Genomic DNA, 57,671 nt, shown 5'->3' on the forward strand with positions numbered 1-57,671 from the left:
AACCGCTGATTTCACGTGCGGTGATATCGGCGATGGTCTGGTCGTTCGCCATCACCGTGTAGTTACCGGCATCCGCACCACTGACCGTATAGCCCACGTTCACCGTCTTGGTTCCACCGACATTCTTGTCTAGGAAGGAGCCGCTGGTGATCAAGGACAGGTCATCACCGCCCAGCACGCCGCTCAGGCTGCCAGTGGTTACCGCTGCGGTGGTCGCGTCGTAGACCTTGCTGTCCGCAAAGATCGATGCAGAAATCGATAGCGGCGTAATATCCGCAAAGACCGTTTCAGTTCCCGTCAACGCATAGTTGGCCGCATCAAAACCCAACAACTCGTACCCGACAGCAACCTGCTTGCCAACTCCGGCATTCTTGTTGTCAAAAGCCCCAAACCCACTAACCAGCACCTCATCCGAACCAATGACACCTTCCAGCACCCCGGCATTCACAATCGCCGAAACACCGCCATCGTAAACCTTGTTCTGCGCCGTCGAGCCCGAAATACTCAGCCCCTTGGGCAAGATAGCCGCCGTCAGGGTATCCGCATCTACCGACAACACATAATTCAACTGATCCACGCCAGACAAAGCATAGGTGGCATAAACCTGTTTGCCTGTTCCGGCATTCCTGTCCTCAAAAATGCCAGATGCGGTCAGATCTAGCGAATCACCGCTCACCACCCCGCCCAAAACACCGGTGACATCCGCCGCCACACCGCCGTCATAAACCTTGTCTGCCGCAACCCCGGTCACACTCAGGATTTTCGGGTCAATCGCCAAGGTGCCGGACTGATAACTGATGTCGTATCCTTGTTGGGAGGAATACAACCCGGAGACCGAAATCTGGTACAACCCGACATGACGGGCCCCTTGGGAGTCACCGCCATACACCTCAACGCCCAACAAGGTATCCAGGTTAGGGGTTGTCGAAAAAGAAAGCCCGTTCCCACCGGCATAGTTGCTGCCGTCATAAGTAATGGAGTGGCTATTGGCCGTCACGGTAAGGGCTTGCAGGAAGTTGCGCAGCAGGGGCATCGATTGCCCTTCATAAATCCGCCACACGGCCTTGCTGCCGCCATCCTGGGCAATATCCCAACCCGCCGTCGAGAAGGTGTCACCCTTCATCATCTCGTCCGTGGTGCGACCAAAACTGGATCCGTCATCCGGGGTCACGCCCATGTCATAGAAGGAAGAGGCAACCGTGGAACTGGCGCCAGTGTTACCCACCAGCCCGCCGAGCATCGATACCCCCGACACGGTCACGGAGGCATAGGAATTCAGAATCGTTCCCGCGTTCTCACCCACCAGGCCGCCCAGTACGTTGCCGCCAGTGACACTGCCAACGGCATAGCTGTTGCTGATTTTCCCCGAGAGTGAATTGAAGCCGACCAGACCACCCGCACCCATGGCTGAAGACGTCCCGTCAAAGCCGGTAACTTCACCGGCAAAATAACTGGTGTCAATGGTGCCGTCATTCTGGCCCACCAGGCCGCCAATGTAGCCATTCGTGCCAACCACCTTGACGCTTGGCGCTACGAAGGCAAGGGCATAACTGCCCTTGATGCTGCCCGTTGAGGCATTCATGCCGACCAAGCCGCCGACATAAGCGGAGCCTTGCACGAAGCTCATCGATTCACTGTCACGAATGACGCCGGAGTTGTAGCCGACCAGCCCGCCCACGTAGGAAGCGTTATCCAGATTACCGCCGAACACATCCTCAATGGACAGGTAGCCGCTGGCCGCGCCGATAGTGCCGGAGTTGCTGCCCGCTACTCCGCCCGCCGAAAAAATATTGATCCCAGCGGAATTATCTACCTTCACATACAGCTCACCGTAAACGTTCTCAAAGAGACCGGTACTGACTGAATTGGAGCCAACCACACCGCCGATGTTGCTGATGAATCCACCAGGGGTGGGATTGAATATGGACACCGGCCCGGTGCTGAACAAACGGCCGCCGCCCAGCAGCCTGACACTGCCTTGGTTTTGGCCCATCAGTCCGCCGATATTGAACTGGAAGCCCGACGAATCTGAAATCAGGTTCTCGGAAGTCACGGTGACGCCGCCACCGTTGATGTCGGTCAGGATGCCGGACAGATCCATATTCCCGGTATTGGAGCCGACCTGGCCGCCAACAGCAGACACCGTCGTCCCTTCCCTGCCCAGGACTACCACATCCCCGGACGCCGTGCTGCTGTAGACGGCACCGGCCGGAACCGGACCGCTGGCAACCCTCGCCGATGAGCCCGAAATCACGCCATGGTTATACCCGACCAGACCTCCGATGTTGTACGCACTGCCGCCATTGGCTGTTACCGACACCAAACCGGAGGCATCACTGGCGCTCAGATCAGCCGTATTTTCCCCAACCAGCCCCCCCGCATTTTCAATAACACGCGTGACATCGGGCGACCCCAAGGTCACATCTCCTCTGGCATGGATATCGCTAAGCGCCCCCTTGCTGAAACCGACACCGCCGCCGACACCGGAAATGCCACTACCCATCACCGTCACAGATTGATCTGAAAGCGCCTGGCTCAGAGTCCCGCTATTGGCCCCGGCGATACCGCCCACATACCGGATATCACCGCCCGGTGTTTCATTGACCACCAGCACCTTGCCGGCGCTGTAGGCATTCTTGTCATCCTGCAGAATGGCACGCAGGTCATTGCCGCCGATCAGGCCGCCAATCTGGCTGAGGGTGGACGTGTTGTTGTCCGGACTCACCGAAGCCGTCACCAATACGCTGCCTCCCAGAACCGGCAAGGCGTTCAGCAATCCCGAATTGTCCACATCGCCTGCATTCAGGCCCAGCAGGCCGCCAACAGAGGATACTGTCCCACCGTTAACCAGACCCGCGCTGACATTGCCCGTCGCCAGGCTGTTCAGAACCAGGTTGGAGTTTCGGCCTGCCAAGCCGCCCACATTGGCCACCGAAGTAAATGCCGCATCGCCAATCACCATAACTTCGGAAGCAGACGAACTTTCGGCAATCACCCCGTTATTCAGCCCCACCAGACCGCCAATGTCGTTCAGGTTGAAAATATCCGGATTGCTGATAGCCAGCACCTGGCCATTTGAGGAACTGCCTTGAACCAGACCGTCATTGACCCCGACCAGGGAGCCGGTGGACGAGGTACCGATAATGCCCGCCTTTTCCAGATGGACATGACGGATTTCGCCGGATGACCGTGCAAAAAGACCGACATCAGAAGTCGTGGGAAGATTGATGGTCAGATTCAGGATCGAGTGTCCCAACCCGTCAAACGTCCCGGCAAAGGGACTGGCGGCAGTTCCCAAGGGAGTAAAACCAGCGCCCAGATTCCAGCCGCTGGTGGCGGCAGCCTCGATATCGTTGGCCAGCGCAAAATACAACTGACGGCCGTCCAGCGCCTGCAGCGACTCAATGTCATGGATCAGGGCATAGGCATTGCCGCCTATTTTCAGGGAAGCATTGATGCCGGTGAGGGTGATGCTGGCCCCTGCGCCAAGACTGTAACGCCCTTCACCACCCAGCGCCGGATTAAGGGTCAGACCGGCGCTTTTGCCGTCCGCCACAATGTCACTGTTGATGCGGATGTCGCGCTCGGCATCCAGGGTCAGGGTGGTGTCCGCACTCCAGGCCACCAGGTCATTAATAAAGATATCGCCGTTGCCGGCCGAAACGCCATCCGTATTGCGGATGGTGACTCCGGTGTTGTTCAGGGAGGTGGACAACTGGCTGCCCGAAATATCGCCGCCACTCGCTGACACCACGAAGTCGACCGGATCAATCAGCCAGACGCCGGTGCTACCGGCCTCTGCTTTGGTGGTGACGCGGGCCTTGTCCGTGACCTTGACACTGGCGGCGGAGGTTTCGATAAATCCACCCTGACCGCCATTCGGTGCGGAGGCGTCCAGCACACCGTCCAGCACTACTTCACCGGACTCCATATCGCCCATCAGGCGAATCACTCCGTTCCGATTCTCCAGCGTTCGCGCTTCAATCACGCCGTCATGATTGACCACTGCCCGCGAGAGCCGGTCAGCGCCTTCCGCTGTCAGCAGCACCTGACCGCCGTCGGCCTGAATTAGACCATGGCTGGCCACCAGCGCGTCCAGGCTGCCCTTGTCTACGGTCAGGCCAACCAGCGACCCGTTGTCAAGTTGCAGGGTGACCGCATCCCCGGCCGCCAGATTGACGGACCCGGACGGGGAAACCAACGAGCCGTCGTTGTTGACCGTGGCCCCCAGCAAGGCGATGTAGCCGCCTTTCGTCGTCTCGATCCGCCCCTGATTACTTACTGCGGCGGTTGACGTTCCTGCAAAACGGAAATTACCGGCCATGAAATCGGTATTCGACAAACCCAGCGTGGAAGCCGTAAGCGCCCCCACCGAAACCTGAGCCTGATGACCGAACAGCACCCCGTTAGGGTTTATGACAAAGACCTGCCCGTTGGCATTCAGCGCCCCGAGAATCTGGCTGGGATTCTGCGAAATCACCCGGTTCAGGGCAATAGAGCCGGCATCCGGCTGGACAAAGCTAACAGACTCCTGCGCGCCGATGCTGAAGTCCTGCCAGTCAATGGCCAGTTTTCCGGTTTGCTGGGTCACGGTCATTTGTGAGCCGCTCTGCCCGATGTTGCCGCCTCCGGCCGTCACCACCCCGCCGACCGGCAAAGCCTGCGCTGCTCCGCCCGCCAGCAGCAGGGAGGTCAGGGTCAGCACACGGCCGCTCTTGCCGCGGCTGCGGGCCGTTTCAGCGACAGGAATCCAGAGGTTGTGCACCGCGCTCCAGACCAGACGGTAAGCGCGATTCAGGCAGGCGTGACGGCTCATGGGCAAACTCCCTTTGGATAGCCAGGAAAGGCAATCGGAAAACCTTTTCCTATGGCGCAGGCAAAACAGGACGGCGACCCCGGAACGCATGCAGCCGTGTGCCGGAGTCAGGACAAATATTTCCTGATTCTAAAGGAGAGAAAGGCTTTGGAGAATGGCATTCAGACGGAAAACCAAAAAGCCCCGGGCCGTTACCGGTCGGGGCTTTTCAGGAGGTTTCCGGCAACATCGGGAAACCGGGATATTTGGTGGACCGAAAGGGGATCGAACCCTCGACCTCCGCATTGCGAACGCGGCGCTCTCCCAGCTGAGCTATCGGCCCGTCAGAATCATTCGGGTGACTCCGGAAGGTGGATTTTAGCCAAAAAAACCCCCTTGCCAAGCCCCTTCGCCGAATTACTTGCTGTGATGTTCAAAAACCCCCATCCAGTCATCCGGCAGCGTGGCGTGACGCAACTGGGGAATACGCTCCAGATACATCTTGTACAAAATTCGATCAGGGTCGCCCTGATGCAGTTCGCGCAGTATCTTCTCCGCGTCATCCCACTCGCGGCTGTAATAATGATCCAGGGCGCGGTTGTAGGACTCAATACGGCTGCGGCGGCTGTCACTGGCATCCTCAACGCGGCAGACCGGCTCATACACACACACCGGCTCACGCTTGCCCTTGACGATGATCTTGTCCACCAATCGGTACAGGAACATCGGCGCCAGATCGTAGGTGCCCTCACCCACCAGCAACTTGACGCCATAGAACTTGGTCAGCCCTTCCAGGCGCGACCCCAGGTTCACGGCATCACCGATCACGGTATAGGTCCGCCGATACTGGGATCCCATGTCGCCCACATTCATGAAACCGGTGTTGACGCCGATACCGATATTGATTTCCGGCAGGTTGCGGGCCGCAAAGACCGGCTTCAGCTCATCGGCCGTCCGCTGCATCGCCATGGCCGCCTCAATGGCATGTTCGGCATGGTTTTCATCCGGCAGCGGCGCATTCCAGAACGCCATCACCATGTCGCCGACATATTTGTCGATGGTGCCGTTGTGGGCAAAGATCACCCCGGTAATCGGTGTGAAGAAATCATTCAGCAACTGTTTGAGGCGATTGGCCTTGAGCCCTTCGGAAATGGTGGTAAAACTGCGAATATCGGAGAAAAGCACGGTCATGTGCCGCGACTCGCCCTCCATACCTGCCATCTGGCTGTTCATCAGAATCTGGTCCACGTGCGCCGGCGGCACATATTGCCCGAACAGGGTCTTCATCTCCCGCTTCTGGATATTGGCCTGCAGGAAACCATAGCTGATGTTGAAAATGGCAATGACTATCGTCGACAGCATCAGGATGGAAAGCGGCGTGTCGTAGTGGAAATGCTTCCAGAACACCAGATTTCCCAGGGTCAGCACCGCCAGCCAGCCCGCCGAAACCACCAGCATATAGCCGGGTTCCAGACGCGGCAGCACCAGTACAAAAGCCAGGCCGGAAATCAGCAGCAGGGTGAATGTCAGGCCCGGCTCCCAGTCCGGACGATAATAGGAATAGTTGGCGGCATCCGTACTTTGCAGGATGACATCAATAAGATTGGCATGGACTTCCACCCCCGGAAAACCGGTTTCCAGCGGCGTGGTCCGCAAGTCGGACAACCCCAGCGCCGAAGTACCTACCAGCACAATGGCCCCCTTCAACGAAGAAATAGCCTCTGGACTGCGCAGCACCTTGGTGGCGGAAAGATACGGGTAGCTGAAACTCTTGCCCTTATATGGAATCAAGGCGAGTCCGGATTCGTCGGTAAAAACCCGGCTCTTGCCCAGCGTCAGCGACTCCAGCCTCAGGTTGCCGCCGGAGTTGACCGTCTGCATCTGGATGAAGGGGGCTTTCAGGTATTGCCGCGCCATCTCCAGCGCCAGCGAACTGTAAAGTCCGTTCTCGTAGCGCAGCACCAGCGGCGACCGGCGAATGATGCCGTCCCCATCCGGCAGGGTGCTGATGAAGCCGGCGCCGGATGCCGCGCTGGCAAAAACCGGCAGCATCCCGGTGAAATCTTTCATCCGGTTCACCGTCAGCCGGTCGCCTTCCTTGCCGTCCAGGGGAAAGAACGGCGGTGGCAGCTTGCCCGAATGGGTGCCTTCGTTATGCAGCAGGTAGCCAATCACGGTCCGCTCGCGCATGGCGCCCGCAAACCGGGCATCGGCATCCATGGCCTCCACCAGTTGCGATAATTCAGCACTGGCGGACGGTGACAAGCGGCCGGTATCCAGCAAGCGTGTAGCGGGATTTATTTCAGGCTCGGAGAAAACCACGTCGAATCCGATCACGGCAGCGCCCTGCTTCTTCAGGGCATCCACCAGATCAGCCACCCGTGCGCGTGACCAGGGCCAGCGCCCTTCCTGCTTCAGGCTTTCCTCATCAATATCGACAATGACGATGGGCGGCCCCTGGGGACGATCCGGCGTGAAGGCCCCGAAGCGCCAGTCATAAACAATGGTGTCCATGCGCTGGAACACGCGATCGGCCAGACTCCCCGGCTTGTTCAGCGTCACCAGCTCGGCCACCAGGAAGAGTCCCAGAATCACCAGCCCCATCCACACCGGAAATATCCTGAGTTGTTGTTTTATCCAGTTCAACATGTCACCGACCCCCGCCCTTTTCAGTCATAGTATCCCGTCGGAGAATTATCGCCTAGCGTCTGCTCTCGCCTTTCAATATATGTTAGCCTCTGGCGAATAATATCGTGAAGCCGTTCATGGCCGTCATTATCCGCGCCATGCGTCAGCGCCCCTGATATCCACCCCCTGGCAATAGGACGGAATCCAACAGGCATGTCTTGGCAATTCTCCTTCTGGGCAACCCTGTCGCTGGGCTTCTCGTTTGCATTGTGTTTCTGGCCTTGGCTGCCCCGCCGCATTCCAGCCGGTCTGCGGCTGCGCGCCGGCAGCCTGCCCTTGGGCATGGTAGCGCTGGTTGGCGTCAGCATTTTGTTCCATGACTTGCCTTCCGTCACGCTAGCCTTTGCCTCACTGCTGCCACTGCTCAGCGCCGCCGAACTGCTCCGTTTTCGCTGCCATCCGTCCCAACCGGACGGCAAGGGTTGGCAAACCGGCTTGGCCGCCCTGCTGGTGCTGTCTCTGGCCACCTTGTTTGTCGGCGTTCGAAGAGCCTATCTTCTGGCAGGGTTCCTGCACGTTTCCGGTTTCATGATCCTGAGCGGCTGGCTCTTTACCAGCGGGTCCCTTCAACGGCCCAATGCACGCTTCTTCTTGCTGGGCCTGCTGATGGTCATGACGGGCGCTTGCTCCCTGCTGGCGGGAAACTCGGCCAACTGGCCGGCCTTGCGATACACCGGCCTGGCCGTATCATGCCTGGCCGCATTAACCCTGCTATGGTCCATCGAGATGGACGGGCTTCAAGATTTGACGGAGCAGGATCAGCAGCCCCCCCCCACGGACACTCACGCGGCCGACCAGCAGCAACTGTTCATGTCCATCAGTCACGACATGCGAACTCCGCTCAGCGGCATACTCGGCATGACTGAGTTGCTGCTGGAAACACCTCTGACCCCCGTGCAGCGCGAGTATGGCCAGACCATCCAGTCCTCAGGTAATGCCCTGCTGCATGTCCTCAACGACCGGCTCGAAGTGTCCGGTCAGTCCCAGCAGTCGCCCACCATCCTCGAAGAAGTCTTCGACCTGTCGGAATTGCTGGGCTATTGCCTGGATCTGTTCAAGACCCACGCCGATGAAAAACAGCTGGAGCTGATCGGCTACCTGGATACCGCCCTGCCCCGCCAGGCCATGGGCGACGTGGTGCACCTGCGCCAGATCCTGTCCCGCCTTATGCACAACGCCTTGCGGTTCACTGATATAGGTGAAGTGGTGGTCAGCCTGAAAAGCGCCATCTGGCAAAACGAACTGGCCATCCAGTTCAGCGTGCAAGACACCGGCATGGGCATGAGCGCCGAGCACCTGCACGCTCTCTTCGAGCCAGGCAACACCATCCGCACCAGCAACATCTGGCACATCGGACCTGATCTGGCGACCTGCCGGAAACTGGTCAAGGAAATGGGCGGGGAACTGTCTGCGGAAAGCCAGCCTGGGCAGGGCTCGACACTGTGGTTTGTCCTGCCCATGAAAACAGCGGCAGGGGTCGGCTCTGACACCACCACCGAGTTCATCGCCACTTTTTCCGGCAAGCGCCTGCTGGTGGTCGATGACAATCGCACCGTCAGCCGGGTGCTGGCGGAACAGGCCGGGCAATGGGGCATGCGTGTAAGCACCGCCGAAAGCGGCACTGAAGCCCTGGCCGTGGCTCGCAATGCCGCCAACCTCGGCCAGCCGTTTGACGTCATCATCATGGATTACCAGATGCCGGGCATGAGCGGCCTGCAACTGGGGGCGCGGCTGAAGGAGGACCCGCTGATCACCAACGATGTGATCCTGATCATGCTGACGGGCCTGCGGCACAACAACATCCATACCTTGGCGCGCAATGCCGGCATTCACCGCGTCATCAGCAAGCCGGTCACCAGCCGGCAACTGCGTCAGGCTATCAGCCAGGAGCTGCGGCGGCTGGAAGGCATTACGCAACCGGAAACCGGCGGTGACGTTTCTGCCCGGCTGGGCAAGCTTAAGGTGTTGATTGCCGAAGACAACCAGCTCAGCCAGAAAGTGATTCGCGGCATGATGCAGAAACTGGGTGTGGACAGCACACTGGTCAGCAACGGGCGGGAAGCCGTACAGGCCGTGATGCGCGACCATTACGACCTGGTGCTGATGGACTGTGATATGCCCTATGTGGACGGTTACGCCGCCACACAGGAAATACGCCAGTGGGAAAAGCAGCAGCAACGCAAGCCGCTGCCCATTCTGGCGCTCACCGCGCACATCCTGGATGAACAAAAGCAAAAGGCCTTCAAAGCCGGCATGAATGAGCACCTGAGCAAGCCGATTGAGCTCTGCGACCTGCAGAACGCGCTGATCCGCTGGTCAAAGGAATAACTCAGGCTTCAGCGGCAAAGCCGGAGAATTCCGGCACATTCTCCGGCAACAACGTCTTCAGCTCCATCGACCCCGTTTTCAAGACTGCCACCCGCTCCTGATTGCGACGACGGAACAGCACCAGTTCAGCTTGGGCAAACGGCGTCACCTTGACCACGGAGCGCCCACCGGAAGGATGATCGGCATGCCAGGCCATCCAAGGCGTAATACGCGGATTCTGCCCGTCCACCAAGACTTCCAGACCATATTCCGGATTCAGAAAAGTCACCCGCCAGCGGTAATTGTCCAGTGACTCCAGGCGGTGGCGAAAACTGCCCGCCAGACTGTCAAAGGCATAACGACGCCCGCGCAGTTTCAGGCAGGCCATGCCCAGATACGGGCTTTTCAACCGCCCCAAACTCAGTCGCGTGTTGAAGCCGTAAAAACCGGCTCCGCTTTCCCCGTCAAAATGACTGCATTGCCCGGCGGCAAATTCGTGCGGATAACCGTTGCCCCAATAATGTGTATTTGTCAGCGCGAAACTTCCCGTCAACGCCAGCTTACCGGCAGCCAGCCGCCCTTCTGCAGCCATACCGCCATCACTGACGCGAATTCCATGCCTCGGCCACGGCAACTCATACCCGAAATTTCCGGCAGACTGGTCTGGGCGTTGCAGACGCATATCCCAAGCTGCGGCGGCTTCAGCCGAATGCAGCTTGCCACGCAAGCGGTTGCGCGAAACCTCGACAAATGAACCGGAGCCGAAACTGAAGGTAAAATGTTCCCAGTCGGCAATTTTCTTCAGTTGCCGGTGATGCAACTCCGTCATGCTTTCACGTTCCACCACACATTGACGGCTGCCGCTGACACGGTCAAAGCACATCAGCGCCACCTCAACCAACCCGTTGCCGCGCCATAGCGGCCTGAAGGTCACATGCTTGAGAATGAAGGCATAACGCCCGTCCGCACTCTCCCCCCGGAAGTCATGGGTCTCATACAGGCCGCCACGGGTGGCCATTATCTGGAGTCGGGATGTCAGCGCCATACTGGAAGTTTTTCCGGATGAATACAGGGTTCAGGCTTAATAACCGAATTGCGCTTCAAGCCTGAGGGTCATGGACGGTGTCCGGTCCCAACGGGTATTGCGCGACCAGGTCAGGTGCGGCTCAATTTCATAATAAACCCAAGGCCGCCAAAAGGATTGCCGATAAAGGACAAATACGCCCCGGGTACTTATCGACCAGTCAGGTTGCTGGACACCGTCAAAGGTGAATCCGTAACTCAAGGCTTTTTGCGAGCCTAGCCGATGCAGCAGCACCCAGTCCTGCCCCCAACGCATGCCAGTGGACTCCGGCTCAATCTGCCGGTATTGGAGCACGCTGGCAACCTTGAATACCGAATTGTCATCCAGCGCCCGCTCCAGGTCCAACCCGGTCAGGGCGCGGCCCTCTTCCTTGACTCCATAACGAAGTGTTTCGGTAAAACGGACCAGGGAAGAGTCGCTGAGCCGCCAGAGCCGTTGCGCCCGCACCCGGGCGTAAAGGTCCGGCGTGGAATGCACACCGATATCAAAGGAGTATTTGACCCGCGAGGCCAAGTCGGGAATCCAGCGAATGGCGGCGCTGGTCCGGGGATCAGAATTAACCGCTTCCACCGCTGAGTGCAGGAGATCTTCTTCATCGCTGACTACCAGACGAATCCGCTTGCGGGCATTGGGCAATACGGCTATGGCCCGAAAAGCGGCTCCGGTATGAAAACCCAGATTCTCATCCCATTTCTGGTAGGTGACAACGCGAAGCCGCATGCGGGCATCATCAGGGCCGTACCAGCCGCCAAACAATCCGTCAAACCATTGCGCTGCCGAAGTCGTGCGGCCGGACAGCATGCAGTGCTGGTCATCCAGCCAGCCCATGAAGCGTCCCTCGGCATCGCGCTGGATACAGTCCCGGATCGGCCCCGCGACTGAGGCCTGTGGTCCGGACGTCTCAACATTGGCACTGACGACGGGAGCTGCCGCAACCGGAGCGGAAACCGGCTCATCGGCAACGGCAGTGAGCGCATGCCCCATGACAACAACCGCCAGCACAGCCAACCCCGTCCTTTGAATTTGAAAACACCCCACAGACACCCCCTTGCTGATATTGAGGTTCAGCATAACGACTGCCACGGGTCAGTCACAAGGGGTTATCGCCCTTCAGAAATGAAAAAGCCCCCATTATCAGGAGGCTCTTTCAACCAAAACTACCGCCGAAGATCAGGCAAAGTAGTCCATATCGAACTGCATCACGCTGTCCGCACCGGCCTTGATGGTGGCAATGCGGCTGGTCAGCTCGGGCAACTGACGGGTGACAAAGAACCTGGCCAGCTTGAGCTTGTCGATGTAGAACGTGTCGCTCTTGCCGGCTGCCGCCTTGGCCAGCTTCGCCCACATGTAGGCAAAGCTCAGCAGGCCGAAAGCGTGCATGTAGTCCACAGCGGCGGCGTTGATTTCATCCGGGTTGACCTTGGACTGCTCAACCACCCACTGCGTGGCGGACTCAATCTCATCCGCAGCCTGGGCCAGCGCCACTCGCATGAAGTCGAGCGAGGCGTCACCGGCCAGCGTCTCGTTGAAGGCGCGGATTTCGGCCAGATAGGACGCCACGAAGACGCCGTCGTTCTTGGCCACCTTGCGGCCCATCAGATCGTGCGCCTGCACGCCGTTGGTGCCTTCGTAGATTTGCGCGATACGGGTATCGCGCACCCACTGTTCCAGGCCCCATTCACGAATGTAGCCATGGCCGCCCAGCACTTGCTGGCCTTCGATGCAGTTTTCCAGACCCTTGTCGGTCAGGTAAGCCTTCACTACAGGCGTCAGCAGCGCGACACGGTCGGCAGCAGCTTTGCGCACAGCGGGATCTTCGCTGTATTTGTTCAGGTCCAGTTGCTGGGCGGCATAGATGGCGAAGGCGCGGCCGGCTTCGTTGTTGGCGCGGATCTTCAGCAGCATGCGGCGGACATCCGGATGCACCAGCAGGCTGTCGGCGTTCTTCTCGGGCATCTTCACGCCGGTGGCGGAACGGCCTTGCAGACGGTCACGGGCATAGGCAGCGGCGTTCTGATAGGCGGCTTCGGAAGCGCCCAGACCCTGGATGCCCATCGACAGGCGCTCGTAGTTCATCATCACGAACATGGCTGCAAGGCCTTCATTGACCTTGCCGACCAGATAGCCCTTGGCGGCGTCGAAATTCATGACGCAGGTGGCAGAGCCCTTGATGCCCATCTTGTGCTCGATGGAACCGGCGGCCACCGTGTTGCGTTCACCCAACGAACCGTCCGCGTTGACATGGAACTTCGGCACCAGGAACAGCGAGATGCCGCGCGAACCGGCCGGAGCGTCCGGCAACTTGGCCAGAACCAGGTGAATGTGGTTGTCGCACAGGTCGTGCTCACCACCGGTAATGAAGATCTTGGTGCCGGAAATGAGGAAGGAACCGTCGGCTTGCGGCTCAGCCTTGGTGCGGATGATGCCCAGGTCGGTGCCGGAATGCGGTTCGGTCAGGCACATGGTGCCAGCCCATTCGCCGGAGTACATCTTCGGCAGGTAGAGGTTGTTCAGTTCCGCCCCGGCATGCTGGGTCATGGCCATGCCCGCGCCGATGGTCAGCAGCGGATACAGGGTGAAGGACGGGTTGGTGGCGAACAGCATTTCATCGGTCAGCACGGTGACCATTTTCGGCATGGCCTGGCCGCCAAATTCCTCTTCCGCACCCAGACCGATCCAGCCGCCTTCGGCGTATTGCTTGAAGGCTTCCTTGAAACCCTTCGGGGTGGTGACCACGCCGTTGTTGAAGGTGCAGCCTTCTTCATCACCGGAACGGTTGATGGGCAGCAGCACGTTTTCACTGAACTTGGCCATTTCTTCGAGAATGGCGTTGACGGTGTCCAGATCGACATGGCTCATGGCCGGGTTGGCCTGCCAGAATTCGTTGGCGTTGAAGACTTCGTCCAGCACGAAACGCATGTCGCGGAGGGGGGCTTTGAACAGGGGCATGATGAATCCTCATTGAACACGTTGACTGTAGGTCGGGCTTCAGCCCGACACTCACTGGCGTCAAGGGTAAGTCGGGCTGTAGCCCGACCTACATGAAAACATTCAGAAAAAAGCCCGCAATCAACGCGGGCTTTTCTCAATTCAACCGATTATCTCAAAATCAGAATGCAAAAGCATCCGCCGAGATTTGGTTGAGCGTTTCCAAGCCGGAATCGATGATCTCGATGTGGGCCTTGGTGCGCGGCAGAATCTTCTTGAAGTAGAACTGCGCGGTTTGCACCTTGGCCTTGTAGAAGGCGGCATCGCCTTCACCGGCGGCCAGCTTGTCCTGGGCAACCTTGGCCATCCAGGCCCACAGGTAAGCCATGGTGACATAGCCGGAGAACATCAGGTAATCCACGGCAGCGGCACCGACTTCGTCGGCATTGCCCATGGCCTTCATGCCGACACGGGTGGTGACATCGCCCCACTCCTTGTTCAGCGCGGCCAGCGGACGCACGAATTCGGCCATGGCGGCATTGCCTTCCTGGGCGGCGCAGAACTTGTGCACGACTTTGGTGAAGTTGCGCAGCAGTCCGCCCTGGGTTTGCAGGACCTTGCGGCCCAGCAGGTCCAGCGCCTGGATCTGGGTGGTGCCTTCGTACAGCAGGGCAATACGGGTGTCACGGACGATCTGTTCCATGCCCCATTCACGGATGAAGCCGTGACCGCCATAAACCTGGACACCGGCGTTGGCGGCTTCATAACCGACTTCGGTCAGGAAGGCCTTGGCGATCGGGGTCAGCATCGACATCATGTCGTCAGCGGCCTTCTTGTCTTCGTCAGACGCAGAGCCTTCCAGCGTGTCAGAGAAGGTGGACAGCCAGTACACCATCAGGCGGCCGCCTTCGGCAAAGGCCTTCTGGGTCAACAGCAGCTGGCGCACGGCGGGATGCACGATGATCGGGTCGGCTTCCTTCTCGGGAGCCTTGGGGCCGGTCAGCGAACGCATGGCCAGACGGTCCTTGGCGTACAGCAGCGCGCCCTGGAACGAACCTTCGGCGGCGCACACACCTTGCAGCGCAGTGCCGACACGGGCGGTGTTCATGAAGGTGAACATGCAGTTCAGGCCCTTGTTGGGGGGGCCGATCAGGAAGCCGGTGGCTTCGTCGAAGTTCATGACGCAGGTGGCGGAAGCCTTGATGCCCATCTTGTGCTCAATGGAGCCACACTTCACGCCGTTGCGCTCACCGGAGCCGGGCATGAACTTGGGAACCAGGAACAGCGAGATGCCCTTGGTGCCCTTGGGGGCGTCCGGCAGGCGGGCCAGCACCACGTGCACGATGTTCTCGGCCATGTCATGCTCACCGGCGGAGATGAAGATCTTGTTGCCGGTGATCTTGTACGAGCCGTCAGCCTGCGGTTCGGCCTTGGTGCGAATGAGGCCCAGGTCGGAACCGGCGTGCGATTCGGTCAGGCACATGGTGCCGGTCCACTCGCCCGACACCAGCTTGGTCAGGTACGTTTCTTTCTGTTCGTCGCTGCCGTGGGCGGCAACAGTATTGATGGCGCCGTGCGACAGGCCGGGGTACATGGACCAGGACCAGTTGGCGGTGCCGGTCATTTCGCTCATGGCAATGCCCAAGGAAGGAGGCAGGCCTTGGCCGCCTTGTTCCACCGGAGCAGCCAGCGAACCCAGACCCAGTTCGACGAACTTGGCGTAGGCTTCCTTGAAGCCGGTGGGGGTGGTGACCACGCCATCGTCAAAGCCGCAGCCTTCTTCATCACCGGAGCGGTTGATCGGGGACAGTTCGTTCTCGGAGAACTGGGCGCCGGTTTCGAGGACGCTGTTGACCAGGTCACGATCCACTTCCGCAAAATGGGGAAGGGACTTGTAGTGGTTTTCCACGTTCAGCACTTCGTGCATAACGAACTGCATGTCACGGAGGGGAGCCTTGTACAATGCCATGATGATGACCTCTCTGGTGCTTGGGTCGCCTTCCTGCAGAGGAAAGCGGCTACGATTTGTCGACAGACGGAAAAGCGGTGACGTAGTGTAGAAACTGCTCGGTTCTCAACCTAGCTATTTTCATGACCGCCCGGTCACATCTTTATCCATCCGGTGTTTTTCCCAAAATCATTGTCCATGGCCGGAATGATTTGTGCGCCTGAACAAATTCATTTTTGTCCAAGACAAACCTTCATCAGCGATATAACTTCATCAACTGTCCGAAGCGGCGGTTTATGGTACAGTCCGGCAAATTTTCCGGAGAATACCCACGATGAAATCGCACGCCTTGATTCCGATGCTGTTGTCAGCCAGCCTGCTGAGTGCTTGCGGCACCATGAATATGGCCCCTGCGACCGGCGGCGCTCCCCGGCCTGCCTTTAAAGACACCATGGCGGGCATGGCCACGGTCAGTTCGCTGATGGTGGCGCTGGAACTGAAGCGTCAACGCACTCAGGAAACCCTGAAGACCCAGAAATCTTCCGACGGCATCGCCAAATATCAGTCCCGCCTGTCGGCCATCGACAGCATCAAGGGCAATCTGGTGAATTACTCCACCGGGCAGCTGTCGCTGGGCGACCGCATTTCACTGGTCACGGCTTCGACCGATATTGCGAAGTCGAAGCTGCCGGATTACGGCGATATCATCAATATGCTGGGTACGCTGGGGCAAGTGCTGCTGACGACGCAGGCGCAGATGAAGGCGGGGCAGTAAGAGAAAACCCCGGCACTTCGTGCCGCCCCCTTTCCAAGGGGGCTATCAACTTACAGCACGCCCCCTCGGAAAGGGGGCCGACGGCGCAGCCGGAGGGGGGGTTTACGCCCCACTTATTAACAAAGAATGGCTTCCCCCAACTCTGCAAAGCCTCTCCCTCAATCCTCCCCAATCTGGCACAGGACTTGCTGCTTTACTGGCTAGACGGCCCCCGGCCGCACCACAGCAACCCAAAACCAAGGGGATTTCCAGATGTCGCCGACACACACATCCCTGCACCACCCCATGACAGCACTGGTTCTCACCGCCGGAGGCGCGCGCGGCGCCTATCAGGCCGGAGTGCTCAAACGCATCAGTGAACTGCCGTCGCTGGCCAACCGCCCTGCCCCGTTTCCGATCATTACCGGTGCATCGGCGGGCGCTATCAATGGCGCAGCAGTCGCCGCTCATCACGACAACTTCCGGCATGCCGCCCAATTACTGGTCAAGCTCTGGTCCAACCTCCAGGCGTCGGATGTCTATCGCACCGACTCCGCCGCCATGGCCCGCAATGCCGGGCGACTGGCGCTGGATTTCACGCTGGGCGGCCTCACCGGGGCCGGGCGGGTGCAGTCGCTGGTGGACTCCACGCCACTGTTCGGTTTTCTGGGCCGTCATCTGCAACTGGACGGTATCCGCCGCGCCGTCCGTGAAGGCGGTTTGTACGCGTTCGGCGTCACGGCCACCGGCTACCACTCCGGGCGCGCCTTCACCTTTATTGAAGGCAAGGACGGCCATCCGCTGTGGAACAAGAGCCGACGGGTTGCGCTACGCGCGGAAATGACCCTGCCACACATCCTGGCGTCGGCGGCTATTCCCATCGTCTTTCCGCCCGTGGAGCTTTCCACCGGCAACGGCAACGCCTATTTCGGCGATGGCGCCATGCGCTTGATCACACCGCTGAGCCCAGCCATCCGCCTGGGCGCTGAACGGCTGCTGGCCATTGGCGTGCGTTGCCAGGAATCGGCGGACAGCCTCTTACGCTCCGAACTATCGTCCGGGGAGGATTTCATCAGCGACCTGAAACGGCCGCCGTTGTCGCAAATTTGCGGCACCCTGATGAACGCTATTTTCCTCGACCATCTGGACGCCGACCTCGACCACCTGAAACGGATGAATGCCTTTGTCGGCGCTTACCAGAAGCTGGCAGCCTCGGTGCCCGCCCTGCCCTCCGAGCCGGACCACGAACCGATGCGTCAGGTGACACCACTGGTGATTTCCCCTTCCGCCGATATCGCCATCATCGCCAAGACGCTGGAACACCGCATGCCGCGCAGCGTGCGCTACCTGATGGACGGACTGGGCACGCCGGATGCTCAAAGCGCCGACCTCAGCAGCTTCCTGTTGTTCGACTCCGCCTTTACCCGCGAGTTGATCCAGCTGGGCTATCGCGATGCGGCGCAACGCATTGATGAAATCGAGGCCTTCCTGCGGGAACCTTCCAAACCGGAAGAACGCAGCCCGCAGGAATCGCAGGTGGCCTGAAGCATGCCGCTTGGAATCCGGGAGGACGGGGTCTATGCTGATCGTTGGCCGGAGTCCTTCGGGCTTTGCGAGCCTTGTCCGCCACCCTATTATCCGTGAGAGTGCGCCATGACCACGCCCGACCCCCATGCCCCCTTGCGGGACGACGTACGCCTGCTGGGCAGCCTGTTGGGTGACACCCTGCGCCAGCAGGTCGGCCAGGCCATTTACGACAAGGTGGAAAGCATCCGTCGCTTGGGCAAGCAAGCCCGCGACGGCGACCCGGAAGCCACCCGCCAGCTTAACCAGACTCTTGCCGCCCTCAGTGACACCGAACTGCTGCCGGTGGCGCGCGCCTTCACCCAGTTCCTCAACCTCGCCAATATTGCCGAGCAATACCATCGGGTGCGCCGCCGCCGCGCCTGGGAGCTGGTGGAAAACGCCTCGCCGCAACCCGGCTCCATCCGCGAACTGTTTCCCCGCCTCGCCTCGTCCGGCATTGGCCCGGATGCCTTGTGGGAAGCGGTGCAGCAACTGGATGTGGAACTGGTGCTGACCGCCCATCCCACTGAAATCAGCCGCCGCTCGCTGATCCAGAAATACGACCATATTGCCGAATGCCTGGAAACGCTGGACCAGCAACGGCTGACACCGGTGGAGCGCCAAGCCCTGCTGGGCAAGCTGAAGCGTCATGTCATCGCCGCCTGGCATACCGACGAGATCCGCCGCCATCGCCCCACACCCGTGGATGAGGCTAAATGGGGCTTTACCGCCATTGAGCAAACGCTATGGCACACCATTCCGCAATTCCTGCGCGAATTCGACGCCTCCGTGTTCCAGCACACCGGCCGACACCTGCCGCTTGATCACGCACCCATCCGCTTTGCGTCGTGGATGGGCGGCGACCGCGACGGCAACCCCAATGTCACTCACACTGTTACCGAGGAAGTGCTGCTGCTCTCGCGCTGGCAGGCTACCGACCTCTATTGGCGGGATATCGATGCCCTGCGTTCGGACCTGTCGATGCAGGATTGCAGCCCGGCGCTGCGGGCGGCGGTGGGTCCGGATTGCCGCGAGCCCTACCGCGAACTGCTGCGTGACGTGCGCGACCGTCTGGGACGCACCCGCGACTGGGTGGAAGCGCGGCTGCGCGGGGAGACACCGGAAGCCCCCGGCATCTACCGTCAGGCCGAAGAGCTGCGGCAGCCACTGATGTTGTGCTACGAGTCGCTGATTGCCTGCAACATGCGTGACATTGCCGATGACGAACTGACAAACATCCTGAGGAGGCTGGCCTGTTTCGGGCTGGAACTGCTGAAGCTGGACATTCGCCAGGAATCGGGACGCCATGCCGAGACGCTGGACGCCATTACCCGCTACCTGAAGCTGGGCTCCTATCTGGACTGGGATGAAACCCAGCGCCGGGCCTTCCTGCTAAAGGAACTGGACAATCCCCGCCCCTTACTGCCACGCCAGCTGCAGGCCGGGCCGGATGACGCCATCAGTTCGGCCAACGTTCAGGAAGTGCTGGCGACCTTCCGCGTGCTGGCGCAACAACCCTCGGAGGCGCTGGGCGCGTATGTGATTTCCATGGCCCGCCAGGCCAGCGATGTACTGGCGGTAATGCTGCTGCAGAAGGAAGCCGAAGTCCCACAGCCGCTGCGGGTGGTGCCGTTGTTCGAAACGCTGGCCGATCTGGACCGGTCAGCGGAGTGCCTGGACGCGCTGCTCTCGGTCGACTGGTACAAGACCGCCATCCGGGGGCATCAGGAAGTGATGATCGGCTATTCCGACTCCGCCAAGGACGCCGGCTTCCTCACCGCCAACTGGGCGCAATACCGGGCGCAGGAAAGCCTGACCGCCGTGGCGCAGCGGCATGGCGTGAGGCTGACGCTGTTTCACGGGCGTGGCGGTTCGGTCAGTCGCGGCGGCGCACCCACACACCAGGCGCTGTTGTCGCAACCGCCGGGATCGGTGGCGGGGGCCATCCGGGTGACGGAACAAGGGGAAATGATCCGCTTCAAGTTCGGCATGAAAGACATTGCCTTGCGCAACCTGGAACTCTACGCCGCCGCCACGCTGGAAGCGACGCTACTGCCCCCGCCCGCCGCCAAACCGGAATGGCGGGAGCTGATGGCGCGCATGACGCAAACCTCACTGGCGGTGTACCGGGAAACCGTGCGTGACGAGCCAGAATTCATCCGCTACATGCGCACCGTGACGCCGGAGCAGGAGTTGCAAATGCTGCCGCTGGGCTCACGTCCGGCGCGGCGTCAAACCAATGGCGGCATCGAGTCGCTGCGGGCCATTCCGTGGGTGTTCGCCTGGACACAGGTACGGCTGATGCTGCCCGCTTGGCTGGGCACCGGTCGGGCGTTGAATACAGCCATGGCCGACGGTTATACCCCGGTCATCCGCGATATGCGTCAACACTGGCCCTATTTCCAGACCCTGCTCGACATGCTGGAAATGGTGCTGGCGAAGTCGGACTCGGCCATTGCCGCCTATTACGAGGTGCACCTGACCACCGACCCGGCGTTGCAGGCCTTGGGGACGCTGTTGCGGGCGCGGCTGGAAAAAACGGTGGGCATCCTGCTGAACGTCACGGAACGCAAGCAGTTGCTGGAGCTGGCCCAAGTGCTGAAGCGGTCAATTACAGTACGCACACCCTATGTGTTGCCGCTGCACATGTTGCAGGCGGAATTGATGAAGCGGCGGCGCGAGGCCGGAGGAGAAACCACTATTCACGATCATGCGCTGATGGTGACGATCGCGGGCATTGCGGCGGGGTTGCGGAATACGGGCTGAGTTATCCGATGAGTGCTTTACCAGGCCAGGCCGGATATCATCCGGCCACGAACACGCGCGCAAGCGCCTATCAAGACCTGGGAGTAACACACGTTGGAAGTCTATCTGGTTGGCGGCGCTGTCCGCGACGCCCTGCTCGGCCGCCCGTTCACTGAGCGTGACTGGGTGGTGGTCGGAGCCACGCCGGAAAACCTGCTGGCGCAAGGCTACAAACCGGTGGGCAAGGATTTCCCGGTCTTCCTGCACCCCGACACCGCTGAGGAATACGCCCTCGCCCGCACCGAACGCAAATCCGGACACGGCTATCACGGCTTCATCTGCGACGCTACACCCTCCATAACGCTGGAAGAAGACCTGCTGCGCCGTGACCTTACCATCAACGCCATGGCGCAAACGGCGGATGGCCGCATTGTCGACCCCTACGACGGCTTGGCCGACCTTAACAACCGCGTTTTGCGGCATGTCTCGGCTGCTTTTGGTGAAGACCCGCTGCGCGTGTTGCGCGTGGCCCGCTTTGCCGCACGTTATGCCCTGCTCGGCTTCACCATTGCCCCGGAAACGCTGGCGTTGATGCAAACCATGGTCGCTGCAGGTGAAATCGACCACCTGACGCCGGAACGCGTCTGGCAGGAAACGCACAAGGCGCTGGCTGAAGACTCCCCGGCCGTCTACATCGAAGTCTTGCGCGCCTGCGGGGCGCTGTCGCGGCTGTTCCCGGAAATCGACGCCCTGTTCGGCGTGCCGCAACGCGCGGAATTCCATCCGGAAATCGACACTGGCAAACATGTCCTGATGTGCCTGGAACAGGCCGTGAGGTTAGGGGCGAACGTGCGCGTCCGCTTTGCGGTGTTACTGCACGACCTGGGCAAGGGCGTCACTCCGGCCGACATGCTGCCGCGCCATATTGAACACGAGCATCGCGGCGTGCCGCTGGTGCAGGCTCTGTGCGCTCGCTACAAGGCACCCAGGGATTATCAGCAACTGGCGGAAATCGTTTGCCGCTATCATCTGGACGGGCATCGCGCAACCGAGTTGCAAGGCAAGACCTTGTGGCTGAAACTGCGCGACATGGATGCCCTGCGACGCCCCGAACGCTTCGCTGAATTCCTGCTGGCCTGCGAGGCCGATGCACGCGGCCGTCTCGGCTTCGAGAACCGTAACTACCCGCAACGGACCTATTTCAGCCAAGCGCTGGACATCGCCATGGCCGTGACCCCCCAACACCTGCCACACCGTGAATCGCTGGACGGCAAAGCCTTGGGCGACGCCCTGGCCCAGGCACGCATTCACGCCCTTAACCGTTTTCGCAAGGAACACCATGAAAACAGCAGCCGACTCTGTGAGGACTGATCCCCGCCTCGCCCTGATTACCGGCAGCGCCCGGCGCGTGGGGGCGGTGATTGCCGAAACCTTGCATGCGCGGGGCTGGACGGTCTTCATCCACTACCGCCAGAGCGAAGCAGAAGCCTCCGCCCTCGCCGCCCGGTTGAACAGCCTGCGGCCTGACAGCGCTTGCATCCTGCAAGCCGACCTCAACCGGCCGGAGGCCCCGCAACAACTGGCGGAACGGGTGCTGGCCCTGACCGGCGGCAAGCTGGACGCCCTGATCAACAACGCCTCCAGCTTCTATCCCACTCCGGCCGGCTCCGCCACCCTCGACCAATGGGACGACCTGTTCGCCAGCAACGCCCGCGCGCCGTTCTTCCTCAGCCAGGCGCTCAGCCCGGCGCTGGCGGCCTGCCGGGGCAGCATCGTCAACATCGTCGACATCCACGCCAGCCGGCCCTTCCGTGACTATCCGGTGTATTGCATGGCCAAGGCGGCGCTGGCGATGATGACACGCGCCTTGGCCAAGGATCTGGCGCCGCGCGTGCGGGTCAACGGCGTCGCCCCCGGCGCCATCCTCTGGCCGGAAGAACACAGCGAATCGGTGATCGATCCCGCCGTGCAGGCCAAAATCCTGTCCGGCGTGCCCCTGGGCCGCCTGGGCGCCCCGGAAGACATCGCCCGCACCGTCGCCTTCCTGGTAGAAGACGCCCCCTACATCACCGGCCAGATCATCGCCGTGGACGGCGGCCGCAGCCAGACACTGGGCGAGGAATGAGCCACAAAAAAGTCACCGGCTAACCCTTATATGGCCTATGGTCTTTGGCCGGGGCGGCCTATACTCAAGGGATAATGTGTCTTATAACAAGGAGCCTGCTGATGTTTGAATCCGCTGAAATCGGTCACAAGATTGAAAAGGCCATCTATAAAAATGAAGAGCCTGCGCTGCGTGAAGCCCTGCTCGACGCCCAGTTTGAAATGAAGGAAAAGGGTGCGTTTCCAGTCGTCATACTTATTAACGGCGTGGATGGCGCAGGCAAAGGTGAAACCGTCAACCTGCTCAATGAATGGATGGACCCCCGCCTCATCACCACCCATGCCTTTGGTGAAGCCTCCGACGAGGAACGTGAGCGGCCACGCATGTGGCGCTACTGGCGGGCCCTGCCGCCCAAAGGTCGTATCGGCATTCTCTTCGGCTCATGGTATACCGAACCCATTGTCGGCCGGGTCAGCGGCGAACTGAAGTCGTCTCAACTGGACCAGCAGATTGAGGACATTGTCCACTTCGAAAAAATGCTGGCGCATGAAGGTGTGCTGCTGCTGAAATTCTGGTTTCATCTCTCCAAGGGCAAGCAGGAAAAGCGCCTCAAGCAGCTCGAAAAAGATCCCAAAACCCGCTGGCGTGTCACGGAGCATGACTGGGACAACTTTAAGTGCTATGACCGTTTCCGCGAAATTTCCGAGCATGTCCTGCTGGAAAGCAGCACCGGGGAAGCGCCCTGGCTGGTGGTGGAAGGCGAAGACCCGTATTACCGCAGCCTCACCGTCGGCAAGCATATCCTCTCGAATATCCGCGCCAGGTTGGACCGCAACAAGATTCCCGCTACAGTGCCTGCTGCCGATGTAGCGCCGTTGCTGCCGCCCATTGATAACCTGCAGATTCTGGACACGCTCACGCTGGATCAGGAACTCTCCAAGAGTGACTACGAAGAACAACTGGAGGCCTTGCAGGGGCGTCTTAACCTGCTGACTCGTCATCCGGAGTTCAACAACCACAGTGTCATTGCCGTTTTCGAGGGCAACGACGCCGCCGGCAAGGGCGGCAGCATCCGCCGCATCACCGCTGCGGTCGACGCCCGTCATTTCAGCATCATTCCCGTCGCCGCCCCTACGGAAGAAGAACGCGCCCAGCCCTACTTGTGGCGTTTCTGGCGGCACGTGCCGCGCAAGGGCCGCATCACCATTTTTGACCGCTCGTGGTATGGACGGGTGCTGGTGGAACGAGTGGAGGGTTATTGCTCGGAAGCGGACTGGATGCGCGCCTACAGTGAAATCAACGACTTCGAGGAACAGCTCGCCGAAAACGGCGTCATCATGGTCAAATTCTGGCTGGCCATCAGCAGCGAGGAGCAGCTGAATCGCTTCAAGGAACGGGAGCAAGTTGGCTTCAAGCGTTTCAAGATTACCGACGAGGACTGGCGCAATCGCGACAAGTGGGGGCAATACGTCCATGCCGTCAGTGACATGGTGGACCGCACCAGCACCGCTACCGCGCCCTGGACGCTGGTCGAAGCCAACAACAAGTATTTCGCCCGCATCAAGATCATGAAGACCCTGTGCGACGCCATTGAGGCGCGTCTGGGCAAGGACAAAGAAAAAGAGAAGGACAAAAAGAAGTAACCACGCCGGGTGAAACCCGTCCTGAATGGCGCAAGGCCTTCAGGACGGCTCCGGATACTCAGCCCGCCACCAGACGTTCCCGGAAAAATCCCAGCACCCGCTCCAGCGCCTGTACGGTCGGATGCCCTTCCCGGTCCACCAGATGCCGGGTCAGCACTGAATGGGCACTCAGCGGCAGACCATGCGGATTGAACGGCTCCGAATTGATTTCGATGGCCTCAAAACCCTCTCCCAACTCATCGTGCAGGCGCTCGAACTTGGCCTTGGGGCACATCAGGTCATGGGTAAAGCGCAGCCCCAGCACCTTCAGGTCCTCTTGCTGAACCCGGATTTTCACCGTCTCCAGCTCTGCAGGCGAGATATGCAGACCGGCCCGCGCCTCGGCGGTGGCCCCGATCGGCAGGGACGGCTGACACATCACCGGCGCCAGCACCGACGGCTCTACCGCCAGCGCCAGCGCGAAGTTTCCGGTGAAACACATGCCCAGCGCCCCGACGCCCGGCCCGCCGCAACGCTCATGGGCATAACGGCAAAGGCTGCGCAGCATGTCGGCCATGGGGCCGGAACTGTTGGCCTCGAAGGCGGCAAACTCGCGGCGGATGCAGGCGCGGGCAATCTGGGTGGCGGCATAGGTTGCACTGAACGGCTTGCCCGGCGTACCGAACAGACTGGGCATGAACACCGTGAATCCAGCGTCCGCCACCTTGGTCGCAAATTCCGCCACCTCGGGGTAGATACCCGGCACCTCGTGCATGATCACCACGCCGGGTCCACTGCCGCGCACATACAATGGCCAGTCCTCACCCAGATAACGGAAACCTTCCTCAATAAAGCCCGGCAGCGACATCATGAAATCCTCTGGATATTTTGCCCAAGGTTACCCTGAAATCCCCGACGGGCGTTGCGGAATCGCGTCTTATTCGACGTGAAGCGTGAATTGTCCAGCAGAATCACCATGCAATAGGCGTGACCGTACAGCTTGGTGACTGTCCGCAGGACCATAAAAACGATCGGAGAGAGCTGGGGAATGCAGCGTGACATCTGATCGGTGTGTCCTGACGCATAGTCAGGACACACCGGCGGGCAGAGGATGCCCTTACTGGTAAAGCGGCTCGCGGATGGAGGCCACCCGTGCGGTCTGGAAACGCGGCTCGGCAATGACAGACTTCAGTGCTTTCAGCGAATTATAGGGGTGTTCCTGAATCAGCAGATTGACCAGGCTCGCCGGGAGGTTGCCGCCGGGATCGGCATGGCCGGTCATGGTGATCTCCACCTTCCCGTTGCCCACCGGCTTGAACAGCCAGCTGCCCTGGACCACCGGCATGTTCAGATTGCCGGTGCGGGGGGCATATCCGCCCACGGTATTGCTGTCAATGCGCACCACCATGGTCTGCGGGTCCTGGATGATGCGTCCGGCCACAACAGCCTCCCGATCCTTGAACGGCCAGGGAAAATCGGTCACGACACGGATCACGAATGACATGCTCTCGTCGTTGCGCTTCAGGGTTTCCACTTCACTGGTGCGATACAGCCAGCGGCTAGCGGCCTCGGTATCAGCAATCAGCCCGACGATGCTGTTGAGGTTGCTGCTGACGGTCGTCACCGCCTTGAAACCATGCAGGGGACTGCCGGGCACCTCATAGGACCAAACCCGGATACCGTCCTTGTTCAGAACCAGTTTCATGTCAGCAGGACGGCCGCCGGCATTCGCTGTGGCGCCAATCATCGTCAGCCAGAACATCGTCAGCAGGGTCAACAGTTTCATGAGGAAAGCTCCCGTACCGGTCAGCACGTTTTTCATCCAATTAAAGGCAGGCCGATATTAGAGGTACTCCCGTACAAAAAACAGTGTCATTTGTCAGTTGGGCAGCTACGAGTGTATACAAATTGTTTAGCGTCAGACCAAACCCAGCGCTTTCAGCTTGAGGATGGCCTGGGTGCGGTCCCGTACTTCCAGCTTTTCCAGAATCATGGACAGGTAGTTGCGAACCGTACCGGCGCTGAGTTGCAGCGCCAAGGCGATTTCCTTGTTCTGCTTGCCGGCGCACAACTCCCGGATAACCGCCAGCTCGCGACGAGTAAACAAAGCCGGCTGCCGTCCGCCCGCCGGCTCCACCTCGCCCCCGGCCGCAACGGTACGAATCACGGCAACCAAGCCCGCCTGATCGATGTCCTTGAGCAGGCAGGCTTGCGCTCCGGCCGATCGGCCCTGCGCCAGCGTCACCGGCTCGTCAAAGGTGGTCAGCAACACCACCGGCGTCTCCAGCCCGCAGCAACGCATCTGCCGCACGGCTTCAAGACCATTCATGCGCGGCATGCGGATATCCATCAGCACCACATCCACAGGCAGCCCGGGTAACAGGGCCAGGCATTCTTCCCCGTCGGAGGCCTGGCCCACCACATCAATATCGGCTTCGAAGCCCAGCAAGGCGACAATGCCCCGCCGCACCAAGGCTTGGTCGTCCACCACCAGCACGCGGATCATGTCAGGCACTCCTCGGGAAATTCAGCCACCAGCCGGAATCCTTCACCGGTCGGGCCGGCCTGTAAATGGCCGCCCAGCTCGGCTACCCGCTCTTCCAGGCCACCCAGCCCGAGACCAGAACCGAACTCAGCCAGGCGCACCATCCGGCCGTTATCCTGCACTTCCATACGGATGCCGCCGTGGTCATCGCGCCGCAGGATCACCCGCATCCGGCTGGCATCACTGTGCTTCAGGGCATTGGTGATCGCCTCCTGTACCACCCGCAGCAGGCAGGAAGCCAGTTGCGCATCCAGCATCAGCAGTTCGCTGTCGATTTCCACATCGTATTTGAGGTAGGGGATATTGGCCAGCATCCGCTCCAGCAGCTCTCCAAAGTCGGACTGGTCCTGTCGAAGCTGCAGCAGCGTGGCGCGCACATCCTCAAACAGGTCACGGGCCAGATCGCGCGCCTGTCCCAGTTCGGGGAGTGCAGCATCGGGCAGCTTTTTTTCCAGCACCTGCAGCTGCATGGTCAGCGCTACCAGATGATGGCCCATCTGGTCGTGCAGGTCGCGGGCAATGCGGGTGCGCTCATTGCGGGCCACGGCCTCGGTCAGCAACTGTTGGGTGGCGTGCAACTGGGCATGGGCAGTGGCGGTTTCCTGATGCGCCTGCCATTCGTCGATATTGCTGGAAGCCATATACCACAGGGCGCTCTGCGCCAGCAGCAGGTAGATGGCGAAAGGAATGGGGGGCAGCGCCTGCTGCAGCACAGTCACCGCCAGTGAAGTAATCACGATCACCCCGATGGCCAGCGGCGCCGCGAAGCGGTTCATCAACGGCGCCATATTGACCATCAGGAAGACCAGAAAGAACCCCTGGGTCGGCGTCAGGGATAGCCTGGCGGCCAGCGCACAGGCACTGCCGTAGGTAATCACCACCATGCCCCAGATCACCGGGTCACGGTTGTCGCGCTGCCAGCGCTTGGTGGTGACGAGAATCCAGAACAGGCGCACCAGCGCCATGGCCGGCCCGATCCCGCTCAGCGCCAGCAACAGCAGGGACGGACTGTCCTTCTGCTCCATCGCCGCCGTGCCCAGCTGCCAGACACCCAGCAGCCAGCCCAGCATCCCTAGCACAATGATCACCGGCTGGCGGCGCAGGAACGGGATGGCGTCATACATGGCCTGTCTCCGCCAGCTCCACCCGGCGCAGCCGGTCGGAGGGGAGAAAGCCCCGCCAATGCTCAGCAAAGGTCAGGCCGGTCAGCGGATGCCGCTCGCCACCCGCCAGATCGGATAACGGCTTGAGGACATAGGCCCTCTGCAGCAGTTCAGGACGCGGCAGCTCCAGCCCATCAAAATGACCGCAAAGGCCCTCATACAACAGGATATCGATATCAATCACCACTTCCGGACGCCCCCGCTCCCGCCCCAGTCCGGTCTCGATATCCCGCAACAGGACCCTCAACTCCGGCACCGGCAGCCGAGTATCCAGGTCCACCACCAGGTTCAGGTAGGGACCGCCCGGGGCGCCTTCCGCCTCGCTTTCATAAACCGGCGAACAGCGCAGATCGGGAAACTCCCGCCGCAGCAGCGCCAGCGCTGACCGTAGCGAAGCCTCGCGCCGACAGTTACTGCCCAGGCTCAAATAGACGCGGGGCATGCTTGTCGCCTCGTTCAATGATCAGGCCGACACTGTCGGCGGCAGGCAGAGCGGCGGGTTTGGACAAGGTCAGCTTCAGCCAGGACACTCCGAATTCCTCCATCAGCAACCCGGCAATGCGCTCCGCCAGCGTTTCCACCAGATGCCATTCATTATGGGCAATGAACTCGGTGAGCCGGTGCGAAACCTTCTTGTAGTCCAGGGCATGATTGATATCATCGGTTTCGGCGGCGCGGCGGATATCCACCGCCATTTCCAGATCCACATGGATCGGCTGGCGAATGCGCTTCTCCCACGAGAAGATACCGATCACCGCCTCAACCCGCAGGTTGCGAATATACAGAATATCCATCGTCGACCACGTCAGCCTTGCTTTCACCGTAATCCGGCATTATAGATTGCCACACTCCGTTTCCATCAGCGATTCTGCAAAATGTCCGATGTCCTTCCGTTTGTCCTGCTGGCCGTGGCTTATCTGCTGGGCTCCGCATGTTCCGCCATCCTGGTCTGCCAAGCCCTGAACCTGCCCGACCCCCGCACCCAGGGCTCCAACAACCCCGGCGCCACCAACGTCATGCGTATTGGCGGCAAGGGCCCGGCGCTGATGACACTGGCCGGCGACATGCTGAAAGGGGTACCGCTGGTCTTGCTGGCCAAGCACTGGGGGCTGTCAGGCGATCTGGTCAGCGCCATCGGCCTCGCGGCCTTTCTGGGCCACTTGTATCCGGTATTCTTCCGGTTTGAAGGCGGCAAAGGCGTCGCGACCGCGCTGGGTGTGCTGCTGGCGCTGGACTGGCAACTGGGCCTCGCGGTCATCGGCATCTGGCTGGCAACATTCGCCCCGTTCCGGATCTCGTCCCTGGGATCGCTGGTAGCCTTTACGGCTGCCCCCGTACTGGCCTGGTATCTGACTCCCGTCTATATGCTGGGAGTGGTCGGCATGAGCGTTTTGTTGATTGCCAGGCACAAGGCGAATATCAAGGCGTTGCTGAAGGGGGAAGAGAAGCGGTTTGGCAGTAAAAAAGAAGAACAGTCCGAGGAAGGCAACAACTGACTCCCCCACTGAAAAAACCCCGCCGCTTTGCGGCTGCCCCCATTCCAAGGGGGCAAAACACTAAAGCCCGCCGTCCGCAGCCAACTGTTTGAGCCACATGCCTTCGGCAGAAACGATAACGCCGCCTGACAAGGCGGCGAAAACCTTAACGGAAGGTCCGCGAGTTTTGGCGAAGGACACGGTTTTGGTGACTTTTGCCAAGACAAAAGTTACGCCCGCGGCAGGCGGATGACTCAATCCAAAAAACCACTTATTAAACAACGGCATTGTCGGGCTGAAGCCCGACCTACAGACACAACATCAAACCGCCGGCAACTCCACCATCGGCCACCTCGGCCTTACCGACACCGCCAAATTCTCCCCCTGCCCCGCCAACAACCGCTGACACCCCGCAAAAGCAATCATCGCCCCGTTATCCGTACAGAACACCGGCGACGGATAAAACACCTCCGCCCGCCGCCGCTTCGCCAAATCCTGCAGCATCGCCCGCAACCGCAGGTTGGCGCTCACTCCGCCCGCCATCACCAGCCGCTTCAGCCCGGTCTGTTTCAACGCCCGCTCGCACTTGCGCACCAGCGTATCCACGATCGCCGCCTCAAAGCTGGCGCAGATATCCACCGTCTTTTCCGGATAATCCGGCGTGTTCTCAATCACCAACCGCACCGCCGTCTTCAAACCGCTGAAGGAGAAATCCAGGCCTGGCCGGTCCATCATCGGGCGCGGCAGGGCAAACGCGTCCGGATCCCCCTGCAAGGCCAGTCGCGCCACCTGCGGCCCGCCGGGATACTCCAGCCCCAGCATCTTCGCTACCTTGTCAAAGGCCTCCCCGGCCGCATCGTCCACGCTCTCACCCAGCAAGGTGTAACGACCGATGCCATCGACTTGCAGCAACTGCGTATGCCCGCCCGACACCAGCAACGCCACAAAGGGAAAGTCGGGCTTGTTGGCTTCCAGCAACGGCGCCAGCAAATGCCCTTCCATATGGTGAACGCCGATGGCCGGCACATTCCACGCATAGGCCAGCGTGCGCCCCATCACCGCGCCCACCAGCAGCGCCCCGGCCAGACCGGGACCGCTGGTATAGGCAATGCCCGTCATATCTTCCGGCTTGCTGTCCGCCGCCTCCATCACCTCTCGCAGTAACGGCGCCAACTTGCGCACATGGTCGCGGGAGGCCAGTTCCGGCACCACGCCGCCGTAATCGGCATGCAGCTCAATCTGGCTGTAAAGCCGGTGCGCCAACAGGCCCAGCTCGCTGTCATAGACCGCAACACCGGTTTCATCGCAGGATGTTTCAATGCCGAGTACACGCATGGGAAAAGGGTCTCCGTCGGGGGCCGCGATTTTAACGGAACGGCGCGCTTGCCGGTACGCCTTTCTTTGCGTAGAATTACCGCCTTCCTGTAACTGTGAGTACAGGTTTTCCAACTCAAAGGTGAGATGTAAATGCCCCAAGTCAAAGTCAAAGAAGGCGAGCCGTTTGACGTAGCTCTGCGCCGTTTCAAGCGTTCCTGCGAAAAAGCAGGTGTACTGGCTGATGTTCGCAAGCGCGAATTCTATGAAAAGCCCACTCAAGAACGCAAGCGCAAGAAGGCTGCCGCCGTCAAGCGTTACGCCAAGAAACTGGCTCGCGAATCGGTGAAAATCACCCGCATGTACTAAGCATGCCCGGCGGTTGCTGCACCCTTTGAATGTGAACGGATAAATTTTTCAGGACGGTGATATGTCTGCCTTGAAGGCCCGGCTGACCGAAGCAATGAAAGACGCGATGCGCGCCAAAGATTCCGCGCGCCTCGGTGTCATTCGAATGGCGCTGGCGGCCCTCAAGCAAATCGAAGTTGACGAACGAGTCGAACTGGACGATGCCCGCGTATTGGCCGTCCTGGAAAAACTGATCAAGCAGCGCCGGGAATCTGTCGCTGCTTATCAGTCCGCCAATCGTGCCGACCTGGTTGCCCAGGAACAGTCCGAAATAGCGGTTCTGGAAGTATTTCTCCCCGCCCGGCTCTCGGACGAGGAAGTTGACAGCCTGATTGCCGCCGCCATGGCGGAAACCGGCGCCACCACCGCTCGCGACATGGGCAAGGTTATGAACCTGTTGCGCCCGCAAATTGCCGGCCGCGCTGACGGGGCCGAGGTTTCCAAAAAGGTCAAGGCCAAGCTCGGCTGATCGCTGTTAACCCCCGCAGCACTTTGCTACTTTACTGATTCTTTCTGACTGACGGCATTTCCCTATGGCAGGCCGCATTCCCCAATCCTTCATTGATGAAGTGCTGCACCGCACCGATATCGTCGATCTGATCGGGGCGCATGTCCGCCTGAAGAAATCCGGCAAGAATTATTCCGCCTGCTGCCCGTTCCACAACGAAAAGACCCCTTCCTTCACCGTCAACCGCGAAAAACAGTTCTATCACTGCTTCGGTTGCGGAGCGTCCGGCAACGCCCTCAGCTTCCTGATGCAATATGAACGCCGCGAGTTCATGGACAGCCTGGAATACCTGGCGCAAAAAGGCGGCCTCACCCTGCCGGAAACCAGCCAGGACCACAAGGAAGAACGGGCATCACGACAGCCGTTGTACGACATGCTGGACGCCGCCGCCAAATTCTACGAAGAACAACTGCGCCAGCACCCGCAACGCGAACGCGCCACCCAGTACCTCCGCCAGCGCGGACTGACCGGACAAGTCGCCAAAGACTGGCGGCTGGGTTACGCCCCGCCCGGCTGGGACAACCTGCTGCGCGCCCTCGGCAACTCCCCGGAAGAAGTCGCCCTGCTGCTGCAGGCCGGACTGATCATTTTCAATGAACAACGCAACTCGCATTACGACGCTATGCGCGAGCGGGTCATCTTCCCCATCCGTGATTTCCGGGGCCGCATCATGGCTTTTGGCGGCAGGGTGCTGGACGACAGCAAGCCCAAATACCTGAACTCACCGGAAACCCCGGTGTTCCACAAGGGCGAAGAACTCTATGGCCTGTTTGAAACGCGCCAGGCGCGCCAGGACCTGAAACGGGTCGTCGTCGTTGAAGGCTACATGGACGTCATCGCCATGCATCAGGCCGGATTGCCGTTTGCCGTCGCCACCCTGGGCACCGCCACCAGCACCACCCATGTCGAGCGCCTGTTCCGCAGCGTCCCGGATGTGATTTTCTGCTTTGACGGCGACGAGGCCGGACGGCGCGCCGCCTGGAAGGCGCTGGAGTCCGCCCTGCCTGCGCTCAAGGACGGCGTCAGCGCCGGTTTCCTGTTCCTGCCGGACGGGCATGACCCCGACTCGCTGGTGCGTGAAGAGGGCCTCGACGCCTTCCGCAAACGCCTGGATGAAGCCGAGCCGCTCGCGGATTTCCTCTTCCGCCATCTTTCCGAAGGCCTGCGCCTGGACTCCCTGGAAGGACGCAGCAGGCTGGCCAGCCATGCCTCGCCGCTGCTGGAAAAAGTACCCAAAAGCCTGTTCCGGCAATTGCTCTGGAAACGGCTATCCGAGATGACCGGCCTCCATGTCGGGGCCGAAGAGTCCGCGCCCATGCCTGAGCGCAAGCTCCCGGCCGCCTCACCCTCCGCTTTTCGCAAAGCGCCGGATGATGACGATGACGAAGGCTACAGCCGCCCGATGATCACGCAGCCGGTCCGTGCGGTGTACCAGTCGCGCCCGCCGCAAACCCCGCGCGGGCGGCACACGCTTTCGCTCAGTGACCGCGCCATCCAGTTGCTGCTGCAGAAACCGGAAGCGGCCCTGACGCTGAACCTGGAGCGCCTGGAACACCACCTGCCGCTGGAAGCCGCGCTGCTGCTGACGGTGGTCCGCTTTCTGCAACAGGATGCCGCACCCAGCGGCATGGCCCTGCTGGGAGCCTGGGAGGGGAGCCTGGAAGGTGGCCGCTTGAAGCGCATTGCCGAGGATACGAATTTCATCCCGTCACTGGATGTGGAAGGTGAGTTGACCGGCATCATTACCCAACTGGCCATTCACACCCTGAAGGAAAAGCTGGAAGAAACCCACAGCCTGGGGGCCATTCAGCAACTGAAAACACAACTGCGGGAACTGGAAGCGGAACTGCGGGAACTGGACAACAACCGTCCGGGTTGAACGGCACAGGATGTGCATTGCTTTTTTTACAGGCGCAACAAGCCCGAAAATCGTGCGGATTATCCCCATTTTCCAGCGGCGTGCTATAATTCCACTCTTGCCTGCACCACCGAGAACCATCAATGAGCAACGAAAAAGAGACGCAGACCACCTCGCAAGTAGCTGCCCTCATTGCACGCGGCAAAGAGCAAGGCTATCTGACCTACGCCGAACTCAATGACCACCTTCCGGAATCTATCACCGAAACGGAACAGATAGAAGACATTGTCCAGATGCTGAACGATTTGGGCGTCCCCGTGCACGAGCGTGCCCCGGAAGCCGACGATCTGCTGCTGGAAGAAACCCCGGATGCCAGTGACGACGAAGTCGCCGCCGAAGAAGCCGTTGCCGTACTGACCTCGGTGGAAACCGAGCCCGGCCGCACCACCGACCCCGTGCGCATGTACATGCGCGAAATGGGCACCGTGGAACTGCTGACCCGGGAAGGCGAAATCGCCATCGCCAAGCGCATCGAGGAAGGCATTCGCGATGTGCTGCACGCCATGGCGCACTGGCCCACCTCCGTCTCCGGCGTCATTGCCGACTATGACCGTGTCGGCGCCGGCGAACGCCGCCTGGCCGACATCCTGGTCGGCTACCTCGATCCGGAAAGCGATGTCATTCCCGTGGTGGTTGAAGAACTGCCCGAGGAAACCGACGCCGAACCCGCCAAGGCCGCCGATATCGATATCGACAGCGAAGAAGCCGAAGGCAGCGACGAGGAAGATGAAGTCGAGTCCGGCCCCGATCCCGAGATCGCCCGCGAACGCTTTACCGCCCTGCGCAACCAGCTGGACGCCACCAACGCTGTCCTGGCCTCGCACGGCCGCGCCAGCGCGGAAGGCCAGCAGGCGCTGGCGCAGTTGGCCACCGTCTTCATGATGTTCAAGCTGACCCCGCGCGTGTTCGACGCCCTGAGCCAGGACATCCGCAGCTTCCAGGACCAGATCCGCGCCCAGGAAAAGGCGATCATGATTGCCTGCATCCGTCGCGCCAAGATGGACCGCAAGACCTTCATCACCACCTTCCCTGGCCACGAGACCAACATGGCCTGGGTGGACAGCCAGATCGCAACCGGCAAGCCTTGGGCCACTGCCCTGGAAGCCCAGCGGGAAAACATCCTCAAGGCGCAACGCGAGTTGATTGCCATTGAAGAGCAATACGATGTCCGCGTCGCGGAAATCAAGGACATCAACCGCCGCATGTCCATCGGCGAGGCCAAGGCCCGCCGCGCCAAGAAGGAAATGGTGGAGGCCAACCTGCGTCTGGTGATCTCGATCGCCAAGAAGTACACCAACCGTGGCCTGCAATTCCTCGACCTGATCCAGGAAGGCAACATCGGCCTGATGAAGGCGGTGGACAAGTTTGAATACCGTCGCGGCTACAAGTTCTCGACCTACGCCACCTGGTGGATCCGTCAGGCCATCACCCGCTCCATCGCCGACCAGGCGCGCACCATCCGCATTCCGGTGCACATGATTGAAACGATCAACAAGATCAATCGTGTTTCGCGCCAGATGTTGCAGGAAATGGGCCGCGAGCCGTCGCCGGAAGAGCTGGGCGAACGCCTGGACATGCCGGAAGACAAGGTGCGCAAGGTGCTGAAGATCGCCAAGGAACCCATCTCGATGGAAACCCCGATCGGCGATGATGAAGACTCCCACCTGGGCGACTTCATTGAAGACACCACCATGATTTCCCCGGTGGAAGCCGCCACGGCGGAAGGCCTGCGCGAGGCCACCCGTGAGGTGCTGGCCAACCTGACCCCGAGGGAAGCCAAGGTGCTGCGCATGCGTTTCGGCATCGACATGAACACTGACCACACCCTTGAGGAAGTGGGCAAGCAGTTCGACGTCACCCGTGAACGCATCCGTCAGATTGAAGCCAAGGCGTTGCGCAAACTGCGGCATCCGTCGCGATCGGAACACTTGCGGTCGTTCCTCGACAACGACTGAAGCCAAAAGGGCGCCGCAAGGCGCCCTTTTTCATGGTGCGCTTATTGCGCCCCGTTCATCTCGAATTCCTTGAGAATCTTTTCCGTCTTCGCATTCGAAATCTTGTGGATAAGCTTCTGCGCCTCATGCTGGTCGCGCAGCGTCTTCGACATGGTAATCGTCGAGCCGACCGTGAACAACGACCCCATCATCAGATAACCCTTCATCCAGATATCCACCGGCAGCATGAAGATGCCGAAGCCCAGCGCCCCTACGGAAATGGCAAAGCAAAGCTTGACAAAGAAGATCCAGGACGAAGAGTCCTGCTGAATGTTTTGTTCGTTGAACATGATATGGTCCCGCCCTTGTGAGATAAGGCCCCGGTTCTGGCCGGTGGCACGTTACTTCAGGTAATGCGGCTTTCATGCCAGACCGGCACAAAATATAAATTCCAAATTTATCATATACTTGCATTCTGCATGATGACTTATGCTCTAGGATCGGCTACATATTATGCCTGCCGGCCTTCAGTAAACGTCGGCCACAATCACAAGGAGCGCATCATGGGGCGACTGTTCCCGACATCGACGCTGAGCAAGGTCCGGGCCATTGGCGATCTGGGCTACGCCAACCCGTTTACCGGGGAACGCATCCGGCTGGAACGGCTGATCCTGGGCGACCATGCCCCGCTGCACGACCTCTGGATCATGCAGCCGGGACAGCGGGAACCCAGCCCGCACCTGGCCGCGCTGACCCGGGCGGGTGAGGACTGCATCGCCGCCGCCCTGAGCCGGCTGAACACGCTGTCGAGCGTGGATGACGCCTCCTGGAAACTCTATGGCGACGTGGCGATGTACGTTCTCTATTACCGTGTCGAAAATGCCTTTTTCCAGATACTGTCCACACCAGACGCCAACCCGGTGCGCATGCCGTTCTGGCCGGGCTTCCTGCGGGACTGGCGGCAACTGATCGGCCCCACGCCACTGGCGGATGACCCGCAGTTCTCCCCGGAACATTTGTTCGCGCTGTGCTTCCAGATCCGCCGGGCATTCCACTTCACCTACCGCGCCATCTTCGGTACGACCCAGTTGTCCGCACAGTTAAGGGCTGATGTCTGGAACTCCATATTCACCCATGACCTGCGCCGCTACCGGCAGGGGCTGTTCCGGCGGATGCAGGAAATCTCGACACTGGTGCTGGGACCGTCGGGCACCGGCAAGGATCTGGTGGCGCAGGCCATCGGGCTGTCCCGCTATATTCCCTTCAACGCCGGCCAGCAACAGTTCGAAGCTGATTATCATCATTGCCACCAGCCGGTTCATCTGGCCGCCCTGCCCGCCACCCTGCTGGAAAGTGAACTTTTCGGACATCGGAAAGGCGCTTACACAGGCGCCATCAGTGATCGCAGCGGCTATCTGGAAACCCGGCATGCCTCGCAAACCGTCTTTCTGGACGAAATCGGGGAGCTGCCGCCGGAGATTCAGGTAAAATTGCTGAGGGTGTTGCAGAACCGCACTTTCCAGCGACTGGGCGACAGCAGCCCGCGAGAATTCCACGGCAAGATTGTCTCCGCCACCCATCAGGACTTGGGCGAGGCTATGGCTACCGGGCGCTTCCGCGAAGACCTCTACTACCGCTTATGCTCGGACATCATCCAGACGCCGTCACTGGCCATGCAGTTGCAACAGAAGCCGGAAGAACTGGAACACCTGCTGCAGACGGTCAGTCTGCGCCTGATGGGACCAGAGGCGGCTGACGCCCTGACCGCAGAGGCATCTGAGTGGATACGCACACACCTGCCTGCCCACACTTGGCCGGGCAACATGCGCGAGCTGGAGCAATGCGTACGCAGCATTCTGATTCGGGGCGCCTATAATCCGCCCAAGCGGCGGCAGGCCGCCAGGGACAGCGGCCCCAAGGCCGAACTGGCGGATATGATTCTGGCGGGCAGCCTGACGCAGACGGAGTTGACCAGCCGTTACTACGCGCTGGTCTATGCGCAAACCGGCAGTTATGAGGCAGCAGCCCGCAAGCTGGGCACCGACTGGCGGACCGTTAAGGCCAACCTGGACACTGACTTCCTCAGCGCGTTGAAACCGGGATCAGCTTGACCGCTTTCCCATAACCCTCCGGGAAAACCTCGCGCCCGCCCATGGTCAGCAGCAAGGGACTTCGCGCCAGCAGCTCGTCCTTTTTCAACTCCCACAGGCGCTGGTAGCGATAGAACGGCACCAGCGGATACAGGTGATGCATCAAGTGGAAATTCTGGGATAACAGCAGCGGCGTCCAAAACCATTCCTGACCCAGGCGGATGCCCGTCGCCTGATACGGATTTTCCGCATGCGTGGCGCGATAGGGCCAGTGCGGTATGTAGTCAAAGACAAAAGCCAGCAGCATGCAGGCAATGCGGCCGGGCACAAACCACAGCCAGAACAACCACTCCGCCCAGCCCTGCCACAACAGCACGCCAAAGAACAGCGCACCGGCCGCAATGGACCAGCACATCTCGACCACTTCAGCGCGACTGCGCGTGTTCAGCCGCTTCAAGTACCACAGGAAATACCAGCCGTCCATGCACACCCAGCGCAAGGGCAGCAGCCACTTCGAACCCTGCCCGGCCCAGTGATCGGGGTCGTGACCATCATGATCGTTGGCAAAGCGGTGATGCTGCATGTGAACATAACGGAAAGCACGGAACAGCGGCGCCGGGGCAAAAGCCATGATGCTGAAACGGCCCAGCACTTCGTTGACCGCACGTATGGAACTGATGGAGTTGTGCGAGGCCTCGTGAAAGACCGAAAAGAACCAGAAGGCGGCGACTCCGCTCAGCAAAATACACACCGGCAGCGGCAGGACACCTGAGGTACCGGCGACAAAAGATGTCGTCCAAAGCACCAGCGCCACGACAAAAAGCACCAGTGTCGGCCAGGCAAACATGGGACGCCGGTGGAGGGCTTGCCACTCATCGGATGTGACGGGCTTCACATTATCAGTTGCTTGCATAACCACTAACCCCCTGTTAAAAGTCTCCTTGCGGCGGCTGGATTATGAGCAGTCCCTGCATCCGAAAGAATAACCAAAACACCGCTTTCGCTGCGTATAACGCCGGAACTGGACGGATCACATGGATACACTGAGTGAAATACTGGCGGATATCCGCTTTGTGGAAGGTCACTACTATCAATGCCGGTTGGGCGCTCCCTGGCATTTGTCAATGCCGGCCAACGGACGGATATGCTTCTATATCGTCACGCAGGGCCATATCTGGCTGAAACTGGATAACCTGGCCGCTGTTGAGGTCAAGGCCGGAGAGATACTGGTGCTGCACGCGGCCGTGCGGCACAGCCTTCACAGCGACGCGGCATGTCGTGAGTTATCCGGCATTAATCCGGATACCCTCAACGGACTTGAGCAGCCCTACGGCACCCTGACGCTGGGGGGCGCGGGTGAGCCGACGGCCATTGTTCACGGCAGCGGCAAGCTGGCCGGGGGCCGCGACACCCTGTTGCGCGCCCTGCCAACGTTTATCCACGCCCCCATCCCCTTGGGTGACACCGGGGCATGGCAAAACGTACTGCCGCTGCTGATTGAGAACGGGACCAAGGATTACCGGCAGGGTCGGGCCGTGATGGTCAACCGGATATGCGAATTACTGTGGACCGAATGCGTGCGCAACTATGTGTCTTCGCTGCCCGTGGCGTGTCAGGGCTGGCTGAGGGCAATGCAGGATCGTTATGTGTGTACCGCATTGGGGAAAATGCATTCGGAACCGGCTTATCCCTGGACAGTTCCGGAGCTGGCGGCGGTTTCAGGACTGTCACGCTCCGCCTTCGCCGCCCGCTTCGGAGAAGTGATGAATGAAAGCCCGCAGGCTTATCTGACCCGGCACCGTATGCAGATCGCGGCGCAGTTGCTGGTGGAAAGTTCGCTCTCGATCACGGTTATTGCCAACCAGGTCGGTTACGGTTCGGAAACCGCCTTCAGCCAGGCCTTCAAGCGGGAAATGGGCAAGAATCCGTCACAATGGCGGATTGTCATGCGTCAGGATGGTAAAGACAACCGGACTCCGACCGCGGCCTGAAACTGTTTCAGGTCAATGCATCGCTTTCTGAATTCGCGGGGGTATCTCCCAGAAATGATGTGACCGCCTCCGCAACCGCATCGACATCACCATCCAGATGCAAATGATGCCCCCCAGGCAAACTGACACTGGTCAAATACCGGTGCGCCTGTAACCTAGCTTCATAATCCGGCCGGTTGAACGGCAATCCCTGTTCTGCCATGACCAGCAGGGTCGGCGTTTCAATGGCGGCCAGATACTGGCAAACCTGGGCCTCCGTCAGCCGGATCGGTGAGTCCAGCCGCAAACGGCGATCAGTGCGCCAGATATAGCCGCCTTCCACCGTCTCGACACCGCGCTCACAAAGTATCCGGGCAGCGGCCTCGCTGACCGGCACCAAGCCCTGCATGCGGGCGCGCACTGCCAGCGCCAGATCTGCAATGACCCGGGGAGGCTTGTCAAAAGTCTGTTTTTGCAACAACGCGCCACGCAGGATGGCAGGAGCGGCCTCCGGGGTTCCGGTAAACGGCCCGAAACCCTCAATCAGCACCAGTTTTTCCAAGCGCTCCGGCAAGGCGGCGGCAAACAGGGTGGAGACGCCCGCCCCCATGGAGTGCCCCATCAGGGTGAATCGCGACCATCCGGCCAAGTCGGCTACGGCCAGCACATCGTCGACATGATCCACAAAGTGATAACGGATTCCCGGCGTCCGATGATCACTGAGACCATGCCCGGCAAAATCCATGGCTACGATATGATAGTCCGGCAGTAACGGCGCCAAACGGTCAAAGGTGGCGGCATTGTCCAGCCAGCCATGCAGGGCCAGCAGCGGCGGCAGGGCCGGATCATGCCAGCAGCGGGCGGCGATGGTCCGCCCCTGTATACTGAACTTACGCTCCAACGGCTCCGGCATTACAACGACTTCCGCGCCAGCTTCTTCAGGCCCATTTTGATGCCTTGCGCCAGACCAACCTTCACCATCGGCCCCAGCAACGGCACCGCCCCACGGAAAACGATGGTGTAATGAAGCCGCGTTCCACCGTTATGCGGTTCAAAACGCATCACGCCCAAATGGTCATTGATGGGCGACATGGCGCTGGTGACTGTATATTCAATCCGTTCATCAGGGATATACACCGTCACCGTTTCCTCCACCGGCGGCAGCGGGAACGCGGAGAGCTTGCGCACCGAACCGACCCCGTTCAGGTATTCCTGGCCGTCGCGGATGCGGGTGACCTTGAACGGGAAAAAGATTTGCCCCAGGTTGTTGTGATCACCCAGCCAGTTGAAAATCTTGGCCACGGGCTGGGGGAAATCCTGAACAATGGAAATATGCTGTAATTTCATGGGGCCTCCTCAGGCTGCTTTTCGATGGTCAAAATCATCTCATGGACACCGGTCACCCGCACGTGGGCGCCGGCAGGCAACTCCTGGCTGCAGCTCACCTGCCACCAGCTATCGTCAATATTGATACGCCCCTGACCGTTGGTGACCGGCTCAACCAGCACCGACTTCCGGCCGATCAGGTGACGGGTGCGGTTGTTAAGGCTGCTGGCGGCATCATGCGGGCCGGGCCGGGCGCTACGGCGCAAGTTGTACCAGACCGCCAGCGCCAGGCAGCCGGCAGCGGCAAAGCAGATCCACTGCACATACAGATTGCCCACCAGCCAAGCCACTGCTGCTGTCGCAAAGGCGGCCGGGGCCAGACAGAGGAAGAAAAAGGTCCCGCTCAGCATCTCAATGATCAGCAGCGCGAATCCAAACGCCAGCCACCACATCCAGGGTTCAGTCAGCATCAGGCTTACTCCCTGAACAACGGACCGGGCTGGCGGGCGGCGGGCGGCTGCGGCGCCTTGTTGTGCAAGTCTTTCAGCAAGTCGCTGATGCCACCCAGCGAGCCGATGACCGCAGACGCCTCCAGCGGCATCATCACCAGCTTGTTGTTGGGGCTGGCGGCAATGGCGCCCAGTGCATCTATATATTTCTGCGCCACGAAGTAGTTCACCGCATTCAGATCCCCGCGGGCAATGGCCTCGGAAACCACCAGCGTCGCCTGGGCTTCCGCCTGCGCCTGGCGCTCACGGGCTTCCGACTCCAGGAACACCGCCTCCTTGCGGCCTTCGGCCTTGAGGATTTGCGCCTGCTTCTCGCCCTCGGCAATGAGGATTTCGGCTTGCCGCCGCCCTTCCGCTTCCAGAATCTGCGCGCGCTTGGTGCGTTCGGCCTTCATTTGCGAGGCCATGGCGTCAATCAGGTCGTGGGGCGGCGTAATATCCTTGATTTCCACCCGCGTGATCTTGATGCCCCAGGGATTGGTGGCCTGATCGATGGTGGTCAGCAACTGGGCGTTGATCTGGTCGCGCTGGGACAACATGCTGTCCAGCTCCATGGAGCCGATGACGGTGCGGATGTTGGTCATGGTCAGGTTGCGGATGGCATATTCCAGGTTGCTGATTTCATAGGCCGCTTTGGCCGCATTGATGACCTGGTAAAAACACACCGCATCAATGGTGACCATGGCGTTGTCACGGGAAATCACTTGCTGCGGGGGGACATCCAATACCTGTTCCATCATATTCAGTCGGTGACCGATCCGGTCAAAAAACGGCATGATGAAATGCAGGCCGGGGGGCAGGGTCTTGGTGTAACGTCCGAAATTCTCCACCGTGCTTTCGTAACCCTGCGGCACCTGTTGCACCGCCTTGAACGCCAGCACCACCACAAAACCCACAAAAATCATGACTGCCAGACTACCCATATCCCACTCCCTTTAACCAGGCCAACCCCATGGTGGCAACCTCAACTGAATAATCGGGATAGAAGGCAGGGTCAAGCGTTATTTCGCTCTCCCACAGCTAGCAGGAATGGAAAACAGGTGGCAAGGGCGGGCCGGACAGCCCGCCGGACTGGATTTACTCGGTGATGCTGAACAACGGCGGGTCCGAGGCTTCGCTGTAATACGGCAACTGTACCATGCGTTGCAAACCCACCATGGACACATAAGGCGCACTGCGCTGGACAAAATTGATGGTCCAGGCGGGTATGGTTCCACCTGGATCAATATAGCCCTCCGCTTCCAGCCGGGTCTTGTCCTTGCCCACCGGGGTAAACTTGATGGTCATGTCCTGCGCCAGCACCCGGGTGAGGCCTTTTTGCGGCGGCATGAAATCCGGTGCTGCGCGCAGGCGATGCATCATGAAGCCTTTTTTGGCGGAATAAGGCTCAATGGAGACATGCACCACGGAATCACGATCCGGCACGGTCAACGGGGCGTTATACACTTGGTAATAGTAATACTCGGTATTGGACACTTTTTTCAGCAGCCGCGACTCCTTGGTTTCCCAGAACCAGCGCTTGATGTTTTCCACATCGTAATGGACCCGCGCCACGGCATCCAGCGAGCCGTCAATCAAGACTTCCAGCTTGAAGGAACGGATGCGCTTTCCGTCTTCCTGCTTGGCCCAGGTCTTGATGTTACGGATATTGTCGGTGCGCACCAGATACCAGTCCTTGTATGACTTCTCCACCCGCATGTCCTTCAAGTCGTCATCGGCGGCCGATGAAACAGTGACTGTACAAGAGGCCGCCAGCAGCAACAGCAAAGCAATTTTTTTATGGTTCATCAAGGGACTCCGCAAGGCTGCGGGACCTGCATCAAGGCAAGTCCTGTTTTCATTATTATTCGATGTACGACAGCACTCGCCGTACCGTTTCAGGCTAGCACAGACAATCGGGGATTGTCGAAAAAACGAGAGGGATGATGCGAAGGAGGCGAACCGGAATACGCCGGTTCGCCTGTAGCAGGGCTTACTGGGCAAAGGTGAACGGGGAAGGTGCAGTGGGCTCGGTGTACATCGGCAATTTTGTCATGCGGGACAGACCAACCATAGACACATAGGGCGCACGGCGTTGTACGAAATTAATCGCCCACACCGGCGCCAGTCCGCCCGGATCAACATAACCTTCAAATTCCAGCAAGGTCTTGCCCCCGCCTTGCGGGGTGAACTTGACGTTCATTTCCTGCGCGGTGACCCGCACCAGACCCGGCACCATGGGAATGTAATCCGGAACCGCGCTGACCTTGAGCATCATGTGACCTTTGCGGGCGGTGTAAGGCTCAACGATGGCATGCAACACTGCGTCACGGTCAGGCAAGGTTGCCGGGGCATTGTAACGGGCATAATAATAGTATTCCGTATTGGATACTTTTTTCAGCAGCTTCATTTCCTTGGTTTCATAAAACCACTTTTTATAGTTTTCGACATCAAAGTGAATGCGGGCCAGCGTTTCCAGCGAGGCCTCAAATTCCGCCTCCCCCTTGAACGAACGGATACGCTTGCCGTCTTCCTGCTTGCCAAAGGTCTTGATGTTGCGGATGGAGTCGTTACGTATCAGCTCCCAGTCCCCCTTGTCGCCACGTGTAGCGCGCAATTCGCGCAGATCGTCATCGGCCGCCAGGGCCGGTTGCACCAGAGCCGCCAGCAACCCAGCCGCCATTAATGTTTTTTTCATGTTTCACCTCAGTTAAAGGCACGGGATGTATCAATCGGGGGGGGCATTCTGCCCCATGCAAGACGTCTGTCCATGACCATGCGACGCGATTGATATGCGCCAGAGCCAACTCCCTGATCGTAAGGAATTAAATAGCCCGCCCTTTGCGGAAAATCAAGCCCGGCCATCTGATGCTGATGCCCGGTGAACCAATATGGAAAAGGCCGGAACGAAGTCCGGCCTTTTCCATTGTAATAACATCAAATTTTATTCGGTGATTGCAAACGGTGAAGGGTCGCTGTCCCGGTACGAGGACATGCTGACCATGCGCTGCAGGCCGAGCATGGTGCTGTAAGGGGCATTGCGCTGCACAAAGTTCATCGCCCAGCTTGGCACCATGCCGCCCGGATCCACAAAGCCTTCGGCTTCCAGATGCGTCTTGTCGCGGGAAACCGGCGTGAAGCGGATGGTGATGTCCTGAGCCTGGACACGCACCAGGTTCGGCTGCGGCGGCATGTAGTCCGGCACGGCATTGACCTTGATTTCCATGAAGCCCTTTTTCGGGGTGTAGGGGTCAACCACGGCATGCAGGATGGCATCGCGGTCCGGAGTGGCCACCGGCGCATTGTAGGACATGTAGTAGTAGTATTCGCGATCAGACACTTTCTTCAGCATGTGGGAGTCCATGGTCTCCCAATACCAGCGCTTGATGTTGTCCACATCAAAGTGGACACGAGCCACTTTTTCCATGGAGCCGTCAATGGTGGCGTCGATCTTGAAATGAATGCGCTTGCCGTCTTCGGTTTGCTTGATGTACGTCTTGATGCTGCGGGAGGCATCGTTCTTGACCAGCTGCCACTCATTGCGGTTCGACTCGGAACGAATATCCTTCATGTCGTTATCGGCGGCAGCCGCCCATGGAGAGACAACGCCAACCGCGACACCCAGCATTAACGTAGACAACAGTTTCATGACAACCCCCAGCACCCGTGGTGCAATCCGTACAGTTCACCCCGAAAGCCAGCTCCAGCCGGCGCGCCGGTCGCAAAAAATCTCGGACCGGACTCAAGTATCATAGTCATCCGGACTGTGCAAACCGAGATGCGATTCACAATCGGTCAGAGCAGCGACGGGATGCCGCTTTTTCGGGACAAACGGCTTATCAGGGCGTCAGGCAGGCTGACGTCCCGCAAACACGGACTCCCGTCAAGACAACGGCGCGACCCGCAATATCTCCTCAATGGTGGTCTGCCCCGCCGCCACCTTCTGCGCCCCCGCGATCCGCAACGGCAGCATTCCTTCGCGCCAGGCCTGATTCTTCAGATCGGCCAGCGAAACATTCTCGGCAATCTTTTTCTTGAGATCGTTGGATAACAGCATGATCTCATAGAGGCCCAGCCGTCCAAGGTAACCCGTATCCCGACACTCCAGACAGCCTTTGGGGCTGAAAATCCTTTCCGGCATGGGGGCTTTCCAGGGGTTGGTCAATTCCTGCCAAGCCTGCGTGTCACAAGGAATTTCCACCTTGCAATGCGGGCAGAGCGTGCGCACCAGACGCTGCGCCATGACGCCCAGCACGGTAGCTGAGATGAGGAAGGGCGGCACGCCCAAATCAATCAGGCGGGTGACGGAGGACGGAGCATCGTTAGTGTGCAGCGTCGACAACACCAGGTGACCGGTGAGCGCCGCCTGGATGGCCATGTCCGCCGTTTCATAATCCCGGACTTCACCCACCATGATAATGTCAGGGTCCTGGCGCATCAGGGCGCGGATACCCTCGGCAAAACTGAGGTCAATGCCGTGATGCACCTGCATCTGGTTGAAGCTGGGCTCCACCATTTCAATCGGGTCTTCGATGGTGCAGACATTGACTTCGTCGGTGGCCAGTTGTTTCAGGGTGGAATAGAGGGTGGTGGTTTTGCCGGAGCCGGTGGGGCCGGTCACCAGGATGATGCCGTTGGGCTCCTGCACCATCTTTTGCCATTTATCATAATCGCTGCCGGTCAGCCCCAGCTCCTTGAAGCCGCGCACCAGCACATCCGGATCAAAAATCCGCATCACCAGTTTTTCACCGAATGCGGTGGGCAGGGTGGAAAGCCGCAACTCAATTTCAAAACCCTTGGTATTGCGGGTTTTCAACCGCCCGTCCTGCGGCTTGCGTTTTTCCGCCACATTCATGCGCCCCAGAATCTTGATCCGGGACACCACCGCGTTCATCACCTGGGTAGGGAATTCGTAAATATTGTGCAACACGCCGTCAATACGGAACCGCACCCTGCCCCGTTCGCGGCGTGGCTCCAGATGGATGTCGCTGGCGCGCTGGTCAAAGGCGTATTGCAGCAGCCAGTCCACGATATTGACAATATGCTGGTCATTGGCGTCGGGAGACTGAAGATTGCCCAACTCCAGCAATTGCTCAAAATTGCCGATGGAGCCGGAACCGGCGCTGACTGAATCGCTGTTGCCGGCGCCCTCAATGGCGCGGGCCAGCTTGTAGAACTCGATGGAGTACCTATGCAGATGCGCCGGATTGGTCACCACCCGCTTCAGCGACTTGCCCTTGAGTGTGTGCTGGAGGTTTTCCTCCCATTCACTGTGAAAAGGCTGAGCGCTGGCAATCACTACCTCGTCCCGAAGTACCTGAACGGCCAAGATGCCGTGGCGCTCTGCGAAGGCATAACTCATCACCTCGGTCACTTCGGCAGCGTTGATTTTCAGAGGGTCGATGTGGAACAGCGGCTGACCGGCCTTTTCCGCCAGCCATGCCGTCAGGACATCGAGATCCAGTTTGGCCTCGGGCTTTTTGATATCCACAAATCCGAACTGGGCGATCATCTGCAACGGGTGCCAATGCAGCTTGTCGCGGGTTCGGGCAGTAGTTGCCACCAGATTGGCATCACGCTGGCTGATTCGGCCGTCCTTGAGCAACTCGTCCAGGCACCAGCGGGTATCAACACGGAAAGAAAAGGCGGTTTTTTTCATGATCGTTGTACAAGCCTCGGGATATGCTCCGGAATATAACGCCGGACGCGCCGCCACACGGTGATCCCGTCTGTCTTTATTTTGTGTTTTTCCTCTTTTTGGGATAGAAATACACCTGCAAGGATGCCTTGCCGGAAATTGACAGCAACCTCCGGACAATCCGAAAACAAGAACAGCAATCGGCATCGCCTGGCTGACACATCAGACTTTAACAGTGAATGATCATGCGCCAATGGCTGGAATCCCTCCGCATCCCGAAAAAGCTCTGGCTTTTTCATCTGGTCACCGCCCTGACCTCGGGGCTGGTCGCCGCCGGCATCATGCTGCTGACGGTGTGGCATATTGCCCGGGGCAATGCGGAAGCCGATGCGGGCGTCAAGGCGGCGATCATTGCCGACAATATCCTGCCCTCCCTGCAGTTCCGCGACCCGGAGGTTGCCGCTGAAATCCTGAAGGGCCTGAGCCGGGACAAGAACGTGCTGGACGCCCGTGTCATTGAGGCGGACGGACAGGTGTTTGCGGAGTTCGTCCCGAACAACGCCGGCAGCCGTCTGCGCCAGTCAGGCAGCAATGTCATCCGCACCTCAATTCCGCTGCTGGACGAGCGGATCAACGTCGGCCGGGTGGAGCTGGTCACCAGCCTGGACAACGTCTACCGGGAAACCGGCTTTTATACGCTGGCCATTGCGGTCGCGATGCTGGTGTCACTGCTGGTCGGCAGCGGGTTGATGATGTTGCTGCAACGCTCCATTACTGTTCCGCTGACCAGGTTAACGCAATTAATGAAGCGGGTTTCCGAACGCAATGACTACACACAGCGGACCGAAGTCAGCACCAGTGACGAACTGGGTGAACTGGGGCTGAGCTTCAACCACATGCTGGAACAGATCCAGGAGCGGGATACGGCGCTGGGGCATGAACTGAACGAACGGCTGCGGGCCGAGGAACAACTGGCGCATCTGGCGCATCATGATCCGGTCACGGGCTTGCCCAACCGTCACTATTTCCGCAAGTGCACCCAGGAACTGGAGCGGGTCCAGGGGGCGTCCGGCAACCCGCCCGCCCTGCTCTTCATCGATCTCGACAACTTCAAATTCGTCAATGACAGCTTTGGCCATGACTGCGGCGACCAGTTGCTGACCATCGTTGCCGACCGACTGCTGAGCGCCGTGCGCTCCAATGACGAAGTGGTGCGCTTCGGGGGCGATGAGTTCGTGGTGCTGCTGCTGAATATCCGCGAAACCGCCATCGCCCTGCAACTGGCTGAAAAAATCCGGCTGGTGCTGACCCAGCCGCTGATGCTGAACAGCAAGGAGTTTGTCGTCACCTGCTCCATTGGCGTAGCGGTGGCGCCCATGCACGGCCGCACCGCCGACGAACTGCTGCAAAATGCCGATGCCGCCATGTACCACGCCAAGAGCGGCGGCAAGAACGGGGTCAAGCTGTGGGAAAACGCCATGACCGGCCAGTCCACCCTGCGCTTCTCCATGGAGTCCGACCTGCGTCACGCCATAGAACGCAATGAGCTGGAAATCCACTACCAGCCGATTGTGGAACTGTCCAACCGCCGGATGGTGGGTATGGAAGCCCTGCTGCGCTGGAAACACCCCGAACTCGGCTTCATCTCCCCGGTCGAATTCATCCCGGTCGCCGAGGACAGCGGCCTGATCCTGGGCATTGGCGAGTGGGTGATGCAGATGGCATTCCATCAGGTTGCGGAATGGTCACGCGAATACGGCCCGCTGTTCATTGCCGTCAATGTCTCGGCGCGGCAGTTCCGCAGCGCCGACTTTGTCACCCGCACCCGCGAGTTGGCCGTGATCAGCGGCCTGGCCCCGGACCAGATTGAACTGGAACTGACCGAATCCATGGTGATGGGCCACACCGGCGAGGCGGTGCGGATCATGCAGGAACTGGTGGACAGCGGCTTCGGCCTGTCACTGGACGATTTCGGCACCGGCTATTCCTCGCTGTCCTACCTGAAGCGTTTTCCCCTCGACAAGCTGAAAATCGACCGCAGTTTTGTCAGCGACCTGCCGGATGATCCGGAAAGTGTCGCCATCGCCAAGGCCATTGTCGGCCTGGCCGCCACGCTGGGCATGCGCGTGGTCGCCGAAGGCATCGAGACGCCCGAACAGGCCGACCTGCTGCTGGGGCAGGAATGCCGTTACGGACAGGGGTATTTTTTCAGCCGGCCGCTGCCCGCCGACCGGCTTCCGGCGTTCATCCTCAGCAACCGGGCCGCATGAAACCCGAAGTCGGAAATCACTCCGGGATACGCCATTTCCTTGCTGGAAGTATGGAAATAACAGGACTATCATTCTTGGAATACGTTCTTTTTCATCCCATTAACTTCTAACAGGACTAACCATGGTCAACCGGAATTCACCAGCCCCCACCCCCGTAACCGATACACCTGAAACCACCGCTGCACCGGTTCCCCGCCGACGGACTCCGCGAACCCGCCGGGTCGCGGCGGGAGACATTTCTCCTGTACTGACCACCGAACGCATTGAGCAGCATACGGTTTCAGAAACCACGAGCGCCGCCATCGACGCCCAACGGGCTGCACTTCAGGATATTCTGTCCCGCTCCGGCGGCGCGGATGCCTCGGACATCATCTCCACCTTGAAAGACCTCCTGGCCGGCGCCTCTCCGGATGAAGCCGCCGCCCTGCGCGACCTGCTGACCGGCAAGGAAAACCAGGAAACCCCGAAGCTGCCCGAGCGTGCGGATGACGAACTGACCAATGAATGGCGCGATGGCGGCTATCCTTACCGCAACCTGATGCTGCGCAAGAACTACGAAAAGCAGAAATACCAACTTCAGGTTGAACTTCTGAAGCTGCAGGCCTGGGTCAAGGAAACCGGCCAGCGGCTGGTCATCATCTTTGAAGGCCGGGATGCTGCCGGTAAAGGTGGGGCGATCAAACGCTTCATGGAACATCTCAACCCGCGCGGCGCCCGCGTGATTGCACTGGAAAAACCAACCCCGACCGAAAGCGGCCAGTGGTATTTCCAGCGTTATGTGCAGCACCTGCCGACCGCCGGAGAGATCGTACTGCTGGACCGTTCCTGGTATAACCGCGCCGGGGTCGAAAAAGTCATGGGCTTCTGCACCACTGAACAGTACAACGAGTTCATGCGCCAGACCCCCGAATTCGAACGCACGCTGGTGCGCAGCGGCATCCATCTCATCAAGTTCTGGTTCTCGGTCAGCCGTGGTGAGCAACGCCGCCGTTTTCGCGAGCGCCAGGTGCACCCGCTCAAGCACTGGAAGCTGTCGCCGATTGACCTGGCCTCACTCGACAAATGGGAAGACTACACCCAGGCCAAGGAAGCCATGTTTTTCTACACGGACACCGCCGACGCCCCGTGGACAGTCATTAAGTCCGACTGCAAGAAACGGGCGCGACTGAACGCCATGCGCTATGTGCTGCATAAACTGCCCTATACCGAAAAGGATGCCACACGTATCGGACCGGTAGACCCGTTACTGGTCGGGCGGGCGCATGTGGTCTATGAGCGCGGCGAACACGCCCACCCCTTGCTTTGACCCTGAAGTCGGGACTTCACGGCCTCCGGCCCCTGGGAACGGGGGCTGCTGGTGTCAATTCCGGCCATTCTGACCCAAACGCCCGCAAAGACGGCGAAAATAGTCAAGGCAGCCACCCCGCGCCCGCACTACAATCGGACCCACCTTCCCCCTCTAAGGCTTGGACGAAAACAAGATGAACTGCCTGAAGAAAACCCTGGCTGCCTGCCTGCTGCCACTGGCGCTGCTGGCCGCCGTTCCGGCCATGGCCGCCCCCAACCTGCCGCTGTTCAACTCCATCCTGAACCAGGAGCGCGCCTGGGCCGGTTTGCAAACCAAAACCGTGATGGTGGACGGTATCAATGCCTCTTATAGCGAAGGCGGCCCGGCTGACGCCCCAAAGGTGTTGCTGATCCACGGCTTTTCCGGCTCCCGCGACAACTGGAACCGGGTGGCGCACCAGCTGACCAAGCGCTACCACGTTTATGTGCTCGACCTGCCCGGCCACGGCGATACGTCCGCCCCGGACAGCTTTGATTTCCAGCTGGCCAACCTGATGGAGTTCACCCGCAAATTCGTCACCACCTTGGGCATTGAAAAGAACCTGAACGTGGCGGGTCACTCCATGGGCGGCTCCATTGCCGTGCTCTACAGCGCCATGTACTTTCTGGAAGTGCACAGTGTGCTGCTGGTCGATTCGGCGGGCGTCTACGCCAACACCGGCAAGTCGCTGATGAACGACCCGAAATCACTGGCCAACCTGTTGGTGCGCAAGCCCGGTGACCTGAAGAAACTGCTGACCCAGTACGCCATGTATGACGCACCGCTGCTCCCTGATGAGATTCTGGAGGCTCAGGAGAAAGTGCAGATGGATCACCTGAAATGGCACGAAAAGCTGATGGCCACTCTGCAGGAACAAATGAAATGGTACACGCCGGACACATTCCAGCTGGCCGTGCGCAGCATTGAGGCTCCCACCATGGTGATCTGGGGCGAGAAGGACGCCATTATCGGGGTCGAAGCGGCTGAAGAACTGCGCAAGGGCCTGAAGAAACCGGAGTTGCTGATCCTGAAGGATGTCGGCCATACCCCGATCCTGGAAGCGGACCAGATTGTCTCCGCCGCCTACCTGCGCTTCCTCGACAAGTCCGTTGCCATCCCCAACCCCTTCGCCCCCAAACCCTGACCGGAGACTGCCCATGCACCCCGTTGCCGCGCAACTGCTTGACGCCCATACCACCCACGTTCTCGCCCAACTCTCCGGCGATGCCCTGGCGGAAACACTGGATCGTGAAGCCGGCGCCTTTCTCGACTGGCTGGACGCCCGCCCGCTGCAGAGCCTGGTTACCGCCGACCGCGTCTTCAGCCTGGCGCAGGAGCGCGTGCTAGACAGCGAACCGGCCCCGGCGCTGATCGCTGAAATCGTCGCCATCTTCAAGGATATCTGGAACAGCCCGGTCAACGAAGACACCTATATTCACCAGATCATTGAACACAAGCATTACACCGCCATCGTCGAGAATATTGCCAGTCGTGACAAGCTGCGCAATGACCTGATCCACACGGTCGTCGGCAACCCCATTTACGGCCGCCTGCTCTCCGATGTCATCTATGACGCCATCAGCGACTACATGGTGCAGAATCCGATCACCAAGAATGTGCCGGGCATGGCCTCGCTGATGAAGATGGGCAAGGGACTGGTGGAAGGCGCGGGCGGAGCGGCCGTCAAGGGTTACCTGCAGAAGAACATTCAGGTCATTGTCGGCCGCAGCGAAAAAACCATCCAGAACCTGCTCGATGCCCGGCAAATCCATCAGGTGGCCGAGCAACTGTGGCACAAGTCGCGGGCGCTGCCGCTGTCCACGCTGCGCCAGTATTTCGGTGAAAAGGACATTGACCAGCTTTCCTACATCATCGAGGAAGCCTGGAACCACATCCGGCGCACCGATTACGTCCGGGCGCAAGTGAAAACCGGCATCGACAGCTGGTTCTCCCGCAACGGCAGCCGCAACGCCTCGGCGGTGCTGGCGGATCTCGGCATCAGCCGCGAACTGCTGCTGGCCGAAATCCGCACCACCGGCGGCGTCATTGTCAACGAAATGGTCGCCTCCGGCTTTGTGGAAAAACGGATACGCGAACAACTCTCCGCCTTTTATGGCGGCGAGGCTGCGGGCAAGCTGCTGGGCGCCTGACGCGCCCGGGCTGAGAGCGGGCGCGAGCCTTTATGCGGTCAAAAGATGACACCGGACCGATTTCCGCTTAGCATCAGGGCATTCTCCATGCCCTGACTGCCGGATGCAATTGTGAGGCTGCCCGACCGCTTACTGCACCAATATCCCCGAAGTACAACCGGACTGGTGCTGGCGGGTGTCTGCTTGTCCGCCACCATCGCCGTGGTGCTGGCCTATCAACCGGAAATCGCCCGGCAACGCCAGCAGGCGGACCAGCACCGGCAAGACCTCGCGGATCAGGTGCGTCATGACCTCTCCTTGCGCTTCGCCACGGTTCATCAGCAGGTCCACAACCTGGGAGGCTTGGTCGGCAACCAGTTCCCGCAACCGGCGGTGGTCGAAAACACGTTGCTGGCTCTGCTGAAAGCCTCACCGCCCGGCCACATTTACGGTATGGGTGTCTGGTACCGCCCCGGTGAGGTCCGGGGCTTTCCGGGCGGGCTCTACGGCCCATACGCCTACTACCCTGACAATGCTGAAGCCATCCTGACCCGGGAGTGGATGACCCCCGCCTACAATTACCCCGCCCGGGCCTGGTATGCCCTGATCGCCTCCGGCCGGGGCGATATCCGCTGCACCGCCCCCTATTGGGACCAGCATCAGGTGTTCCTCTCCTGCGGCAAATCGTTCCCCCCCGGTGACGCCAACCCGCGCGGCATGGTCAGTGTGGACATGGTGCTGCCGCAACTGAACCTGATGCTGAAGCAGCTGGGAACACCGCAGCAGGAAACCCTTTTTCTCACTCATGGCGCGAACCTGCTGGCGCATCCGGACGCCGAGGCGATGGTGCTTGAAGCCCGCCGCCTCCGTCCCGCTGTCAACAGCCTTTTGGATCTGCCTGCCTCTGCGGCCATGGCGCGACTGCCGTCCACCGGAAACTGGGATGAATACCGTCAGACACTGGATTACGGCTGGGAACTGCATATCGTCAGCCGGAAATCGTGGCTCAATTCCGGGCTGAACGTACTCTACCAGCGTATCGGGTTCTGGCTGGTGATGATCTGGCTGGCCGGAGCACTGATGGATGCCGTCTGGCTCTACACCACCCGTCACATGCGCACCGCACTCAACCGTAATTTGTCCTTGCGCAACGCCCTCAGCGATGCTGTGCCTTCCGGGGTTTTCCTGTGCGATGAGGAACAACAGATTGTCTGGGCCAATCCCGCCTTTTACCGGCTGGCCGGCGATACGCCGCTGCCTGCACCGCTGACCGCCCTGACGGATACCGAGGACCACAACAGGATCCGCCAGTTGTGGGAGGCCGCCGCCACGCAGGACACCCCCGCCTCGGGCGAATTCCGCCTGGCCCGGGACGCCGACTGCTGGGTGCATTTGCGGCTGGTGCGCGTCAAACCTGATGAAACTCACGGCTCCGGCATGGCCGGCACCATTGATGACGTCACCGAGCGCCGCAATACCGAAGAAGCCCTGCGCCTGGCCAAGGATGAAGCGGAAAAGGCCAGCCGCGCCAAAGGCGACTTTCTGGCTACCATGAGTCATGAAATCCGCACCCCGATGAACGGGGTCATCGGCATGGCCAACCTGCTGCAGGAAAGCGGACTCAACACCGAACAGACCGAATACGCCCGCACCCTGCAAAGCTCGGCCGGAACGCTGCTGAAAATCATCAACGACATTCTCGACCTGTCCCGCATCGAGGCCGGCAAATTTCCGATTGAGCAGCATCCGTTCCGCTTGCCGGAACTGGTGGGCGAAGTTTTATCCCTGCTTCAGCCGCTGGCCGCGCAAAAAGACATCGACCTGGACTCCGGGCTGCCCTCCGACCTGCCGCCGGTGGTCATTGGTGATGCAGACCGCGTCAAGCAGGTGTTGCTGAACCTGATCGGCAACGCCATTAAATTTACCGACTCGGGCAGCGTCACGCTCAGTGTCACGGTCAGCGAACCGGCCAACCAGCGGGCCTGCCTGAGCTTTCATGTCATCGACACCGGCATCGGCCTGTCGCTGGATCAACAGTCGCGCATCTTCACGCCCTTCACCCAGGCGGACAGTTCCACCACCCGACGTTATGGCGGCACCGGGCTGGGTCTGGCAATTTGCCGACACCTGATTGCGCTGATGGGCGGGGAAATCCATTGCTACAGCGAACCCGGTGAAGGGGCTCACTTCTGGTTTGACCTGGAGTTCCCGCTGCCGCAAACCGGCAGCCCGGCCGCCGGGAACCAGGCCGACGCTACGCCACGCGCCTTGCGCGCCAACGCCCGGGTCTTGGTCGTGGAAGACAACCCCGTCAACCTGCAAGTCGTTCTGGCCATGTTGAAGAAGCTGGGCCTGCACCCCGAACATGCCGGTAATGGCGAGGATGCCCTGTCCCGTCTTACCCAGGAAAGCGAATGGGACCTGGTGCTGATGGATTGCCAGATGCCGGTGCTGGACGGTTTTGACACCACCCGCCGCTGGCGCGCTCTGGAAAGTTCCGCGAGCCGCCCGCGACTGCCGATTGTGGCGCTGACCGCCAACGCCATGCGCGGCGATGCTGAACGTTGTCTGGAAGCGGGCATGGATGCCTACCTCAGCAAGCCGCTGACGCTGGCGGCGCTGACGGCCGAACTGGGCCGATGGCTGGCGGCGTAACCTGACCCGCAACAAAAACGCCGTCACAAAGGACAGCGTTTTTGTCAACACAACCAGCGGATCAGTTGAGGTCGTAACCCCGCTCTTCATGCAGCACCAGATCCAACCCTTCGCGTTCCTCATCCAGGCTGACCCGCAAGCCACCGGTCATGATGCCGGTCACTTTCAGCAGTCCCCAGGTCAACGCCGCCGAATACAGGCCGATCACGACAATACCAGCCAGTTGTATGCCCAACTGGCTGCCGATGCTGTCATGCCCGGCGGCAAAACCCTGGCCCGAAAAAACGCCCAGCGCCGGACTGCAGAAAATGCCCGCCAGAAAGGTGCCGAGAATGCCGCCGACACCGTGCACCGGAAATACATCCAGCGAGTCGTCGATTTTCAGCGTCTTCTTGATCAGCTGGGTCATGAAGAAGCAGACCACGCCCGCCAGCAGGCCGATCACCAGTGCGCCGCCTGGACCCACCACCCCTGCCGCACCGGTAATGGTGCCCAGACCGGCCACCATGCCGGTGACGATACCCAGCACTGACGGCTTGCCGAACTTGATCCATTCACAGGCCATCCAGGTCAGCGCCCCGGCAGAGGCGGCAATGTGCGTCACCATCAGCGCCATGCCCGCCGCACCGTTGGCTGCCAGCGCCGAACCGGCATTGAAGCCGTACCAGCCGACCCACAGCATCCCGGCGCCGGTAACCGTCATGGTCAGGTTGTGCGGCGGCATGGCGATCTTGCCAAAGCCATTGCGCGGGCCCAGCACCAGCGCCGCCACCAGCGCGCTGACACCGGCCGTGATATGAACCACCGTTCCGCCCGCAAAATCGATCAGGCCGCGCTGGAAAAACCAGCCGCCACCCCAGACCCAATGCGCCACCGGCACATAGACAGCCACCGTCCAGAGCAGGCTGAAAACCAGCATGGCACCGAATTTCATGCGCTCGGCGAAAGCACCGATGATCAACGCCGGAGTAATGATGGCAAACGTCATCTGGAACGCCGCAAACACGACCTCCGGAATATCGCCGGTCATCGATTCCTTGTTCATGCCGTCCAGCATCAGCCGCGACAAGCCACCGATCCAGTCATTGGCGCTGCCGCCGGAGGTAAACGCCAGGGAATAGAGCCCGATCATCCATAACAGGCTGACCGACGCGGCGATGGCGAAGCAGGCCATCAAAATGGAAAGCACGTTCTTGGTGCGCACCAGGCCACCATAAAACAGCGCCAGTCCGGGCAGGGTCATGAACAGAACCAGCGCGGTGGCGGTAAGTATCCAGGCCGTATTGCCGCTATTCACGGCAGGAGCGGCATCAGCAAGGGCGGCCGGCGACAGCAACAGCAGCGCCGGGCCCAGCAGGCGACGAGGCAGCATCGTCTACTCTCCCGATCAAATGGCGGATTCGTTGGTTTCACCGGTGCGGATGCGCACCACCTGCTCCAACGGCGTCACGAAAATCTTGCCATCACCGATTTTACCGGTGCCAGCCACCTTGCAGATCACTTCAATCACTTGATCCAGGTCCGAGTCCTTCACGGCCAGGTCCAGGCGGACTTTGGGCACGAAATCCACCACATACTCGGCGCCCCGATACAGTTCGGTATGACCTTTCTGGCGACCGAAACCCTTGACTTCGGTAACAGTCAGACCTGTTACGCCGATTTCTGACAGGGCTTCACGGACATCGTCCAGTTTGAACGGCTTGATTACCGCAGTGACCATTTTCATGGTTCTCGACCTCATATGGTTGCTTGAATCGGGGACAAATGGCTTTAAATGGCCAAAAGGCGAATTTATACACCGACTCGGCGCGGAAGTCGCGCCATTCGTGCAGGATTGCCATAAACCGCACACCCGAACCCCCTCATGACGATAGTCAGGCCGCCCGCAGTTCCGCTAGACTGCCCGCCACAATTTTCAGGGACGCCTTCATGACACCTATGCTCAATGCCGCTTGGTTAGACGCCATGCTGG

At 60.0% G+C, this 57,671-nt stretch carries 45 protein-coding genes and 1 tRNA gene (1 of these 46 running past the window's edge); 20 read left to right on the plus strand and 26 right to left on the minus strand.

Translation table 11 applies throughout. From position 1 onward, the window contains the following. The 3 genes from Q7T36_RS03505 to Q7T36_RS03515 form a co-directional block, all read right to left on the minus strand. On the minus strand, positions 1-4,816 hold a 4,816-nt coding region (locus Q7T36_RS03505), incomplete at its 3' end, for a YDG domain-containing protein (RefSeq protein ID WP_304844090.1). A 246-nt stretch (positions 4,817-5,062) separates the two neighbouring features. Beyond that, positions 5,063-5,138, minus strand: a tRNA-Ala gene (locus Q7T36_RS03510). 74 nt (positions 5,139-5,212) lie between these two features. Further along, positions 5,213-7,444 carry a CHASE2 domain-containing protein gene (locus Q7T36_RS03515; RefSeq protein WP_304844093.1) on the minus strand — a complete coding sequence of 744 codons (2,232 nt, stop codon included), beginning with the start codon at positions 7,442-7,444 and terminating at the stop codon, positions 5,213-5,215. Positions 7,445-7,636: 192 nt separating this feature from the next. On the opposite strand from Q7T36_RS03515, the gene Q7T36_RS03520 reads away from it, so the two are divergent. Further along, positions 7,637-9,811, plus strand: a complete 2,175-nt coding sequence (locus Q7T36_RS03520) for a response regulator (RefSeq protein ID WP_304844095.1) — start codon at positions 7,637-7,639, stop codon at positions 9,809-9,811. Between the two features lies 1 nt (position 9,812). Here Q7T36_RS03520 and Q7T36_RS03525 read toward each other — a convergent pair whose 3' ends face one another. The 4 genes from Q7T36_RS03525 to Q7T36_RS03540 all read right to left on the minus strand — a co-directional run bounded on the left by Q7T36_RS03525 (position 9,813) and on the right by Q7T36_RS03540 (position 15,771). Next, positions 9,813-10,835 (minus strand): hypothetical protein, encoded by a 1,023-nt coding sequence (locus Q7T36_RS03525; RefSeq protein WP_304844097.1) that lies wholly within the window; start codon positions 10,833-10,835, stop codon positions 9,813-9,815. Positions 10,836-10,871: 36 nt separating this feature from the next. Beyond that, positions 10,872-11,858 (minus strand): hypothetical protein, encoded by a 987-nt coding sequence (locus Q7T36_RS03530; protein ID WP_304844099.1) that lies wholly within the window; start codon positions 11,856-11,858, stop codon positions 10,872-10,874. 186 nt (positions 11,859-12,044) lie between these two features. Further along, entirely contained in the window at positions 12,045-13,823 is a 1,779-nt protein-coding gene (locus tag Q7T36_RS03535) for an acyl-CoA dehydrogenase C-terminal domain-containing protein (RefSeq protein ID WP_304844101.1), read from the minus strand. Positions 13,824-13,983: 160 nt separating this feature from the next. Next, complete coding sequence (locus Q7T36_RS03540; protein WP_304844103.1) at positions 13,984-15,771, minus strand: acyl-CoA dehydrogenase C-terminal domain-containing protein; 1,788 nt, start codon at positions 15,769-15,771, stop codon at positions 13,984-13,986. Between the two features lie 313 nt (positions 15,772-16,084). Here Q7T36_RS03540 and Q7T36_RS03545 point away from each other — a divergent pair, with 313 nt between their 5' ends. The 6 genes from Q7T36_RS03545 (at position 16,085) to pap (ending at position 24,562) form a co-directional block, all read left to right on the plus strand. Further along, positions 16,085-16,525, plus strand: coding sequence for a hypothetical protein (locus Q7T36_RS03545; protein WP_304844106.1), 441 nt, complete (start codon positions 16,085-16,087; stop codon positions 16,523-16,525). Positions 16,526-16,777: 252 nt separating this feature from the next. Next, the gene (locus Q7T36_RS03550) at positions 16,778-18,049 is read left to right on the plus strand and encodes a patatin-like phospholipase family protein (protein WP_304844108.1); all 1,272 of its coding nucleotides are present in this window, start codon (positions 16,778-16,780) and stop codon (positions 18,047-18,049) included. Between the two features lie 108 nt (positions 18,050-18,157). Beyond that, on the plus strand, positions 18,158-20,836 hold the full coding sequence (gene ppc / locus Q7T36_RS03555; protein WP_304844111.1) for a phosphoenolpyruvate carboxylase: 2,679 nt from the start codon (positions 18,158-18,160) through the stop codon (positions 20,834-20,836). A gap of 93 nt (positions 20,837-20,929) precedes the next feature. Then, on the plus strand, positions 20,930-22,186 hold the full coding sequence (locus Q7T36_RS03560) for a multifunctional CCA addition/repair protein (RefSeq protein WP_304844114.1): 1,257 nt from the start codon (positions 20,930-20,932) through the stop codon (positions 22,184-22,186). Beyond that, positions 22,155-22,940: a pteridine reductase gene (locus tag Q7T36_RS03565; protein WP_304844117.1), complete on the plus strand. Its 786-nt coding sequence runs from the start codon at positions 22,155-22,157 to the stop codon at positions 22,938-22,940. Before Q7T36_RS03560 ends, Q7T36_RS03565 begins: the two co-directional genes overlap by 32 nt. A gap of 101 nt (positions 22,941-23,041) precedes the next feature. Further along, positions 23,042-24,562, plus strand: a complete 1,521-nt coding sequence (pap, locus tag Q7T36_RS03570) for a polyphosphate:AMP phosphotransferase (RefSeq protein WP_304844119.1) — start codon at positions 23,042-23,044, stop codon at positions 24,560-24,562. A gap of 58 nt (positions 24,563-24,620) precedes the next feature. On the opposite strand, the gene Q7T36_RS03575 is transcribed toward pap, so the two are convergent. The 6 genes from Q7T36_RS03575 to folB form a co-directional block, all read right to left on the minus strand. Beyond that, positions 24,621-25,412, minus strand: a complete 792-nt coding sequence (locus tag Q7T36_RS03575; RefSeq protein ID WP_304844122.1) for a dienelactone hydrolase family protein — start codon at positions 25,410-25,412, stop codon at positions 24,621-24,623. A 246-nt stretch (positions 25,413-25,658) separates the two neighbouring features. Beyond that, positions 25,659-26,327, minus strand: coding sequence for a hypothetical protein (locus Q7T36_RS03580; protein ID WP_304844124.1), 669 nt, complete (start codon positions 26,325-26,327; stop codon positions 25,659-25,661). A 132-nt stretch (positions 26,328-26,459) separates the two neighbouring features. Then, on the minus strand, positions 26,460-27,047 hold the full coding sequence (locus Q7T36_RS03585) for a response regulator transcription factor (RefSeq protein WP_304844126.1): 588 nt from the start codon (positions 27,045-27,047) through the stop codon (positions 26,460-26,462). Next, the gene (locus tag Q7T36_RS03590; protein ID WP_304844128.1) at positions 27,044-28,210 is read right to left on the minus strand and encodes a sensor histidine kinase; all 1,167 of its coding nucleotides are present in this window, start codon (positions 28,208-28,210) and stop codon (positions 27,044-27,046) included. The genes Q7T36_RS03585 and Q7T36_RS03590 overlap by 4 nt, the downstream gene beginning before the upstream one ends. Further along, on the minus strand, positions 28,203-28,691 hold the full coding sequence (gene folK / locus Q7T36_RS03595) for a 2-amino-4-hydroxy-6-hydroxymethyldihydropteridine diphosphokinase (protein ID WP_304844130.1): 489 nt from the start codon (positions 28,689-28,691) through the stop codon (positions 28,203-28,205). Before folK ends, Q7T36_RS03590 begins: the two co-directional genes overlap by 8 nt. Next, on the minus strand, positions 28,660-29,043 hold the full coding sequence (gene folB, locus Q7T36_RS03600; RefSeq protein ID WP_304844132.1) for a dihydroneopterin aldolase: 384 nt from the start codon (positions 29,041-29,043) through the stop codon (positions 28,660-28,662). The genes folK and folB overlap by 32 nt, the downstream gene beginning before the upstream one ends. 81 nt (positions 29,044-29,124) lie before the next feature. Between folB and plsY the strand changes: the two genes are divergently transcribed. After that, positions 29,125-29,745, plus strand: coding sequence for a glycerol-3-phosphate 1-O-acyltransferase PlsY (gene plsY, locus Q7T36_RS03605; RefSeq protein WP_304844135.1), 621 nt, complete (start codon positions 29,125-29,127; stop codon positions 29,743-29,745). A gap of 300 nt (positions 29,746-30,045) precedes the next feature. Here the strand turns inward: plsY and tsaD are convergent, their stop codons facing one another. Further along, complete coding sequence (gene tsaD / locus Q7T36_RS03610) at positions 30,046-31,059, minus strand: tRNA (adenosine(37)-N6)-threonylcarbamoyltransferase complex transferase subunit TsaD (protein ID WP_304844137.1); 1,014 nt, start codon at positions 31,057-31,059, stop codon at positions 30,046-30,048. A gap of 132 nt (positions 31,060-31,191) precedes the next feature. Between tsaD and rpsU the strand changes: the two genes are divergently transcribed. The 4 genes from rpsU (at position 31,192) to rpoD (ending at position 35,827) form a co-directional block, all read left to right on the plus strand. Then, positions 31,192-31,407 carry a 30S ribosomal protein S21 gene (gene rpsU / locus Q7T36_RS03615; protein WP_304844139.1) on the plus strand — a complete coding sequence of 72 codons (216 nt, stop codon included), beginning with the start codon at positions 31,192-31,194 and terminating at the stop codon, positions 31,405-31,407. A 61-nt stretch (positions 31,408-31,468) separates the two neighbouring features. Next, positions 31,469-31,915: a GatB/YqeY domain-containing protein gene (locus Q7T36_RS03620; protein ID WP_304844142.1), complete on the plus strand. Its 447-nt coding sequence runs from the start codon at positions 31,469-31,471 to the stop codon at positions 31,913-31,915. Positions 31,916-31,979: 64 nt separating this feature from the next. Further along, entirely contained in the window at positions 31,980-33,833 is a 1,854-nt protein-coding gene (gene dnaG / locus Q7T36_RS03625) for a DNA primase (RefSeq protein ID WP_304844145.1), read from the plus strand. 122 nt (positions 33,834-33,955) lie between these two features. After that, complete coding sequence (gene rpoD / locus Q7T36_RS03630) at positions 33,956-35,827, plus strand: RNA polymerase sigma factor RpoD (protein WP_304844148.1); 1,872 nt, start codon at positions 33,956-33,958, stop codon at positions 35,825-35,827. 41 nt (positions 35,828-35,868) lie between these two features. On the opposite strand, the gene Q7T36_RS03635 is transcribed toward rpoD, so the two are convergent. Further along, positions 35,869-36,156: a YiaA/YiaB family inner membrane protein gene (locus Q7T36_RS03635; RefSeq protein ID WP_304844151.1), complete on the minus strand. Its 288-nt coding sequence runs from the start codon at positions 36,154-36,156 to the stop codon at positions 35,869-35,871. 213 nt (positions 36,157-36,369) lie between these two features. On the opposite strand from Q7T36_RS03635, the gene Q7T36_RS03640 reads away from it, so the two are divergent. Next, positions 36,370-37,917 carry a sigma-54 factor interaction domain-containing protein gene (locus Q7T36_RS03640; RefSeq protein WP_304844153.1) on the plus strand — a complete coding sequence of 516 codons (1,548 nt, stop codon included), beginning with the start codon at positions 36,370-36,372 and terminating at the stop codon, positions 37,915-37,917. Here the strand turns inward: Q7T36_RS03640 and Q7T36_RS03645 are convergent. Next, entirely contained in the window at positions 37,889-38,809 is a 921-nt protein-coding gene (locus tag Q7T36_RS03645) for a fatty acid desaturase (RefSeq protein ID WP_304844155.1), read from the minus strand. The genes Q7T36_RS03640 and Q7T36_RS03645 overlap by 29 nt on opposite strands. Positions 38,810-38,930: 121 nt before the next feature. Here Q7T36_RS03645 and Q7T36_RS03650 point away from each other — a divergent pair, with 121 nt between their 5' ends. After that, positions 38,931-39,887 (plus strand): AraC family transcriptional regulator, encoded by a 957-nt coding sequence (locus Q7T36_RS03650; protein ID WP_304844157.1) that lies wholly within the window; start codon positions 38,931-38,933, stop codon positions 39,885-39,887. Between the two features lie 7 nt (positions 39,888-39,894). Here Q7T36_RS03650 and Q7T36_RS03655 read toward each other — a convergent pair whose 3' ends face one another. The 8 genes from Q7T36_RS03655 to Q7T36_RS03690 all read right to left on the minus strand — a co-directional run bounded on the left by Q7T36_RS03655 (position 39,895) and on the right by Q7T36_RS03690 (position 47,339). Beyond that, a complete protein-coding gene (locus Q7T36_RS03655; RefSeq protein ID WP_304844159.1) occupies positions 39,895-40,779 on the minus strand; it encodes an alpha/beta fold hydrolase in 885 nt (294 codons plus the stop codon). Beyond that, a complete protein-coding gene (locus Q7T36_RS03660; RefSeq protein ID WP_304844161.1) occupies positions 40,779-41,213 on the minus strand; it encodes an SRPBCC family protein in 435 nt (144 codons plus the stop codon). The genes Q7T36_RS03655 and Q7T36_RS03660 overlap by 1 nt, the downstream gene beginning before the upstream one ends. Next, positions 41,210-41,662, minus strand: coding sequence for an NfeD family protein (locus Q7T36_RS03665; RefSeq protein WP_304844163.1), 453 nt, complete (start codon positions 41,660-41,662; stop codon positions 41,210-41,212). The genes Q7T36_RS03660 and Q7T36_RS03665 overlap by 4 nt, the downstream gene beginning before the upstream one ends. Positions 41,663-41,667: 5 nt before the next feature. After that, positions 41,668-42,624, minus strand: a complete 957-nt coding sequence (locus Q7T36_RS03670) for an SPFH domain-containing protein (protein ID WP_304844165.1) — start codon at positions 42,622-42,624, stop codon at positions 41,668-41,670. Positions 42,625-42,778: 154 nt separating this feature from the next. Further along, the gene (locus tag Q7T36_RS03675) at positions 42,779-43,489 is read right to left on the minus strand and encodes an START domain-containing protein (protein WP_304844167.1); all 711 of its coding nucleotides are present in this window, start codon (positions 43,487-43,489) and stop codon (positions 42,779-42,781) included. A gap of 184 nt (positions 43,490-43,673) precedes the next feature. Beyond that, on the minus strand, positions 43,674-44,378 hold the full coding sequence (locus Q7T36_RS03680) for an START domain-containing protein (protein WP_304844169.1): 705 nt from the start codon (positions 44,376-44,378) through the stop codon (positions 43,674-43,676). 246 nt (positions 44,379-44,624) lie between these two features. Continuing rightward, positions 44,625-45,329, minus strand: coding sequence for a hypothetical protein (locus Q7T36_RS03685; protein ID WP_304844171.1), 705 nt, complete (start codon positions 45,327-45,329; stop codon positions 44,625-44,627). 234 nt (positions 45,330-45,563) lie between these two features. Further along, positions 45,564-47,339 carry a GspE/PulE family protein gene (locus Q7T36_RS03690; RefSeq protein WP_304844173.1) on the minus strand — a complete coding sequence of 592 codons (1,776 nt, stop codon included), beginning with the start codon at positions 47,337-47,339 and terminating at the stop codon, positions 45,564-45,566. A gap of 224 nt (positions 47,340-47,563) precedes the next feature. On the opposite strand from Q7T36_RS03690, the gene Q7T36_RS03695 reads away from it, so the two are divergent. The 5 genes from Q7T36_RS03695 (at position 47,564) to Q7T36_RS03715 (ending at position 55,699) form a co-directional block, all read left to right on the plus strand. Next, positions 47,564-49,588, plus strand: a complete 2,025-nt coding sequence (locus tag Q7T36_RS03695) for a bifunctional diguanylate cyclase/phosphodiesterase (protein ID WP_304844175.1) — start codon at positions 47,564-47,566, stop codon at positions 49,586-49,588. Positions 49,589-49,709: 121 nt separating this feature from the next. Then, positions 49,710-50,894, plus strand: a complete 1,185-nt coding sequence (gene ppk2, locus Q7T36_RS03700; protein ID WP_304844177.1) for a polyphosphate kinase 2 — start codon at positions 49,710-49,712, stop codon at positions 50,892-50,894. Positions 50,895-51,069: 175 nt separating this feature from the next. Continuing rightward, a complete protein-coding gene (locus Q7T36_RS03705) occupies positions 51,070-52,059 on the plus strand; it encodes an alpha/beta fold hydrolase (protein WP_304844179.1) in 990 nt (329 codons plus the stop codon). A 13-nt stretch (positions 52,060-52,072) separates the two neighbouring features. After that, positions 52,073-53,065: a hypothetical protein gene (locus tag Q7T36_RS03710; RefSeq protein WP_304844181.1), complete on the plus strand. Its 993-nt coding sequence runs from the start codon at positions 52,073-52,075 to the stop codon at positions 53,063-53,065. Positions 53,066-53,176: 111 nt separating this feature from the next. Then, positions 53,177-55,699 carry an ATP-binding protein gene (locus Q7T36_RS03715; protein ID WP_304844183.1) on the plus strand — a complete coding sequence of 841 codons (2,523 nt, stop codon included), beginning with the start codon at positions 53,177-53,179 and terminating at the stop codon, positions 55,697-55,699. Positions 55,700-55,760: 61 nt separating this feature from the next. Here the strand turns inward: Q7T36_RS03715 and Q7T36_RS03720 are convergent, their stop codons facing one another. After that, positions 55,761-57,071 (minus strand): ammonium transporter, encoded by a 1,311-nt coding sequence (locus Q7T36_RS03720; protein ID WP_304844185.1) that lies wholly within the window; start codon positions 57,069-57,071, stop codon positions 55,761-55,763. Positions 57,072-57,086: 15 nt separating this feature from the next. Further along, on the minus strand, positions 57,087-57,425 hold the full coding sequence (gene glnK, locus Q7T36_RS03725) for a P-II family nitrogen regulator (RefSeq protein WP_304844187.1): 339 nt from the start codon (positions 57,423-57,425) through the stop codon (positions 57,087-57,089). A gap of 203 nt (positions 57,426-57,628) precedes the next feature. Between glnK and Q7T36_RS03730 the strand changes: the two genes are divergently transcribed. After that, a protein-coding gene (locus Q7T36_RS03730; RefSeq protein ID WP_304844189.1) for a hypothetical protein crosses the window boundary here: on the plus strand, positions 57,629-57,671 show its beginning. Its footprint extends 1,865 nt past the window's final position; 43 of the gene's 1,908 nt are visible here — the first part of the coding sequence; its start codon is at positions 57,629-57,631; the stop codon falls past the right edge of the window.

The sequence above is a fragment of the Fluviicoccus sp. genome (genome assembly GCF_030646115.1).
In the GTDB taxonomy this organism is placed as follows: domain Bacteria; phylum Pseudomonadota; class Gammaproteobacteria; order Pseudomonadales; family Moraxellaceae; genus Fluviicoccus.

What these genes read in the sequence shown, in the direction of transcription:
- Q7T36_RS03515 (WP_304844093.1), bottom strand. Translation starts at nt 7,444, where the DNA reads ATGTTGAACTGGATAAAACAACAACTCAGGATATTTCCGGTGTGGATG.
- Q7T36_RS03635 (WP_304844151.1), bottom strand. Translation starts at nt 36,156, where the DNA reads ATGTTCAACGAACAAAACATTCAGCAGGACTCTTCGTCCTGGATCTTC.
- Q7T36_RS03650 (WP_304844157.1), top strand. Translation starts at nt 38,931, where the DNA reads ATGGATACACTGAGTGAAATACTGGCGGATATCCGCTTTGTGGAAGGT.
- Q7T36_RS03665 (WP_304844163.1), bottom strand. Translation starts at nt 41,662, where the DNA reads ATGCTGACTGAACCCTGGATGTGGTGGCTGGCGTTTGGATTCGCGCTG.
- Q7T36_RS03565 (WP_304844117.1), top strand. Translation starts at nt 22,155, where the DNA reads ATGAAAACAGCAGCCGACTCTGTGAGGACTGATCCCCGCCTCGCCCTG.
- pap (WP_304844119.1), top strand. Translation starts at nt 23,042, where the DNA reads ATGTTTGAATCCGCTGAAATCGGTCACAAGATTGAAAAGGCCATCTAT.
- Q7T36_RS03530 (WP_304844099.1), bottom strand. Translation starts at nt 11,858, where the DNA reads ATGGGGCATGCGCTCACTGCCGTTGCCGATGAGCCGGTTTCCGCTCCG.
- Q7T36_RS03710 (WP_304844181.1), top strand. Translation starts at nt 52,073, where the DNA reads ATGCACCCCGTTGCCGCGCAACTGCTTGACGCCCATACCACCCACGTT.
- Q7T36_RS03690 (WP_304844173.1), bottom strand. Translation starts at nt 47,339, where the DNA reads ATGAAAAAAACCGCCTTTTCTTTCCGTGTTGATACCCGCTGGTGCCTG.
- rpsU (WP_304844139.1), top strand. Translation starts at nt 31,192, where the DNA reads ATGCCCCAAGTCAAAGTCAAAGAAGGCGAGCCGTTTGACGTAGCTCTG.
- glnK (WP_304844187.1), bottom strand. Translation starts at nt 57,425, where the DNA reads ATGAAAATGGTCACTGCGGTAATCAAGCCGTTCAAACTGGACGATGTC.
- Q7T36_RS03720 (WP_304844185.1), bottom strand. Translation starts at nt 57,071, where the DNA reads ATGCTGCCTCGTCGCCTGCTGGGCCCGGCGCTGCTGTTGCTGTCGCCG.
- Q7T36_RS03640 (WP_304844153.1), top strand. Translation starts at nt 36,370, where the DNA reads ATGGGGCGACTGTTCCCGACATCGACGCTGAGCAAGGTCCGGGCCATT.
- Q7T36_RS03540 (WP_304844103.1), bottom strand. Translation starts at nt 15,771, where the DNA reads ATGGCATTGTACAAGGCTCCCCTCCGTGACATGCAGTTCGTTATGCAC.
- Q7T36_RS03705 (WP_304844179.1), top strand. Translation starts at nt 51,070, where the DNA reads ATGAACTGCCTGAAGAAAACCCTGGCTGCCTGCCTGCTGCCACTGGCG.
- Q7T36_RS03585 (WP_304844126.1), bottom strand. Translation starts at nt 27,047, where the DNA reads ATGATCCGCGTGCTGGTGGTGGACGACCAAGCCTTGGTGCGGCGGGGC.
- Q7T36_RS03520 (WP_304844095.1), top strand. Translation starts at nt 7,637, where the DNA reads ATGTCTTGGCAATTCTCCTTCTGGGCAACCCTGTCGCTGGGCTTCTCG.
- Q7T36_RS03580 (WP_304844124.1), bottom strand. Translation starts at nt 26,327, where the DNA reads ATGAAACTGTTGACCCTGCTGACGATGTTCTGGCTGACGATGATTGGC.
- rpoD (WP_304844148.1), top strand. Translation starts at nt 33,956, where the DNA reads ATGAGCAACGAAAAAGAGACGCAGACCACCTCGCAAGTAGCTGCCCTC.
- Q7T36_RS03575 (WP_304844122.1), bottom strand. Translation starts at nt 25,412, where the DNA reads ATGATGTCGCTGCCGGGCTTTATTGAGGAAGGTTTCCGTTATCTGGGT.
- folK (WP_304844130.1), bottom strand. Translation starts at nt 28,691, where the DNA reads ATGCCCCGCGTCTATTTGAGCCTGGGCAGTAACTGTCGGCGCGAGGCT.
- Q7T36_RS03525 (WP_304844097.1), bottom strand. Translation starts at nt 10,835, where the DNA reads ATGGCGCTGACATCCCGACTCCAGATAATGGCCACCCGTGGCGGCCTG.
- plsY (WP_304844135.1), top strand. Translation starts at nt 29,125, where the DNA reads ATGTCCGATGTCCTTCCGTTTGTCCTGCTGGCCGTGGCTTATCTGCTG.
- Q7T36_RS03590 (WP_304844128.1), bottom strand. Translation starts at nt 28,210, where the DNA reads ATGTATGACGCCATCCCGTTCCTGCGCCGCCAGCCGGTGATCATTGTG.
- Q7T36_RS03670 (WP_304844165.1), bottom strand. Translation starts at nt 42,624, where the DNA reads ATGGGTAGTCTGGCAGTCATGATTTTTGTGGGTTTTGTGGTGGTGCTG.
- Q7T36_RS03680 (WP_304844169.1), bottom strand. Translation starts at nt 44,378, where the DNA reads ATGAAAAAAACATTAATGGCGGCTGGGTTGCTGGCGGCTCTGGTGCAA.
- Q7T36_RS03645 (WP_304844155.1), bottom strand. Translation starts at nt 38,809, where the DNA reads ATGCAAGCAACTGATAATGTGAAGCCCGTCACATCCGATGAGTGGCAA.
- Q7T36_RS03550 (WP_304844108.1), top strand. Translation starts at nt 16,778, where the DNA reads ATGTCGCCGACACACACATCCCTGCACCACCCCATGACAGCACTGGTT.
- Q7T36_RS03675 (WP_304844167.1), bottom strand. Translation starts at nt 43,489, where the DNA reads ATGAACCATAAAAAAATTGCTTTGCTGTTGCTGCTGGCGGCCTCTTGT.
- folB (WP_304844132.1), bottom strand. Translation starts at nt 29,043, where the DNA reads ATGGATATTCTGTATATTCGCAACCTGCGGGTTGAGGCGGTGATCGGT.
- Q7T36_RS03545 (WP_304844106.1), top strand. Translation starts at nt 16,085, where the DNA reads ATGAAATCGCACGCCTTGATTCCGATGCTGTTGTCAGCCAGCCTGCTG.
- dnaG (WP_304844145.1), top strand. Translation starts at nt 31,980, where the DNA reads ATGGCAGGCCGCATTCCCCAATCCTTCATTGATGAAGTGCTGCACCGC.
- Q7T36_RS03660 (WP_304844161.1), bottom strand. Translation starts at nt 41,213, where the DNA reads ATGAAATTACAGCATATTTCCATTGTTCAGGATTTCCCCCAGCCCGTG.
- ppc (WP_304844111.1), top strand. Translation starts at nt 18,158, where the DNA reads ATGACCACGCCCGACCCCCATGCCCCCTTGCGGGACGACGTACGCCTG.
- tsaD (WP_304844137.1), bottom strand. Translation starts at nt 31,059, where the DNA reads ATGCGTGTACTCGGCATTGAAACATCCTGCGATGAAACCGGTGTTGCG.
- Q7T36_RS03655 (WP_304844159.1), bottom strand. Translation starts at nt 40,779, where the DNA reads ATGCCGGAGCCGTTGGAGCGTAAGTTCAGTATACAGGGGCGGACCATC.
- Q7T36_RS03685 (WP_304844171.1), bottom strand. Translation starts at nt 45,329, where the DNA reads ATGAAACTGTTGTCTACGTTAATGCTGGGTGTCGCGGTTGGCGTTGTC.
- Q7T36_RS03535 (WP_304844101.1), bottom strand. Translation starts at nt 13,823, where the DNA reads ATGCCCCTGTTCAAAGCCCCCCTCCGCGACATGCGTTTCGTGCTGGAC.
- Q7T36_RS03620 (WP_304844142.1), top strand. Translation starts at nt 31,469, where the DNA reads ATGTCTGCCTTGAAGGCCCGGCTGACCGAAGCAATGAAAGACGCGATG.
- ppk2 (WP_304844177.1), top strand. Translation starts at nt 49,710, where the DNA reads ATGGTCAACCGGAATTCACCAGCCCCCACCCCCGTAACCGATACACCT.
- Q7T36_RS03695 (WP_304844175.1), top strand. Translation starts at nt 47,564, where the DNA reads ATGCGCCAATGGCTGGAATCCCTCCGCATCCCGAAAAAGCTCTGGCTT.